54 protein-coding genes and 1 tRNA gene (2 of these 55 running past the window's edge) are annotated in these 55,521 nt (G+C 73.6%); 41 read left to right on the top strand and 14 right to left on the bottom strand.

The features are described from left to right. Positions 1 to 105, top strand: the 3' portion of a protein-coding gene (locus AC1RSJ_RS10200) for a metal-sensitive transcriptional regulator (RefSeq protein ID WP_493118262.1). The gene continues 177 nt to the left of window position 1, outside the view; only the last 105 of its 282 coding nucleotides appear in the window; its start codon lies beyond the left edge, outside the window; its stop codon occupies positions 103 to 105. Between the two features lie 3 nt (positions 106 to 108). Further along, positions 109 to 2,232 carry a copper-translocating P-type ATPase gene (locus AC1RSJ_RS10195; RefSeq protein WP_493118261.1) on the top strand — a complete coding sequence of 708 codons (2,124 nt, stop codon included), beginning with the start codon at positions 109 to 111 and terminating at the stop codon, positions 2,230 to 2,232. 33 nt (positions 2,233 to 2,265) lie between these two features. Here AC1RSJ_RS10195 and AC1RSJ_RS10190 read toward each other — a convergent pair whose 3' ends face one another. Further along, positions 2,266 to 3,351 (bottom strand): hypothetical protein, encoded by a 1,086-nt coding sequence (locus AC1RSJ_RS10190; protein WP_493118260.1) that lies wholly within the window; start codon positions 3,349 to 3,351, stop codon positions 2,266 to 2,268. 81 nt (positions 3,352 to 3,432) lie between these two features. Between AC1RSJ_RS10190 and AC1RSJ_RS10185 the strand changes: the two genes are divergently transcribed. The 3 genes from AC1RSJ_RS10185 to AC1RSJ_RS10175 all read left to right on the top strand — a co-directional run bounded on the left by AC1RSJ_RS10185 (position 3,433) and on the right by AC1RSJ_RS10175 (position 5,340). Next, on the top strand, positions 3,433 to 4,353 hold the full coding sequence (locus AC1RSJ_RS10185; protein WP_493118259.1) for a diacylglycerol/lipid kinase family protein: 921 nt from the start codon (positions 3,433 to 3,435) through the stop codon (positions 4,351 to 4,353). A gap of 180 nt (positions 4,354 to 4,533) precedes the next feature. Then, positions 4,534 to 4,609, top strand: a tRNA-Glu gene (locus AC1RSJ_RS10180). Positions 4,610 to 4,716: 107 nt separating this feature from the next. Beyond that, positions 4,717 to 5,340 (top strand): hypothetical protein, encoded by a 624-nt coding sequence (locus AC1RSJ_RS10175; protein ID WP_493118258.1) that lies wholly within the window; start codon positions 4,717 to 4,719, stop codon positions 5,338 to 5,340. A 3-nt stretch (positions 5,341 to 5,343) separates the two neighbouring features. On the opposite strand, the gene AC1RSJ_RS10170 is transcribed toward AC1RSJ_RS10175, so the two are convergent. Then, on the bottom strand, positions 5,344 to 6,012 hold the full coding sequence (locus AC1RSJ_RS10170; protein WP_493118257.1) for a TIGR00645 family protein: 669 nt from the start codon (positions 6,010 to 6,012) through the stop codon (positions 5,344 to 5,346). 160 nt (positions 6,013 to 6,172) lie between these two features. Here AC1RSJ_RS10170 and AC1RSJ_RS10165 point away from each other — a divergent pair, with 160 nt between their 5' ends. From AC1RSJ_RS10165 to AC1RSJ_RS10110, 12 genes are all read left to right on the top strand, one after another. Continuing rightward, on the top strand, positions 6,173 to 7,333 hold the full coding sequence (locus AC1RSJ_RS10165; RefSeq protein WP_493118256.1) for a hypothetical protein: 1,161 nt from the start codon (positions 6,173 to 6,175) through the stop codon (positions 7,331 to 7,333). Positions 7,334 to 7,490: 157 nt separating this feature from the next. Next, the gene (locus AC1RSJ_RS10160; RefSeq protein ID WP_493118255.1) at positions 7,491 to 8,543 is read left to right on the top strand and encodes a TerC family protein; all 1,053 of its coding nucleotides are present in this window, start codon (positions 7,491 to 7,493) and stop codon (positions 8,541 to 8,543) included. Between the two features lie 193 nt (positions 8,544 to 8,736). Next, positions 8,737 to 9,690: a double zinc ribbon and FHA domain-containing protein gene (locus AC1RSJ_RS10155; RefSeq protein ID WP_493118254.1), complete on the top strand. Its 954-nt coding sequence runs from the start codon at positions 8,737 to 8,739 to the stop codon at positions 9,688 to 9,690. A gap of 140 nt (positions 9,691 to 9,830) precedes the next feature. Continuing rightward, positions 9,831 to 11,684, top strand: a complete 1,854-nt coding sequence (locus tag AC1RSJ_RS10150; RefSeq protein WP_493118253.1) for a variant leucine-rich repeat-containing protein — start codon at positions 9,831 to 9,833, stop codon at positions 11,682 to 11,684. A 22-nt stretch (positions 11,685 to 11,706) separates the two neighbouring features. Further along, positions 11,707 to 13,680, top strand: coding sequence for a DUF7937 domain-containing protein (locus tag AC1RSJ_RS10145; protein ID WP_493118252.1), 1,974 nt, complete (start codon positions 11,707 to 11,709; stop codon positions 13,678 to 13,680). Between the two features lie 95 nt (positions 13,681 to 13,775). Next, the gene (locus tag AC1RSJ_RS10140) at positions 13,776 to 15,314 is read left to right on the top strand and encodes an FHA domain-containing protein (protein ID WP_493118251.1); all 1,539 of its coding nucleotides are present in this window, start codon (positions 13,776 to 13,778) and stop codon (positions 15,312 to 15,314) included. Positions 15,315 to 15,572: 258 nt separating this feature from the next. Beyond that, positions 15,573 to 17,045, top strand: coding sequence for a 3-isopropylmalate dehydratase large subunit (leuC, locus tag AC1RSJ_RS10135; protein WP_493118250.1), 1,473 nt, complete (start codon positions 15,573 to 15,575; stop codon positions 17,043 to 17,045). Continuing rightward, entirely contained in the window at positions 17,045 to 17,653 is a 609-nt protein-coding gene (gene leuD / locus AC1RSJ_RS10130) for a 3-isopropylmalate dehydratase small subunit (RefSeq protein WP_493118249.1), read from the top strand. Before leuC ends, leuD begins: the two co-directional genes overlap by 1 nt. Before the next feature lie 227 nt (positions 17,654 to 17,880). Then, positions 17,881 to 19,575, top strand: a complete 1,695-nt coding sequence (locus AC1RSJ_RS10125; protein WP_493118248.1) for a TIGR03767 family metallophosphoesterase — start codon at positions 17,881 to 17,883, stop codon at positions 19,573 to 19,575. A gap of 125 nt (positions 19,576 to 19,700) precedes the next feature. Further along, positions 19,701 to 21,098: a UDP-N-acetylglucosamine 1-carboxyvinyltransferase gene (murA, locus tag AC1RSJ_RS10120; RefSeq protein ID WP_493118247.1), complete on the top strand. Its 1,398-nt coding sequence runs from the start codon at positions 19,701 to 19,703 to the stop codon at positions 21,096 to 21,098. A 9-nt stretch (positions 21,099 to 21,107) separates the two neighbouring features. Further along, positions 21,108 to 21,869, top strand: a complete 762-nt coding sequence (locus tag AC1RSJ_RS10115; protein WP_493118246.1) for a lysophospholipid acyltransferase family protein — start codon at positions 21,108 to 21,110, stop codon at positions 21,867 to 21,869. Positions 21,870 to 21,958: 89 nt separating this feature from the next. Next, on the top strand, positions 21,959 to 23,101 hold the full coding sequence (locus tag AC1RSJ_RS10110; protein ID WP_493118245.1) for a hypothetical protein: 1,143 nt from the start codon (positions 21,959 to 21,961) through the stop codon (positions 23,099 to 23,101). Between the two features lie 12 nt (positions 23,102 to 23,113). On the opposite strand, the gene AC1RSJ_RS10105 is transcribed toward AC1RSJ_RS10110, so the two are convergent. Next, entirely contained in the window at positions 23,114 to 23,905 is a 792-nt protein-coding gene (locus AC1RSJ_RS10105) for an EI24 domain-containing protein (RefSeq protein WP_493118244.1), read from the bottom strand. A 30-nt stretch (positions 23,906 to 23,935) separates the two neighbouring features. Here AC1RSJ_RS10105 and AC1RSJ_RS10100 point away from each other — a divergent pair, with 30 nt between their 5' ends. Both AC1RSJ_RS10100 and AC1RSJ_RS10095 read left to right on the top strand, forming a co-directional pair. Next, positions 23,936 to 24,955: an NAD(P)H-dependent glycerol-3-phosphate dehydrogenase gene (locus tag AC1RSJ_RS10100; protein WP_493118243.1), complete on the top strand. Its 1,020-nt coding sequence runs from the start codon at positions 23,936 to 23,938 to the stop codon at positions 24,953 to 24,955. Between the two features lie 64 nt (positions 24,956 to 25,019). Continuing rightward, positions 25,020 to 26,102 carry a D-alanine--D-alanine ligase family protein gene (locus AC1RSJ_RS10095; protein WP_493118242.1) on the top strand — a complete coding sequence of 361 codons (1,083 nt, stop codon included), beginning with the start codon at positions 25,020 to 25,022 and terminating at the stop codon, positions 26,100 to 26,102. On the opposite strand, the gene AC1RSJ_RS10090 is transcribed toward AC1RSJ_RS10095, so the two are convergent. After that, a complete protein-coding gene (locus tag AC1RSJ_RS10090; protein WP_493118241.1) occupies positions 26,103 to 26,582 on the bottom strand; it encodes a DUF3515 family protein in 480 nt (159 codons plus the stop codon). It abuts the gene before it with no gap. 23 nt (positions 26,583 to 26,605) lie between these two features. Between AC1RSJ_RS10090 and thiL the strand changes: the two genes are divergently transcribed. Continuing rightward, on the top strand, positions 26,606 to 27,595 hold the full coding sequence (gene thiL / locus AC1RSJ_RS10085; protein WP_493118240.1) for a thiamine-phosphate kinase: 990 nt from the start codon (positions 26,606 to 26,608) through the stop codon (positions 27,593 to 27,595). On the opposite strand, the gene AC1RSJ_RS10080 is transcribed toward thiL, so the two are convergent. After that, entirely contained in the window at positions 27,565 to 28,197 is a 633-nt protein-coding gene (locus AC1RSJ_RS10080) for an RsmD family RNA methyltransferase (protein ID WP_493118239.1), read from the bottom strand. The genes thiL and AC1RSJ_RS10080 overlap by 31 nt on opposite strands. Before the next feature lie 47 nt (positions 28,198 to 28,244). Here AC1RSJ_RS10080 and AC1RSJ_RS10075 point away from each other — a divergent pair, with 47 nt between their 5' ends. Both AC1RSJ_RS10075 and AC1RSJ_RS10070 read left to right on the top strand, forming a co-directional pair. Continuing rightward, entirely contained in the window at positions 28,245 to 29,288 is a 1,044-nt protein-coding gene (locus AC1RSJ_RS10075) for a magnesium and cobalt transport protein CorA (protein WP_493118238.1), read from the top strand. Between the two features lie 111 nt (positions 29,289 to 29,399). After that, positions 29,400 to 31,508: an ATP-dependent DNA helicase RecG gene (locus AC1RSJ_RS10070; protein WP_493118289.1), complete on the top strand. Its 2,109-nt coding sequence runs from the start codon at positions 29,400 to 29,402 to the stop codon at positions 31,506 to 31,508. Positions 31,509 to 31,532: 24 nt separating this feature from the next. Here the strand turns inward: AC1RSJ_RS10070 and AC1RSJ_RS10065 are convergent, their stop codons facing one another. Beyond that, the gene (locus AC1RSJ_RS10065; protein ID WP_493118237.1) at positions 31,533 to 31,994 is read right to left on the bottom strand and encodes an Lrp/AsnC family transcriptional regulator; all 462 of its coding nucleotides are present in this window, start codon (positions 31,992 to 31,994) and stop codon (positions 31,533 to 31,535) included. A gap of 71 nt (positions 31,995 to 32,065) precedes the next feature. Between AC1RSJ_RS10065 and AC1RSJ_RS10060 the strand changes: the two genes are divergently transcribed. The 5 genes from AC1RSJ_RS10060 (at position 32,066) to AC1RSJ_RS10040 (ending at position 34,620) form a co-directional block, all read left to right on the top strand. Continuing rightward, positions 32,066 to 32,551, top strand: coding sequence for a DUF2000 domain-containing protein (locus tag AC1RSJ_RS10060; protein ID WP_493118236.1), 486 nt, complete (start codon positions 32,066 to 32,068; stop codon positions 32,549 to 32,551). A gap of 169 nt (positions 32,552 to 32,720) precedes the next feature. Then, positions 32,721 to 33,206, top strand: coding sequence for a pantetheine-phosphate adenylyltransferase (gene coaD, locus AC1RSJ_RS10055; RefSeq protein ID WP_493118235.1), 486 nt, complete (start codon positions 32,721 to 32,723; stop codon positions 33,204 to 33,206). Beyond that, entirely contained in the window at positions 33,206 to 33,847 is a 642-nt protein-coding gene (locus tag AC1RSJ_RS10050) for an SDR family oxidoreductase (RefSeq protein WP_493118234.1), read from the top strand. The genes coaD and AC1RSJ_RS10050 overlap by 1 nt, the downstream gene beginning before the upstream one ends. After that, complete coding sequence (locus tag AC1RSJ_RS10045; RefSeq protein ID WP_493118233.1) at positions 33,848 to 34,207, top strand: hypothetical protein; 360 nt, start codon at positions 33,848 to 33,850, stop codon at positions 34,205 to 34,207. Beyond that, a complete protein-coding gene (locus tag AC1RSJ_RS10040) occupies positions 34,207 to 34,620 on the top strand; it encodes a VOC family protein (protein WP_493118232.1) in 414 nt (137 codons plus the stop codon). The genes AC1RSJ_RS10045 and AC1RSJ_RS10040 overlap by 1 nt, the downstream gene beginning before the upstream one ends. 33 nt (positions 34,621 to 34,653) lie before the next feature. On the opposite strand, the gene AC1RSJ_RS10035 is transcribed toward AC1RSJ_RS10040, so the two are convergent. Then, entirely contained in the window at positions 34,654 to 35,121 is a 468-nt protein-coding gene (locus tag AC1RSJ_RS10035) for a MarR family winged helix-turn-helix transcriptional regulator (RefSeq protein ID WP_493118231.1), read from the bottom strand. A gap of 55 nt (positions 35,122 to 35,176) precedes the next feature. On the opposite strand from AC1RSJ_RS10035, the gene AC1RSJ_RS10030 reads away from it, so the two are divergent. From AC1RSJ_RS10030 to AC1RSJ_RS09990, 9 genes are all read left to right on the top strand, one after another. Further along, on the top strand, positions 35,177 to 36,367 hold the full coding sequence (locus AC1RSJ_RS10030) for an FAD-dependent oxidoreductase (protein ID WP_493118230.1): 1,191 nt from the start codon (positions 35,177 to 35,179) through the stop codon (positions 36,365 to 36,367). A gap of 52 nt (positions 36,368 to 36,419) precedes the next feature. Next, entirely contained in the window at positions 36,420 to 37,436 is a 1,017-nt protein-coding gene (fgd, locus tag AC1RSJ_RS10025; protein WP_493118229.1) for a glucose-6-phosphate dehydrogenase (coenzyme-F420), read from the top strand. 307 nt (positions 37,437 to 37,743) lie between these two features. Beyond that, positions 37,744 to 38,385 carry a hypothetical protein gene (locus tag AC1RSJ_RS10020; RefSeq protein WP_493118228.1) on the top strand — a complete coding sequence of 214 codons (642 nt, stop codon included), beginning with the start codon at positions 37,744 to 37,746 and terminating at the stop codon, positions 38,383 to 38,385. 2 nt (positions 38,386 to 38,387) lie between these two features. Then, a complete protein-coding gene (locus AC1RSJ_RS10015) occupies positions 38,388 to 38,966 on the top strand; it encodes a GTP-binding protein (RefSeq protein WP_493118227.1) in 579 nt (192 codons plus the stop codon). Then, entirely contained in the window at positions 38,966 to 39,370 is a 405-nt protein-coding gene (locus tag AC1RSJ_RS10010) for a roadblock/LC7 domain-containing protein (RefSeq protein ID WP_493118226.1), read from the top strand. Before AC1RSJ_RS10015 ends, AC1RSJ_RS10010 begins: the two co-directional genes overlap by 1 nt. Positions 39,371 to 39,404: 34 nt before the next feature. Next, positions 39,405 to 39,764, top strand: coding sequence for a hypothetical protein (locus AC1RSJ_RS10005; protein WP_493118225.1), 360 nt, complete (start codon positions 39,405 to 39,407; stop codon positions 39,762 to 39,764). A 121-nt stretch (positions 39,765 to 39,885) separates the two neighbouring features. Further along, entirely contained in the window at positions 39,886 to 40,692 is an 807-nt protein-coding gene (locus AC1RSJ_RS10000) for an alpha/beta fold hydrolase (RefSeq protein ID WP_493118224.1), read from the top strand. 27 nt (positions 40,693 to 40,719) lie between these two features. Beyond that, positions 40,720 to 41,721 (top strand): TIGR03557 family F420-dependent LLM class oxidoreductase, encoded by a 1,002-nt coding sequence (locus tag AC1RSJ_RS09995; protein WP_493118223.1) that lies wholly within the window; start codon positions 40,720 to 40,722, stop codon positions 41,719 to 41,721. Further along, positions 41,718 to 42,527, top strand: a complete 810-nt coding sequence (locus AC1RSJ_RS09990) for a coenzyme F420-0:L-glutamate ligase (RefSeq protein ID WP_493118222.1) — start codon at positions 41,718 to 41,720, stop codon at positions 42,525 to 42,527. The genes AC1RSJ_RS09995 and AC1RSJ_RS09990 overlap by 4 nt, the downstream gene beginning before the upstream one ends. 122 nt (positions 42,528 to 42,649) lie before the next feature. On the opposite strand, the gene AC1RSJ_RS09985 is transcribed toward AC1RSJ_RS09990, so the two are convergent. Both AC1RSJ_RS09985 and AC1RSJ_RS09980 read right to left on the bottom strand, forming a co-directional pair. Next, a complete protein-coding gene (locus AC1RSJ_RS09985; protein ID WP_493118221.1) occupies positions 42,650 to 44,170 on the bottom strand; it encodes an MATE family efflux transporter in 1,521 nt (506 codons plus the stop codon). Between the two features lie 102 nt (positions 44,171 to 44,272). Next, positions 44,273 to 44,716, bottom strand: a complete 444-nt coding sequence (locus tag AC1RSJ_RS09980) for a MarR family winged helix-turn-helix transcriptional regulator (protein ID WP_493118220.1) — start codon at positions 44,714 to 44,716, stop codon at positions 44,273 to 44,275. 165 nt (positions 44,717 to 44,881) lie between these two features. On the opposite strand from AC1RSJ_RS09980, the gene AC1RSJ_RS09975 reads away from it, so the two are divergent. Genes AC1RSJ_RS09975 through AC1RSJ_RS09965 form a run of 3 tightly spaced genes read left to right on the top strand, consistent with a single transcriptional unit; the run spans position 44,882 to position 49,450 of the window. Beyond that, positions 44,882 to 45,877: an AAA family ATPase gene (locus AC1RSJ_RS09975; RefSeq protein WP_493118219.1), complete on the top strand. Its 996-nt coding sequence runs from the start codon at positions 44,882 to 44,884 to the stop codon at positions 45,875 to 45,877. Further along, on the top strand, positions 45,877 to 47,199 hold the full coding sequence (locus tag AC1RSJ_RS09970) for a DUF58 domain-containing protein (protein WP_493118218.1): 1,323 nt from the start codon (positions 45,877 to 45,879) through the stop codon (positions 47,197 to 47,199). Before AC1RSJ_RS09975 ends, AC1RSJ_RS09970 begins: the two co-directional genes overlap by 1 nt. Next, positions 47,186 to 49,450, top strand: a complete 2,265-nt coding sequence (locus AC1RSJ_RS09965) for a transglutaminase TgpA family protein (RefSeq protein WP_493118217.1) — start codon at positions 47,186 to 47,188, stop codon at positions 49,448 to 49,450. The genes AC1RSJ_RS09970 and AC1RSJ_RS09965 overlap by 14 nt, the downstream gene beginning before the upstream one ends. Before the next feature lie 31 nt (positions 49,451 to 49,481). Here AC1RSJ_RS09965 and AC1RSJ_RS09960 read toward each other — a convergent pair whose 3' ends face one another. Genes AC1RSJ_RS09960 through AC1RSJ_RS09950 form a run of 3 tightly spaced genes read right to left on the bottom strand, consistent with a single transcriptional unit; the run spans position 49,482 to position 52,278 of the window. After that, positions 49,482 to 50,282, bottom strand: a complete 801-nt coding sequence (locus AC1RSJ_RS09960) for an ABC transporter ATP-binding protein (RefSeq protein WP_493118216.1) — start codon at positions 50,280 to 50,282, stop codon at positions 49,482 to 49,484. Beyond that, positions 50,279 to 51,292 carry a putative F420-0 ABC transporter permease subunit gene (locus AC1RSJ_RS09955; protein WP_493118215.1) on the bottom strand — a complete coding sequence of 338 codons (1,014 nt, stop codon included), beginning with the start codon at positions 51,290 to 51,292 and terminating at the stop codon, positions 50,279 to 50,281. The genes AC1RSJ_RS09960 and AC1RSJ_RS09955 overlap by 4 nt, the downstream gene beginning before the upstream one ends. Further along, positions 51,289 to 52,278: a putative F420-0 ABC transporter substrate-binding protein gene (locus AC1RSJ_RS09950; RefSeq protein WP_493118214.1), complete on the bottom strand. Its 990-nt coding sequence runs from the start codon at positions 52,276 to 52,278 to the stop codon at positions 51,289 to 51,291. Before AC1RSJ_RS09950 ends, AC1RSJ_RS09955 begins: the two co-directional genes overlap by 4 nt. Positions 52,279 to 52,471: 193 nt before the next feature. On the opposite strand from AC1RSJ_RS09950, the gene cofC reads away from it, so the two are divergent. Next, on the top strand, positions 52,472 to 53,092 hold the full coding sequence (gene cofC / locus AC1RSJ_RS09945; protein WP_493118213.1) for a 2-phospho-L-lactate guanylyltransferase: 621 nt from the start codon (positions 52,472 to 52,474) through the stop codon (positions 53,090 to 53,092). Between the two features lie 137 nt (positions 53,093 to 53,229). Here cofC and AC1RSJ_RS09940 read toward each other — a convergent pair whose 3' ends face one another. Then, positions 53,230 to 53,532 (bottom strand): GIY-YIG nuclease family protein, encoded by a 303-nt coding sequence (locus tag AC1RSJ_RS09940; protein WP_493118212.1) that lies wholly within the window; start codon positions 53,530 to 53,532, stop codon positions 53,230 to 53,232. A gap of 204 nt (positions 53,533 to 53,736) precedes the next feature. After that, a complete protein-coding gene (cofD, locus tag AC1RSJ_RS09935; protein WP_493118211.1) occupies positions 53,737 to 54,723 on the bottom strand; it encodes a 2-phospho-L-lactate transferase in 987 nt (328 codons plus the stop codon). Between the two features lie 176 nt (positions 54,724 to 54,899). On the opposite strand from cofD, the gene AC1RSJ_RS09930 reads away from it, so the two are divergent. Continuing rightward, positions 54,900 to 55,521, top strand: the 5' portion of a protein-coding gene (locus AC1RSJ_RS09930) for a nitrilase-related carbon-nitrogen hydrolase (protein ID WP_493118210.1). 227 nt of this gene lie beyond the right edge of the window; only the first 622 of its 849 coding nucleotides appear in the window; it begins with the start codon at positions 54,900 to 54,902; its stop codon lies off the right edge, out of view.

The following is a 55,521-nucleotide window of genomic DNA, read 5'->3' as shown; positions in this document are numbered from 1 at the left end:
CGCACCCACGTCGCCGACATGTTCGACGAGGGCGGCGACCGGCGCGAGGCCGCGATCGAGGAGCTCGTCGCGGTCTTCGAGCTGAAGAACAACCGGGGGGAGTGAGCGATGAGCGGACACGGCGAGCACGACCACGCCCACCACACCGGGCACGGGGTGCAGGAGCACGATCACGACGCGCATGCCGGGCACGACGCGCATGCCGATCACGACGCGCATGCCGGGCACGACGCGCATGCCGGGCACGACGCGCATGCCGGGCACGACGCGCATGCCGGGCACGACGCCCACGACCACTCCCACCACGATCCGGCGCAGTTCCGCCGGAAGTTCTGGCTGAGCCTGGTGCTCACCGTCCCGACGATGATCTTCTCGACCGGGCTCCAGGACATCCTCGGGCTGACCGGCCCGCGCTTCCCGGGCAGCGAGTGGATCCCGGCCGTCTGCGGCCTCGTCGTCTTCCTCTCCGGCGGGCTGGTGTTCCTCCGCGGCGCCGTCGACGAGCTGCGTGCCCGCCAGCCCGGCATGATGACCCTCATCGCGCTCGCCGTGATCGTCGCCTTCGGCTACTCCGCGGCCGTGACGCTCGGCCTGCCCGGCATGGACTTCTGGTGGGAGCTGGCCACCCTCATCACGATCATGCTGCTCGGCCACTGGCTCGAGATGAGCGCTGTCATGGGCGCCTCGGACGCGCTCGGCGAGCTCGCCGCGCTGCTGCCGGACGAGGCGGAGGTGGAGCGCGACGGCGTGGTCGTGCGGGTCGCGGCCGCCGAGCTGGTCGTCGGCGACCGGGTGCTCGTGCGTCCGGGCGCGGCCGTGCCGGCGGACGGCGTGGTCGTCGAAGGCCGTACCGAGATCGACGAGTCGCTGCTCACCGGCGAGTCGGCGCCGGTCGGCAAGCGCGAGGGCGACGCGGTCGTCGGCGGCAGCGTCAACGGCTCCGGTGCGGTGACGGTCCGCGTGGCCCGCACGGGCGACGACACCGCGATCGCCGGCATCATGCGGCTCGTCGCGGAGGCCCAGGCCTCGAAGTCGGCGACGCAGCGTCTCGCCGACCGCGCCGCGGGCCTGCTGTTCGCGGTCTCGGTGACGGTCGCCGTGCTCACGCTCGTCGTCTGGGCGCTGCTCCGCCCCGACGACCCCGGCTTCGTGCTCGAGCGCGTCGTCGCCGTGCTCGTGATCGCGTGCCCGCACGCCCTCGGCCTGGCGGTCCCGCTCGTCGCGCAGCTGTCCACGTCGATGGCCGCGCGCCGCGGCATCCTCATCCGCGACCGCGTCGCGTTCGAGGAGGGCCGACGCGTCGACGTCGTCGTGTTCGACAAGACCGGCACGCTCACGCACGGCCGCCAGTCGGTGGCGCGCATCCTGCCCGCGGACGGGACGGATGCGGATGCCCTGCTCGCGCTCGCTGCGGCGGTGGAGTCGCGCAGCGAGCATCCGATCGCGCGGGCGGTCGTCGCGGCGGCCGCCGAGCGGGGTCTCGCGGTGCCCGCCTCCGCCTCGTTCGAGTCGCTCGCCGGTCGCGGCGCTGCGGCGGTCGTCGACGGACGCCGCATCGTCGTGGGCGGACCGCGCGCCGCGGCGGACGCGGAGGTCGAGGCGCCCGCCGCCGACGCGGCCGGCACGGTCGTGCACGTGATCGACGGCGCCCGGCTGCTCGGCAGCCTCGTGATCGCCGACGAGGTGCGGGCGGAGTCGGCGGAGGCCGTGCGGATGCTGCGCGAGCGCGGCGTCCGGGTGGCGATGCTCAGCGGCGACGCCAGGGCGGTCGCGGAGGCGGTGGCGGCCGACGTCGGCATCGACGAGGTGTTCGCCGAGGTGCTGCCCGCCGACAAGGAGCGGGTCGTCGGCGATCTGCAGCGCGACGGGGCCCGCGTGGCCATGGTCGGCGACGGCGTCAACGACGCGCCGGCCCTCGCCCGCGCCGACCTCGGCATCGCGATCGGCGCCGGCACCGACGTGGCGATCGGCTCGGCGGCGGTCGTGCTCGCGGCGAGCGACCCGCGGGCGGTCGCCGACACGCTGGCGCTGAGCCGGGCCACCTACCGCAAGATGCTGCAGAACCTGGTGTGGGGCGCCGGCTACAACGTGGTCGGGCTCCCGCTCGCGGCGGGCGTGCTCGCCGGCGTCGGCTTCCTCATGCCGCCGTGGCTCGGGGCGCTGCTCATGAGCGTGTCGACGATCGTGGTGGCGCTGAACGCCCAGCTGCTGCGGCGCGCCCGGCTGCGCTGAGCGCCCATCCGGTCGGGCGGCAGTCGGGCCCGCTCAGCGGCGACGCTCGGGCGGGAGCGGGCGCTCGGCGTCCGGGCCGAGGTCGCGGGCGGCCGCGGCCAGCTCTCGGAGGTCGAGCCCGATCAGCGAGCGCTTCCACGGGAACTCGGTGACCGACCAGAGCTCCGCGGTGTCACGGGACACGGCCAGGTCCTCGGGCCCCGGCTCGAGCGCGTGCCGCAGCCGCACGAGCTCGTCCGGGGCGCCGCCCATCCACAGGTCGCCGGGGTCGCGGTCGCCGTTCGAGCTGCTGATGTGCCACTCGCCGTCGACCACGAGGGCGCCCTGCATGCGCAGCACGCCCGGATCGTGCACCTCGCCGATCTCGCAGGCGTCGCGCACCCAGGCCGGCTCGCCGTCGGCGATCGGGATGCGCACCAGCCGGCGGGTGCCGCGGCCGGCGGTGTACTCGCCGACGACGAGGGCGGGCGAGCGCTCCGCGCTCTCGAGCGACACGAACGAGTAGCGCAGGCGCTCGGCCCCGGAGGCCGTCGTCGCCCGCAGCTCGGCGCGCTGGGGGAGCAGCGCGTCGGCGCCGTGCGGACCGCGGCCGCGCCATCCGTCCGCCCAGCCGCCGCCGGCGTCGAGCAGGTCCCCGATGCGGAACTCGCGGAGGCCGCCGTGCGTCGCCGCGACGAGGATCCGGTCGCCGGACCAGGCCACCCCGCCCGCGTGCACGGGCACCGGATCGACGCGGATGCGCCCGCCCGAGCGCACCGGCGCCACGAGCAGCACGTGCCGGTAGCGCGGCCGGTCGGCGTCGAGGTCGACGAAGGTGAGCCGCACGCCGCGAGTGCCGCCGCGGCGCCGCTGGGCGAACCAGCTGACCACGCCGAGCAGCCGGCCGTCGGGTCGGCGCTGCACGTCGACGCCCTGCGGCCACCAGCGCTGCGACGCCTGGTCGTCCCAGCGCCAGCGCAGCCCGCGGGTGCCGTGCGGAACCGAGGGCCGGTGCGGCCGCGCGCGGCGGGTGCGCCGCGCGAGCAGCTCCTCGAGGGCGATGCGCGGGAACCGCGCGGCGAGGGCCTCGATCGCGCCGGGATCGCCGGGGATCCGCCGCAGTCCCAGGCCGGTGCTCATCGGCGTCAGCGTAGCGGCGTCCCCGGAACGGGGGCAGAGCGCCGCATCGGCGCGGGGACCGGGGTCTGCCAGGATGTCCGCATGACGACGGCGCCGGGCAAGCGGATCGTGGTCGCGATCAACCCGAGCGCCTCCTTCGGAGCCGGGAAGGGCGTCGGCCCGAAGGTGCTGGCCGCGCTCCGCGAGGCCGGCCATGAGGTCGAGCCGCTGCAGCGTCCGAGCTTCCAGGAGCTGGTCGAGGCCGGTCGCGCAGCCGTCGCCACCGCGCCCGACGCGTTCATCGTCGTCGGCGGCGACGGCATGGTGAACCTCGGCGCGAACCTCTGCGCCACCACCTCGGTGCCGATGGGACTCGTGCCCTCCGGCACCGGCAACGACATGGCCCGCGGCCTCGGCATCCCGCACGACGACACGGATGCCGCCATCCGCCACCTGCTCTCCCACCTCGACGCGCACCCGCGCACGATCGACGCGGCGCGGATGTCGTGGACCGACAGGGCGGGCGGCGCACGGCGCCAGTGGTTCTTCGCCTGCATGCTGAGCGCCGGCTTCGACGCGATCGTCAACGAGCGCGCGAACCACATGACCCGGCCGAAGGGCGCGAGCCGCTACATCCTCGCCATGCTCATCGAGCTCGCGCGGCTGAAGCCGATCCACTACCGGCTCGACCTCGACGGCGAGCTCTACGAGACCGACGCCAGCCTCGTCGCGGTCGGCAACGCGGTGTCGCTCGGCGGCGGGATGAAGCTGACACCCGACGCGAAGCTCGAGGACGGCCTGCTCGACGTCGCCGTCGTCCAGCCCCTGAGCCGCATCGGGTTCCTCCGCCTCTTCCCGAAGGTCTTCGACGGCACGCACGTGAAGGACGCGCGGGTCGCCGTCTACCGCGCCCGGCGCATCCGCATCGAGGCGGACGTCGTGGCCTACGCCGACGGCGAGCGCGTCGCACCGCTGCCGATCGACATCGAGGTGGCGCCGGCGGCGCTGCTCGTGCTCGCCTGACGTCGTCCTCCGACAGCCCCGTTCTGCAGGACGTTCTGTTGACGTTCACGCCCGTCCGGGCCAGCCGCTCCTGCAGAACGAGACCGTCCTGCAGAACGGCACCTCGCGGCCGTCGGACGGGCGCCCGTCCGTTTTGGAGAGCGGCCCGCACCTATGGCATACTCGAACGGTTGTCGTGACGGCCCCATCGTATAGTGGCCTAGTACGCCGCCCTCTCACGGCGGTAACGCGGGTTCGAATCCCGCTGGGGTCACCAGCATCGTGAAGCCCTCGGATCCGCTCGGATCGCGAGGGCTTCCGTCTTCTCCGGGTGCGTCGCGCCCTGCTCGCGGGGCGTTCGCGTCGCGGGGGTAGGTTGCGTGCGTGACCGATGAGAGCACCCGCTTCGCGCCCGAGTCCCGCGCCGCCTACGGCGATCGCGTCGACGCGCTGATCGCCGCGCTGCGATCCCACGCCGACCTCGTCCTGGCCCTGGACGGCTCGACCGAGGACGACCCGGACCGGGCCGAGTCCGCCGGCCGGCTGCGCGAGGCCGCCGAGGCGTTCGACGACGCCGAGTGGGAGTGGTGCGGCCGGTATCCGCTCGACGTCGAGTACGTCGACGATGACGACGACGGCCCGGACGACGATGACGACGACGATGACGGCCCGGACGACGACGGTTCGGAGACCGACCACGTCCTGCACTTCGAGGGTCGCTGGGACTACCGCATCACCGATGCAAAGGCGCTGCTGACCGCCGGGCGCGCCGCCTCCCGCGCCGTGTGGCCGGAGGACGGCGAGGAGGATGCCGCACTCAGGGTCGTGGACGTGCCGTCCGCGGTGGGCGAGATCCTGCACGAGCGCGACACGACCCCGCTCGCCGGAGTCGAGGGACTCGAGGAGGTCGCGTTCCGCACCACGATCGCGGAGCGGCACTACGACGACGAGAACTGGCTCGACGACGACGACGAGGACGACGACGAGGAGCCCGACGAGGAGGAGTGAGGCTCAGCCCTCGCCGACGAGGGTCCTGGGCTCCTGCTCCATCGGCGACGACGCCTGGTGCGCCCTGTGCGCCTCGATCGCGACGGCCTGGTGCTTCAGCGACCAGCGGTCGATGAGCGCGAGCGCGACGGCCGAGACGATGAACGTCAGGTGGATCATCACCTGCCAGAAGACGCCCTCGCCGGTGTAGTTGTCGCCGGTCACGTTGTCGCTGGAGGCGCCGGGCGCGCCGAGGTCGCCGACCTCGATGAACGTCTTCAGCAGGTGGATGGACGAGATGCCGATGATCGCCATCGCGAGCTTCACCTTGAGCACGTTCGCGTTGACGTGCGAGAGCCACTCGGGCTCGTCCGGGTGGCCGTCGAGGTTGATGCGCGACACGAACGTCTCGTAGCCGCCGATGATCACCATGATCAGCAGGTTCGCGATCATGACGACGTCGATCAGCCCGAGCACGCCGAGCATGATCTCGGCCTCCTCGATCTCGAGCGGGTGCGCGACGACCTTCTCGCCGAGGTGGAACAGCTCCACGATGAACACGACGACGTAGATGAGCTGGGCGACGATGAGGCCCACGTAGAGCGGGGCCTGCAGCCAGCGGCTGAAGAAGATGAAGCCGCCGATCGCTCGGGCGGCGGGCTTGGGCGTGCGGGCAGGGCGCGGCGCGGTCATGGGGATCGGATGTCTCCTGGCTGGTCGGGCAGGAGCACGATCGTACGGGAGCCGCCTGACCGGATGCCGCGGTGCGTCTGGACGTGACGAGCGCTCAGGGTCTAGTGTCCGCGGCAGAACAGGTTCACCCTCCGCTTGATCTCCGACCCGAAGGAGCATCATGACGGATGCCGAGCGCCGCCACGCGACCGTGAAGCTGGTGATCGCGCTGCTGCTGATCGCCGCCACGGCGCTGCTCGCCTGGAGGACTCAAGACACCTGGAAGTCCTACCTGTTTCCGCAGTCACCGGCGAGCCAGGGCAACCGTCTGCTCGTTGTGGCGACCACCGACGACATCGAGCAGCCGCACCAGCTCAATGTCGACAGCTACGTTTCAGACGACGGCAGCTTCCAGATGCTCGCGTGGCTGACCGCTCCCGACGGCGATGACGATCCGGACGGCGTCACGGACGTCGGCGGAGACGATGGCGGCGCGGTGCCCGATATGGGGTCGGCTCACCTGACTCTGACGTTCATGGGGTCGGACCATGCCGGTGAGGTCCGGTGCGTCGGATCCGGGATCCACGACGGCCTGTATCGAGACCTGCTGCAGACGGGCGTGCGGCGTGCTGTGCAGTCGGATGCTGCTGGAGGCCGATACTCGGCGCTCGATTTCGGCGGGTCCGCGCGCGGCAGTGCTCCCGACGATCTCCAGGCGTTGACGGTCTGGCAGACGTCGTCGGATCTGCTCGTGCATCCGCAGGATTTCGTCGCGACGCCCGGAGACCTCGGCGTGAACCACGAGCGCGCGATGGCGTGCGACATCCCGCAGGACTCGGTGTGGCGCTTCTCCGGATCGGCTCTGCAGAGCGCACCGCGTCGGACCTTGTTCGTTCCCCAGATCGATTTCACCTCGGACTCGGCCTTCACCCGGAGTCAGCGCTCGCTGAAGACATGGGTCGGAGTCGACCGGAGCGACGACTTCGAACTCAAGCAGGGTTTTCCTGTGCCGGACGAGACGTCGACCGGGTGGCAGATGGACACGAGCGTCTATGAGCTGGATGGCGTGGCGGACAGCCCCAATCTCACCGTCTGGTGGTCCGATCAGCCGGTCCTGGTCTTCGAACGCCAAGGCCTTGAGGACCAGAAGGACTACTGGATGCTGTTCGCGGGAGCTCTGCTCGGCGTGTTGGGTGCCCTCGTCGCCGGTGCGCTCGCCAACGCGTATGAGATCGCGGCGTCGTTGTTGAGTCCGGTGTTCCGAAGCCGCAGGCGCGCTCGAGCAGAGCGGAAGTCCACGGCAGAGCGGCCACCTCCTCCTCCGGCGCCGCCGTGGGTCTGAGCCCACTAGGCTGACCACTGCGAGAGGGAGTATCCCGACACCGCACATCCGTCATCACGAGCGCCGGCGTCGCCGCTCCGGGTGTGCAGCGCGGCCGGCTGAGACCGACGGCGGGGAGAGACTCTCGGGATTCATCCGTGCTCCCGAGAGGTCCCCCTTGGAACTCGCTCTTCCCCTCGCCTTCGAGATCGGCACCTACGTGGTGCTGGTGCTCATCCTCGGCTTCGACGTGTTCCTGGCGTATCGGCGGCCTCACGTGCCCTCGACCCGCGAGTCCGTGGCGTGGATCTCGTTCTACGTCGTGCTGGCGCTGATCTTCGCCCTGCTCATGCTGATCTTCGGCGACGCCGAGCACGCGGGGCAGTTCGTCGCGGGCTGGCTCACGGAGTACAGCCTCTCGATCGACAACCTGTTCGTGTTCCTGCTGATCATGAGCCGGTTCTCGGTGCCCAGGAAGTACCAGCAGGAGATCCTGATGGTGGGCATCATCATCGCGCTGGTGCTCCGGCTGATCTTCATCATCATCGGCGCGCAGCTCATCGCGAGCTTCAGCTGGATCTTCTACCTGTTCGGCGCGTTCCTCGTCTACACGGCGATCAGCCAGGCGATCACCGGCCACGAGGACGAGAACGAGAACGAGAGCCGGTTGATCCGGTTCCTGCGCAAGCGGGTCGCGATCACCGACACGTTCGACGGCGGCAAGCTGCGCACGACGATCGACGGCCAGCGGATGTTCACCCCGGTGCTGGTCGTCTTCATCGCGCTCGGCACCACCGACCTGCTGTTCGCGCTCGACAGCATCCCCGCGATCTTCGGCATCACGACGAGTCCGTTCCTCGTCTTCAGCGCCAACGTCTTCGCGCTGATGGGACTGCGGCAGCTCTACTTCCTGCTCGGCACCCTCGTGGAGCGGCTCGTGTTCCTCAAGTACGGCATCGCCGCGATCCTCGCCTTCATCGGCGTGAAGCTCGTGCTGCACGCGCTGCACGAGAACGAGCTGCCCTTCGTCAACGGCGGCGAGCACGTGCCGGTGCCGGAGATCACCACGTTCGTCTCCCTCGGCTTCATCGTCGCCGCGATGGTCGTCGCGGTGCTCGCGAGCATCGTCAAGCTCAAGCTCGACGGCGAGAGCGTCCGCGCGACGCTGAGCGGATCCGGCGACCCGCACGACGCCGCGGACGACAGCGGATCGCCCGACTCGCGCTCCTGAGCCGGCCCGCCGTCGGGCCGGCGCGCGGCTTCCTGCGCGTGACCTGAGAACGGGGGACTGTCGGGCCGCCGCGCGGGTCGGAGAAGATGAGCCGAACGTGAGGATGGCGGCCGGATGGACCACGGCCGTGCCTCGTCGGCGCGGGGGCGAGCCGCCGCGCGGATGTCGGAGAGCGCGAGGAGGGAGCGATCCGATGAGCTGTCCGACCTGCGGTCGTCCCACCGTGCCCGGCGCCGCCTTCTGCGGCGGCTGCGGCACGCCGCTCACGGCGATCGCCTCGCCCGTGCCGCCGCCTCCGCCGCCGGGGCCCGGATGGTCCGGTCCGTCCGTCGGCACCTGGGGCCCGGGTCCGGCCGATCCCGCACCGGCCGCTGCCGCCGCCTCGGTCGCGCTGCCCACGGCCATCTCGTCGCCGCCCTCGTCGTGGGTCGCGGCGCCGCCGGAGCAGACCGCACCGCCCGCGGTGCTGCTGCCGCCGCCTCCGCCACCCGCGGTGGAGCCGACGGCGGAGTCGTTCCCCTCCTTCGCGCCGCCGCCCGCCCCGCCGGCCGAGGTCGCGCCGCCGGACTCGCTCCCGGTGACCGCGGAGCCCGCCGCCCCGGCTGCGCCGCGGCCGACGGAGGCCGAGCCGACCGCGATCCCGGTCGTCGCCGCTCCGCCCGTTCCACCCGCGCCGGTCGTCGAGGCACCGCCGTTGCTGGAGGCGCCGCCGATCGTCGACGCGCCGCCGATCGTCGTCAGCCCGCCGCCCGCCGCGCCGGCCGACGATGAGGACGACGACGACCACACGGTCGTCGTCGCCCGGACCGCTCCCGCGGCCTGGGCGATCGAGCTCGCCGACGGCAGCCGGCTCGAACTGCGCACGAACACGATCGTGGGGCGACGGCCGCGCATCACGGCGGCGCCCGACGCCCTCGCGGTGATCCCGCTGCTCGACACCACCGGCACCCTCTCGAAGTCGCACGCGCTGCTCTCGGCGGCGCCGGATCGGCTGGCCGTGCGCGACCTCGGCTCGACGAACGGGGTGCTCGTCACGAGCGCGGACGGTGCGAGGACCGAGCTCGAGTCGGGAGCGGATCGCGTGCTCGCCGACGGCGACGTGCTCGAGCTGGGGCGTCTGATCGTGACCGTCCGGAGCCTCGGATGACGCGCCGACACCCATCCGGCTCCACCGCCTGACCTCCGCACCACCCGATCCCGCACCTCCCGGCACCACAGCATCGAGCACCACAGCACCGAGCACCGCCGCACCGATCCCGACGAACCGCTCCTCAGAGAGGGCACCCGATGACCGACCCGCGCAGCGAGGCACTCGACCCCGCCACCACGGCCCAGCGACTGTACGAGCTGGCGGCCTCCCACCCCGAGCTCGGTGCGGCGATCGCCGCGCACCCGAACGCCTACCCGGCCCTGCGCGAGTGGATCGCCGCGAGCACCGCCGTGCCGCCGGGCGGCTCGACCGCGGCGACTGCTGCGACTGCTGCGACGTCACCCGCCGTGCCGGCGACGTCCGACCCGTACGCCGCGGCCGACCCCTACGCCGCGCCCGCGCGGCCGGCCGCCGATCCGTTCGCCGCGCCCGCGGCCGCCGCACCGACGGCGCCCGCCGGCACCCAGTGGGGTCAGACGCTCCCGCAGGCCGGGCAGTGGCCGGCCCAGCAGGCGACCGGCCAGCAGCCGTTCGCGAAGCAGCCGTTCGCGTCGCAGCCCTCCGCATCGCAGGCGCCCGGCCAGCCGGGCGGCCAGTGGGATGTCCAGCCGTTCGGCGCGCAGGCTCCGCCCCGCCGGAGCCGCAGGAAGATCTTCGCGGGCGTCGGCATCGCCGTCGTGGCCGCGCTCGTGATCGGCGGAGGCGGAGCCTGGTGGTACTTCGGCAGCCGGCTCGGCGGCGCGGCGACGCCCGAGGCGGCCGCCGGCAAGCTCGTCTCGAGCCTGTCGAGCATGGACCCGGTGGGGCTGTACGGATCGTTCGCGCCGAGCGAGGTGTCGGAGCTCGAGGGGTCGTTGAAGAAGATCGCCGATGCCAAGCCGAAGAAGTCCGGCGACGAGAGCGTCGACGTGCAGAAGGAGCTCGAGGAGCTCAAGAAGGCGATCACGATCACCCCGGAGAACATGGAGTGGGACGTCGAGGAGCTCGCCGCCGGCGTGCAGCGCGTCACCTGGACCCGCGGCGAGATCGAGGTCGACGGCGACGAGCGCGCGCTCGCCGAGGTCGAGTCGGCCTTCGTGAAGCCCTACCTGACCACCATGTACGAGTCGTGGGGCATGTCGCGGTCGGAGACCGAGGACGCGCTCGACGACGTGCAGGACAGCCTCCGCGACCAGATCGACCTGCCCTGGACGCTCGACGCGAGGGATGTCGAAGACGGCATGCGCGGCGTGCCGCTCGCCTTCGTGACGGTGCAGGAGGGGTCGGGCTGGTTCATCAGCCCGCTGCTCACGGCGACCGACCTCAGCGTGCGGCAGGTCGACGAGCAGCGCGACCAGGACGGGAAGAAGGCCCTCCGGCTCGGCGACGAGGTCGCCGCCCCCGACCGCTTCGACACCCCGGAGGCGGCGGCGGAGGCGCTGACCGAGGCCGTCATGCAGGGCGACGCGGACGCGGCGGCGGCGGCGCTGCCGCTGCCCGAGCGGCGCTGGCTCTCGATCTACGGACCGTGGGGCCAGGAGCTCGCGGAGGAGAGCGGCTCCGGTCGCGGCGGCCTCGAGCTCGACACGGCCGAGTTCAGCGCGACGACCGACGGCGACCGGGCACGGGTGCGAATCGAGAAGCTCTCCTTCTCGAACCTGCACCACGATGACGACGTCGACCAGGATGTCGGCGACCGGATCACGATCCAGGACGGCACCTGCGCCTCCTGGACGCACTCCTCCGCCTACGACGACGGGGACTACGACTGGTACTCCGACGAGTACCAGCACGACTGGCAGGTGAGCGAGTCGAGCGGCGACGGCTGCCTCGACGACATCCCGGTGCTGAAGCGGCTCGGCGCCGCCGACCTCACGCTGACCGCCGTCAAGGAAGGCGGCGGCTGGTTCGTCAGCCCGATTGCGACCGTCGGCGACGGGGTCGGTATCCTCACAGAGCACTTCCTCGAGTACTACGACGAGGGCCGGCTGGACGAGCTCGTCGAGGGCTGAGCCGCCTCCGGAAGGATCCCGCATGACCTCCGCATTCCCCGCCCCGGGCGCAGCTCCTGCGGCGTCCGGCCGGCCGAATCCGCTCGCCGGGACCCCGGTGTCGGACTGGATCCGCGACGGCGCCGCCTTCGTGCTGCTGCTCGTCTCGCTCGCCCTGCCCTGGGCGGTGCGCACGGACTACGGCAGCGGCTTCGGCGGGGGCGTGGTCGACGCCTACGTGGTGATCGGCGCGGGGCGCGTGGAGGTCGTGCTGCTCGCGGTGCTCTCGCTGCTGTCGCTGGCGGTGACCTACCTCGCGCGCTTCGGCGTGTTCGGATCGTGGGCGAGCCTGACGCGCATCGTGACCCTGCGCGCGGCGCTCAGCGTGCCGTACGCGGTGCTCGTGCTCGTCGAGATCGTGCGCGACGCCACCGCGTTCGACACCTCGTCGGGCGCGGGGCTCGGGTTCTCGGCGGCGCTCGGCCTCTCGGGCGCCTTCCTCGCGGCGACCCCGCGCGCATTCGAGTCGCGGGCGCTCGACCGTCGGTCGCCGCTGGTGCGCGGCGTCTACGGCATCGCGGTCGGGCTGCTCGTGCTCGCCGGCCTCACCACGCTGCTCGGCGTCCTGCTCACCGCGCTCGGCCCGGCCGGGAGCCTGGACCTCGGCACCGTGCTGCTCGGGCTGCTGCCGGCCGTGCTCGCGGATGCCGCGGTGATCGTCGCCCTGGTGCGCGTCGTGCGCGGCTCGGCCGTCGCCGCGCGGATCGTCGTCGGCGTCGGCATCGCGGTGCTCGTCACGATGGTGCTCGACGCGCTCACCGGCTACACGATGCGCGCCGGCACCGGCGTCTACGGTCTCGAGCTGCTGCGCGCCGGGGGATACCCCGCAATCCTCATCGCCGTCGCCGGAGCGCTGCTCACCACGCCGGCGGTCCGCGTCGCGCTGCGCCAGGAGCCGGAGCTCAACGTCTGGTTCCGGGTCGCCCGGCAGGCGCTCCTCGCGCTCGCCATCGCGAGCGCCGCGTTCGCGGTGCTCGCGCTCATCCGGCTGGTGACCTCGGGCGGCGACGGCGTCGGCCCGGGGATCGGCCTCGTCATCTGCGAGATCATCGTCGCGGTCGGCGCGCTCATCGCCCGCGTGCAGCTCGTGTCGTCGCCGGCCACGACCCGCGTCGTCGTGCTCATCGTCGCGGGCGCCGCCGCCGTGCTCGGCATCGTCGCGGCCGCGCTGGCCGGCGTCGTCTCGGGATCGGGCTCGGCCGGCATCGGCGTGCTCATCGCCGTCGGACCCGGCTGGATCGTCTCCGTCGGCATCGGGCTCGCGGCCGTCGTCGCCTACGCCCTGCTCGTCCCGGCCGACGTGCGCGCCTGGTACGCCCAGCAGGCCCCCCGCACCCCGGCGCCCGCGTCGTATCCGGCGGGCGGGGGAGCGCCGACACCCGGCGTCTGGTCGCCCGGCCCGCAGTACGGCGCGCAGCCGCAGGCGCCCCAGCACACGCCCTCAGTGCCGCAGCAGTCCGCTCCGCAGCAGTGGGGCGGTGCGCCGTACGGCGGCGCCGCGCCCGGCTACGGAGCGCAGCAGCAGCCCGGCGGCTACCCGGCACAGCCGCAGCAGCCCGGCGGCTACCCGGGCCAGCCGCAGCAGCCCGGCGGCTACCCGGGCCAGCCGCAGCAGGCCGCGCCGATCCAACCGCAGCCCGGCGGGTACCCGGGACAGCCGCAGCAGTCCGGACCGGGTGCGCAGGGGTCGCAGCCGGTCCAGCAGGTGCCGGTGCAGCAGGCACCGGTTCAGCCGGTGCAGCAGCCTCCCGCACCGGTCGGGCCCCCGGCATCCGCACCGTCCGCACCGGCGGTCGATCCGGAGCTGGCACGCCGCGCCGCCGACCGGGCCACTCCGCCCGCCGAGCTCGCGTCGCTCGCCCAGCACCACCCGGAGCTGCGCGCGGCGATCGCGGCGAACCCGTCGTGCTACGAGGGCCTGCGCGCCTGGATCGCCGAGGTCGGCGACCGCGCCTGACCCCGTTCCGGTGGAACGGACGTGGCGCCCCCGGACGGGTGGCACCCGCGTCGGGGCTGTCCCGGATGGTCTCCTCCCGTGAGGATTGACCCATCATGTCGTCGACGTTCCCGCTCCCTGCGCCCGACCCGGGCTGGAGCGGCCGCGCGACGCCGTCCTCCGGCCGGGATACCCGCGACTGCCCGCTGTGCGGCCGCGCCTCGTTCGCATCGGCGCCGTTCTGCGGGTCCTGCGGCACGCGGCTGATCGCCGACGAGGCGCCGAGCGCCCCGGCGGAGTCGTTCCCGTCGACGCCCGCGCCCGGCTTCGCGCCGCCCGCGTTCCCGTCGTCGTTCGCGCCGCCGCCCTTCCCGCCGCCGGGCTTCGCCGCCGAGACGCATCCGCCCGCGTTCCCGGACACGGCGACCTTCCGCCCGATGCCCGTGCCGCCGCCGTCGGCCTCCGACGTGCCGCCGATGGCGCCGTCCGCCTTCCCGCACTTCCCGAGCCCGGCCCCGACCGGACCCGCGCCGACCGCCTCGGTGCCGACCGGACCCGTGCCGACCGCCGGCCCCGGTCCGGTGGCGCCGCCGACCGGCCCGCTCTTCGCGCCGCCGACACCGCCGTCCCCGTTCGCCCAGACGCCGAACAGGGCGCCGTCGATGCCGCAGACGCCACCACTGCCGCATACCTCGCCGACGGCGCCGCCGCAGCCTTCGTTCTCGCAGCCGACGCCGTCCGCCGTGCCGGCGCCGCCGTCCGCGCAGCAGCCGCCCATCATCTCGTCGACCGTCCGTCCCGTCGCTCCGACGCCGCAGCCGGCGTCGCCGACCGCGCCCGCCGCGCCGCAGCAGGCCTCCGCTCCGGTCGCGCCCCAGCAGGCCTCCGAGCCGGTCGCGCCCCAACGGGCCTCCGAGCCGGTCGCGCCGCCGCTCGGCGGTCCGATGCCGCCGGCGTCGCCCTCCCAGTTCGCGTGGATGGACGCTCCGCCGCCGTCGCCCGCGACGGCCGCGATGGGCGTCGTCCCGCCGTCGCCGTGGTCCGCTCCGGCACCCGCCGCCTCCGCTCCGCGCACCGACCCGGCCGAGCCGGTCGTCATCGTGCCGCCCGCCGGCTTCGTCCGGTCCGCGCCTGCGGCTCCCGCCGCGCCGCCCACCGGGCCGACGCCGACCGCACCGTCCCCGGCCGCACCGACGCCGATGGCACCGACGCCGACGCCGCCGTCCGCCTGGGATCAGCGCAGCGCCGCCCCGGCCGCGCCGCGCCTGCTCGATGCGGACGACACCGACACCGACCACACCCGCATCGTCGCCCGCCGGCCCCGCGCCAGCTGGTCGCTCGAGCTCGCCGACGGCACCCGCCAGCCGCTGACCGTGAGCACCGTCGTGGGGCGCCGTCCGCTGCCCGAGGCCGCGCCCGAGGGGGCGGCCGCCGTCGTGCTGACCGATCCGAGCGGGTCGCTGTCGAAGTCGCACGCCGTGTTCCTGGTGGTCGGACCGCACCTCGCCGTGCGCGACCTCGACTCGACGAACGGCGTCGTCGTCATCGGCTCCGACGGGTCGGAGCGCGTCGCCGCACCCGGCACGACGCTGCCCGTCTCCGACGGCGACGTCGTCGAGCTCGGCAGCTTCGCGGTCACCGTCCGCGCCAGCTGACCCGGCGAGCCGGTCGACCCGTCCGCGCGCGCTGACGCGCGTTTCTCAGGCCACGCGACGCGGCCCGATCGGGATCGCCCGAGTGCACGCCGCGCGGCCTGAGAACCGCGCGCCGCGACCGCTCTCCGGGGTGGTATACCATCGAGCCCATGCTCCGCGGCCTGCTTCTTCGTCGCCGCGACGAGGCCTGATCCTTCCGGCCCTCCTCGTCGCGGAGTCCCTCGTCGGCCGTCAGGACACGAAGAAGGAACGACACCCATGAGCACCGAGACCGCATCCGGCCGCACGCTGGCCGAGAAGGTCTGGGCCGACCACCTCGTCGCCAAGGGCGACGACGGCGAGCCCGACCTGATCTACATCGACCTGCACCTGCTGCACGAGGTCACCAGCCCGCAGGCCTTCGACGGACTCCGGATGGCGGGACGCCCGGTGCGCCGCCCCGATCTGACGATCGCCACCGAGGACCACAACACGCCGACGGTCGGCATCCACCTGCCGATCGCCGACCTCACGAGCCGCACCCAGATCGACACGCTGCGCCGCAACGCCGAGGAGTTCGGCGTCCGGCTGCACTCGCTCGGCGACCCCGAGCAGGGCATCGTGCACGTCGTCGGCCCGCAGCTCGGGCTCACGATGCCGGGCATCACGGTCGTCTGCGGCGACTCGCACACCTCCACGCACGGCGCGTTCGGGGCCATGGCGTTCGGCATCGGCACGAGCGAGGTCGAGCACGTGCTCGCCACCCAGACGCTGCCGCTGAAGCCGTTCAAGACGATGGCGATCACGGTCGAGGGCGAGCTGCGACCCGGCGTCACGGCGAAGGACATCATCCTGGCCGTGATCGCGAAGATCGGCACCGGCGGCGGGCAGGGCTACGTGCTCGAGTACCGCGGCTCCGCCATCCGCGCCCTCTCGATGGAGGGCCGGATGACGATCTGCAACATGTCGATCGAGGCAGGCGCCCGCGCCGGCATGGTCGCACCCGACCAGATCACCTACGACTACCTCGAGGGCCGCCCGCACGCGCCGAGCGGCGCTGACTGGGACGCCGCCGTCGCGTACTGGGACACCCTCGCCACCGACGACGACGCCGTCTTCGACGCGGAGGTCTACCTCGACGCCGACGAGCTGGAGCCGTTCGTGACCTGGGGCACCAACCCGGGCCAGGGCGTGTCGCTGTCGCAGCCTGTGCCGTCGCCCGACGAGTTCTCCGACCCGAACGCGAAGGCCGCGGCCGAGCGGGCGCTGGAGTACATGGACCTCCAGGCCGGCACCCCGATGAAGGACATCCGGGTCGACGCCGTGTTCATGGGGTCGTGCACGAACAGCCGCATCGAGGACCTCCGCGCCTTCGCGTCGGTCGTCCGCGGGCGCACGAAGGCCGACGGCGTCCGCGTCATGGTCGTGCCGGGCTCGGCCCGCGTGCGCATCGAGGCGGAGGCCGAGGGGCTCGACAAGGTCTTCACCGACTTCGGCGCCGAGTGGCGCTTCGCCGGATGCTCGATGTGCCTCGGCATGAACCCGGACCAGCTGGCGCCGGGCGAGCGCTGCGCCTCCACGAGCAACCGCAACTTCGAGGGACGCCAGGGCAAGGGCGGCCGCACCCACCTGGTGTCGCCGCTCGTCGCCGCGGCCACCGCCGTGCGCGGCACGCTGTCGAGCCCGTCGGATCTGGAGGGCCTGCCCGATCCGGACCCGGTGGTCCCGGCCGGCGAGGGGGTGCCGGCCTGATGGAGAAGATCAGCACGATCTCGGGCGTCGCGGTGCCGTTCCGCCGCTCCAATGTCGACACCGACCAGATCATCCCGGCCGTGTTCCTCAAGCGGGTCACGAAGACCGGCTTCGAGGACGCGCTGTTCTCGTCATGGCGCCAGGACCCGGACTTCATCATCAACCGGCCCGAGTACGCCGGCGCGCGGGTGCTGCTCGCGGGGCCGGACTTCGGCACGGGATCGAGCCGCGAGCACGCGGTCTGGGCGCTGCGCGACTTCGGCTTCCGCGCGGTGATCAGCCCGCGCTTCGGCGACATCTTCCGCGGCAACTCCGGCAAGCAGGGCCTGCTCGCCGGCACCGTGACCGAGGAGCAGATCGAGACGCTGTGGGCCGCGGTGGAGGCGGCGCCGGGCACCTCGGCGACCGTCGACCTCGGCGCGCGCACCGTGTCCGTCGGCGACCTCGTCGTGCCGTTCGACATCGACGACTACACCCGCTGGCGCCTCATGGAGGGCCTCGACGACATCGGGCTCACGCTCCGGAACGAGGAGCGGATCACCGCGTTCGAGGGCACCCGCGCCGCCTGGCGGCCGACGACCCTCCCCGCGCGCACGGCAGCGGAGTAGCCCTTCCCGCCGGCCGAGTAGCGACGAAGGAGCGTATCGAAGCCCGACCGGGCGGCTTCGATACGACCTCCTCCGTCGGTCTACTCAGCCATCGGCTCGTTCCGTCGCCCGCCCGTCACCGGCGCGGTACCCGGTGTCGGGCGCGTCTTCACCGTCCCGTCACCCGGTCTCGCGAGCCTCGGCGCGTGAGGATGGCGCCGGGTGGGCGGAATCGGTTCTCAGAGGGCGTGTCTCGGCGCGGCCTCCTGATCGGGGCGGCGGCCCTCGTCGTGGCGGGGGTGACGGCGGCGCGGGCGATCCCGACCACGATCGCCGCTGCGCGTCCGGTCGCGACGCTCGCCCGCACGCTGCTGCGCGGGTCGCCGGATGCGCGCGGCTTCCGGCGGCACACGGCCTCCGCCGGCGAGCCCTGGCTCGTGCGCACCGAGCTCGCGTCCGCGGGGGGCGATCGGACGACGCGGCGACGATCGCTCGCGGCCTTCGCCCACTTCACCGACACCCACGTGCAGGACACGCAGTCGCCGGCCCGGTTCGAGTTCCTCGACCGGGCCGATCTGTTCTCCGGGGGCGAGGCGCTGCCGGCGTCGTACCGGCCTCAGGAGCTGCTCGGCACCCAGGTCGTCGACGCCACCGTCCGCGCGGTCCGCGCGCTCGGCGCCGGCCCGGCGACCGGTGCGCCCATCGGCTTCGCGGTGAGCACCGGCGACGCGACCGACAACTGCCAGCACAACGAGCTGCGCTGGTCGATCGACCTGCTCGACGGCACCCCGATCACGCCGGACAGCGGCGAGCACGGCCGGTTCCAGGGCGTCGCGGACGACGACGCCGAGCACTACGACCCCTACTACTGGCACCCGGAGCCGCCGGCCGGCGCGGAGGTCGACGTGCCGCGGGCCCGCCACGGCTTCCCGGAGGTGCCGGGCCTGCTCGCCGCCGCGACGCGCGCGTTCACGCCCGCCGGCCTCGGCATCCCCTGGTACGCCGTGCACGGCAACCACGACGCGCTGCTCGGCGGCATCTTCCCGCTCACCGACGCCGCGCGGCGGCTTGCCGTCGGCGGCCTCAAGCCGACCGGACTGCCGGACGGCATGCCGGGGGAGGAGTTCGTCGAGCGGCTCACGGCCGGTGACGACAGCCCCCTCGACGAGCTGCCGATGCGCCCCGTCGCCGCGGACGCGGCCCGCCGGCTGGTCAGCCGCGCCGAGGTCGTCGACGAGCACTTCGCCACCTCGGGCGCCCCGGTCGGCCACGGCTTCACGGACGAGAACCGCAGCGCCGGCACGGCGTACTACGCGCACGACTGGACGACGCCCGACGGCGCCCGTGTGCGGCTGATCGCGCTCGACACGGTCGACGAGTGGGGCGGCGCCGCGGGGTCGCTCGATGCCGCGCAGTTCGCGTGGCTCCGCGACACGCTGGCCTCGGAGCGCGCCGTGCCGACGATCGTGCTGAGCCACCACACCAGCGCCTCGATGGACAACGCCGTCACCGGTCCGCGCGCCGGTGCGCGGGTGCTCGGCGGCCGGGTCGCCGCGCTGCTGCTGCAGCATCCGCAGGTGCTGCTCTGGGTCAACGGCCACACGCACCGCAACCGGCTGACGCCGCACCGCGCCGCCGACCGGCCGGGCGGCTTCTGGGAGATCACGACGGCGAGCCATCTCGACTGGCCGCAGCAGGTGCGCGCGATCGAGCTGGCCGATAACGGCGACGGCACCGTCTCCGTCTTCTGCACGATGCTCGACAGCGCCGCGCCGGCGCGCTGGGACGGCTCCCTCGACGACACCCTCGCGCTCGCCGCCCTGTCGCGCGAGCTCGCCGCGAACGACCCGCAGCTCGACGGGGTCGTCGACCGCAAGCGCGGCGACGTGCAGGACCGCAACGTGGAGCTGCTCCTGCCGGCGCCGACCGGCATCGCCCTCTGAGGGCCGCCCGCGTGCCGATCGCGGCGCACCCGCCCCGATCGCGACCCTGCGATTACACTCGGGAGGTCCGCCCGCGGCTGCGTGCCGCGGGCACGCACCAGGTCCCGATCGGGGAGGGGCACTCGATGACAGGTGGTTCAGTGGATCGTTCGGCGCTCTCGTCTCTCGACACGGACTCGCGCAAGGCCGGCGAGCGGGTCGGCCTCAAGCACGACCGCATCGTCATCCACGGCGGCAAGCCGCTGACCGGCCGCATCCGCGTGCGCGGCGCGAAGAACCTGGTGACGAAGGCGATGGTGGCCGCGCTGCTGGCCGAGTCGCGCAGCGTGCTCTCCGACGTGCCGAACATCAGCGAGATCGGCGTCGTCCGCGGCATGCTCGGCGCCTACGGCGTCGACGTGGCGAGCCCGGAGGACGGCGTGCTCGTGCTCGACCCGACGAACGTCGAGCGCGCGCAGTTCCACGAGATCGACGCGCTCGCCGGCTCCAGCCGCATCCCGATCCTGTTCTGCGGCCCGCTGCTGCACCGCCTCGGCGAGGCGCTCATCCCCGACCTCGGCGGCTGCCGCATCGGCGACCGCCCGATCGACTTCCACATGGATGCGCTGCGCGCGTTCGGCGCCGTCGTCGACAAGAGCTACGAGGGCATCCGCATCACCGCCCCGAACGGCCTCCACGGCGCGAACATCGAGCTGCCCTACCCGTCGGTCGGCGCGACCGAGCAGGTGCTGCTCACCGCGGTGCGGGCGAAGGGCGTCACCGAGCTGAAGAACGCGGCGATCGAGCCCGAGATCATGGACCTCGTCGCGATCCTCCAGAAGATGGGCGCCATCATCTGGATGGAGCCGAACCGCACCATCTTCATCGAGGGCGTCGAGCACCTCGACGGCTACACCCACACGGCGATCTCCGACCGCAACGAGGCCGCGAGCTGGGCCTCCGCCGCGCTCGCCACCCGCGGCGACATCGTCATCGAGGGCGCCCGCCAGCCCGAGCTCATGACGTTCCTCAACGTGTTCCGCAAGGCCGGCGGCCGGTTCGAGGTGCTCGCGGACGGCATCCGCTTCTGGCACCCGGGCGGCGACCTGAAGCCGGTGCAGGTCGAGACGGATGTGCACCCCGGGTTCATGACCGACTGGCAGCAGCCGCTCATCGTCGCGCTGACCCAGGCCGTCGGCGTCTCCGTCGTGCACGAGACCGTGTACGAGAACCGGTTCGGCTTCACCGACGCGCTCGTCGAGATGGGCGCCGACATCGTCGTGCACCAGGACGGGCTCGAGTCGGTCACGCGCCGCGTGCCGCGTCGTCCGCTCGAGCAGGCCGCGGTCGTCACCGGCCCGTCGGCGCTGCACGGCGCCGAGGTGCGCGTGCCCGACCTCCGCGGCGGGTTCAGCTACCTCATCGCCGCGCTCGCGGCATCCGGCACCTCCACCGTGTCGAACCTCGGCATCATCAGCCGCGGCTACGAGCACTTCGTCGACAAGCTCTCGGCGCTCGGCGCCGAGTTCGAGTTCGAGGGCTGAGCTCAGGAGATGGCTGGCGACGACGCCGGACGCGCGCCCGCGAAGCGCTCGACGGAGCACATCGCGCGCTGGCGGTTCGCACGGTCGATCGCGGTGCCGGTGGTGGAGTCGATCGCACCGCTGCGCATCCAGCATGGCGAGAAGCTGCCGACGGAGGGCGCGTTCATCCTCGCCCCGAACCACATCACCGACTTCGATCCACTGGTCATGGGCGTGACGGTGCTCAAGCTCGGCCGCATCCCGCGGTTCCTCGCGAAGGCGTCGCTGTTCAAGGTGCCGATCATGGGCAACCTGCTCCGCTGGCTCGGCCAGATCCCGGTGGAGCGCGCGTCGAAGCGCGGCCCCGACCCGCTGCGTGCGGCGAAGATGATCACCCAGAAGGGCTGGGGCGTGATCATCTACCCGGAGGGCACGCTCACCCGCGAGCCCGACCTGTGGCCGATGCGCGGCAAGTCGGGGGCGATCCGCGCCGCGCTCGACGCCGGCATCCCGATCATCCCGGCCGCGCACTGGGGTGCCGATAAGGTGATGCCGCGCTGGTCGAAGAAGATCAACGTGTTCCCGCGGCACCCGGTCGACGTGATCATCGGCGACCCGCTGGACCTGTCGCCGTGGCAGGACGCCCCGCGCACCAAGGAGACCTACGACGCGGCTACCGAGGCGCTGATGGCGGAGATCACCCGGCTGGTCGAGCACCTCCGCGGCGAGACCGCGCCGCCGGGGCGCTGGGATCCGTCCGAGCACGGTCAGACGGAGTTCGGGCGGCCATAGCCTCGCAGGCGAGGTCGTGACACGATCGTGATCGATCCTCCGGGTGGTCCCCGACGACGACCCCGCATCCGCTCATCGACGATCGCCGTGTGAACCTCCGCCCCGTCGCCGCGTGCTCCGCCGCACTGCTCGCCCTCGGGCTCGCCGGCTGCGCGGCCGCCGCGCCCGTCCCCGCTCCGGCGACCTCGAGCCCGACCCCGTCGCCAACCGTGCGGGCCGTCGATGCGCCGCAGACCTACCTCGATCTCGCGTGCGACGACCTGACGACGCCGGCTGCGCTGCGGTCGGCGACCGGTGCGGACCTCACCGCGTTCGACGACTTCTCCGACCCGGCGATCGGGTGGCTCTGGGGCGACCCGGGCGCCGAGATGCAGCAGATCGGCGGACTCGACTGCTTCTGGACACAGGCAGGGGCGCCGTCGCTCGTGACCTTCGACTCGTCGAAGCCGGAGCTCCGGGTCCGGGTGGCGGAGGGTCCCGATTCGGCGGCGAAGCAGGCGCGATGGGATGACGTCTACGCGGACGACTATCTCCCGGGCACCGGCATCTACTGCAGTCCGATCGACGACTCGGGGCCCGACTACTGCTCGTACTCCGCGCTGGTCGGCGATCGCGCCTGGATCCTCGCCGAGGTGTGGCTGCTGCCGTCAGACCGCAGCAGCACCGAGGCGGTGAGCAGGCAGGCGATGCCGCTGTTCGACGGACTGCGATCGGCCGTCGAGCAGGCAGCACGGCGCAGCGGATGGGCGGCCTGGTCGTCGCCGGCCGTCGACGCGACGTGCCGGAACTATTCGGCGGGGGTCGACCTTGACGCCATCCTGCAGCCGACCGCCGGAGACGCGGTCATGTGGAGCAACCTCGACGGCCCGCAGGTCGATCCGCGACTGGCCGTCGACGGCAGCTCGTTCGGCGCCGGCTGCTCGCTCGAGGTCGGCTCTGAGGTCTCGGTCGGCGGCATCCGGGTTGTCGGCGGCGGTGCCTGGATGCTGCCGCGTCTGGTCGGCGGCCGTGATGCCGAGGCGGTCGACGTGCCCGGAGCGCCGAGCGGGTCGACCGCGGTCCTGCGTCGTTCCGCGACCGGCTCCGCGGAGGTCGCGATGGCCGCCCGCGGCGACCTGCTTGTGGTCTCGCTGTGGCACCCGGATGCCGCCCAGGCCTCCGGGGGCGGCTTCTCAGCCGACGTCCGGGATGCGGTCGTCGAGCTCGCCGGCCAGTTCGCGGCGCGCCTCTGACGCCGGAGGCGGTCACTCCACGGGCTGTGCGGATGCCGGCGGCGTCGGCAGCGCCTCCCGGGAGAGCAGCGTCGCGCCGACCACCGCCGACGGCATGATCACGACCGCGCCGCCGGGCACGAGGAAGCAGAGCTGCACGGCGATGCCGAACCCGAGCTGCTCAGCGCCGCGACCGCGCAGCAGTGCACGCCGGGCCTCACCGCGGATTCCGCGCGCCTCGAGCGGACGCGAGATCAGCTCCGCCGCCAGCAGGCGCCCCGAAAGCACGACGCCGACGACCACGCCGAGCACCGAGCCGACGACCGGCACGAACCCGAGCAGCGCGGTGAGCACGGCCACGCCGATGCCGCCGAGCACGAGCAGGAGCGCGTCGCCGACGGCGTTCCAGAATCCGAGGCCGCCGTCCGGCACCGGTCCGCCGGCCCGCTCCTCCGCGGCCCGCTGGATGCGCTCGTAGAACGGATCGCCGACCGCGAGGGTCAGTCCGGTGAACGCCGCGACCGCGATCCACAGCGCCCCGAGCACGAGGCCGAGCCCGACGACGGCCCGCGCGAGGTCCTGCCACGGCGCGCCCCAGCCGTCCGCGAACGGCGTGAGCGCCACGGCAAGCGCCGGCGCGGCGGCCGCGAGGGCGATGAGCGCGGCGACGAGCGCCGCGGAGACGATGAGCGCCGGCAGCAGCCCGAGCAGCATGGCGCCCGGACGCGTGCGCCACAGCCCGAAGCCGCGGAACGGCAGCGACGCCCCGTGCAGCATCCGTCGGACCGCGCCGGGTCGCCGCACCCGGCTCTGCGCTCCCGTCACCCGGCAAGGCTATGCCGCACAATGAGGGAGATGCCTCCCACCGCTCCGTCCCGCCGCGTCGCCGTCCTCGGTGCCGGCTCGTGGGGCACGACGTTCGCCAAGGTCCTCGCCGACGGCGGCGCGCAGGTCAGCCTGTGGGCGCGCCGCCCCGAGCTCGCCCGCGAGATCAGCCAGGCGCACCGCAACAGCGACTACCTCCGCGGCATCGACCTGCCGCGCTCCCTGTGGGCGAGCGCGAGCCTGCCGGAGGTGCTCGAGGGGGCCGAGCAGGTCTACCTGTCGGTGCCGAGCCAGACGCTCCGCGAGAACCTGCGCATCGTGCGCGACCTCGTCCCCTCGGATGCGATCCTCGTCTCGCTCATGAAGGGCGTCGAGCGCGGCAGCCGCATCCGGATGAGCGAGGTCGTCGCCGACGAGCTCGGCTGCGGTCCGGAGCGGATCGCGGTCGTGTCGGGCCCCAACCTCGCGCTCGAGATCGCGAAGGAGCAGCCGACGGCCGCGGTCGTCGCCGCGAGCACGGTGGCGACCGCGTCCGCCGTGGCCCGGGTCGCGAGCAACGACTACTTCCGCACCTTCGTCACGACCGACGTCATCGGCACCGAGTACGGCGGCGTGCTGAAGAACCTCATCGCGGTGGCGATCGGCGTCGTCGACGGCGTCGGCTACGGCGAGAACACGAAGGCCTCGATCATCACGCGGGGCCTGGTCGAGATGACCGACTTCGCCGTCGCCTACGGCGCGCATCCGGACACGCTGGTCGGCCTGGCCGGTCTCGGCGACCTCATCGCCACCTGCGGATCGCCGCTCTCGCGCAACAACACCGCCGGGCGCCTGCTCGGGCAGGGGCTGCCGTACGCGGACGTCGTGGCCCAGATGAAGCAGACCGCCGAGGGGCTCGCGTCGATCGCCCCGGTGCTCGAGCTCGCCGCGGAGCGCGGCGTGGAGATGCCGATCGTCAGCCAGGTCGCCGAGGTGCTCGCCGGTACGCTGGATCCGCGCGACATCGCTCCGCACCTGACCGTCGACACGGGGGCACCGCAGGGCGAGTAGTCCGCCGTCGCAGACGCCCATCCGGGCCGAGAGAGACGGGCCGAGAGAGACACCGAGGAGCCGCATGATCCGAGTCGCCCTGCTGTTCGGCGGACGATCGAGCGAGCACGCGATCAGCTGCGCCACCGCCGGCGGCGTGCTCGGCGCGATCGACCGCGAGCGCTTCGAGGTGGTGCCGGTCGGCATCACGTCCGAGGGCGCCTGGACGCTGCAGCCGGATGACGCGTCCGCGCTCGCGCTCTCGCCGGAGCTGCCGAGCGTCACCGACAACGGCTCGCGGGTCTCGCTGCCGGAGTCGACGGCGACGCGCGAGTGGCGGGTGACGCATCCGGACGGGCGGATCGAGTCGCTCGGCGAGATCGACGTCGCCTTCCCGCTGCTGCACGGTCCGTTCGGCGAGGACGGCACGGTGCAGGGCGCGCTCGAGCTCGTCGGCGTGCCCTACGTCGGCAACGGCGTGCTGGCCAGCGCGCTCGGCATGGACAAGCACTACACGAAGACCGTGCTGCGGGCCGCGGGCGTCGAGGTGGCGCCCTGGGTGACCGTGACGCCCCGCTCCTGGAGCGAGCAGCGCGAGGTCTGGGAGCGCCGCATCCGCTCGCTCGGACGCCCGGCGTTCGTGAAGCCCGCCCGCGCCGGCTCGAGCGTCGGCGTGAGCAAGGTCTCCGACTGGTCGGAGCTGGATGCCGCGCTCGCCGCCGCCTTCGAGCACGACAGCCGGGTGCTGGTCGAGGCGGCGATCGAGGGCCGCGAGCTCGAGTGCGCCGTGCTGTCCGGCCGTGACGGCGAAGGCCCCCGCGTCTCGGTGGCGGGCGAGATCCGCATCACCGGGCGCGAGTTCTACGACTTCGAGGCGAAGTACCTCGACGCGCCCGGTATCGAGCTGGTCTGCCCGGCCGATCTGACCCGCCGCCAGCAGACCGAGATGCAGCGCATCGCGGCACGGTCGTTCGAGGCGATCGGCGGCGAGGGCCTCGCCCGCGTCGACTTCTTCTTCACCGGCACGTCGTTCGTCGTGAACGAGATCAACACGATGCCCGGGTTCACGCCGATCTCGATGTTCCCGGCGTGCTGGATCGCCTCCGGGCTCAGCTACGCCGACCTCATCGCCGAGCTCATCGAGCTCGGCCGGCTCGCCGTCCGCTGATCAGTTCAGCGTGTCCTCGACGGACTCGCACTTCAGCCCGTTCGACTTCGTCTCGCGCACCGCGTCGGTGAGGTCGTAGAGCACGTTGCCCGGCGACGCGTCCTTCCCCTGCTGGATCGCGACGTCGACGGCCGGCTCGCGGCCGTAGGTCGTGAACACGTAGAGCGGCTTCGCGGAGTCGTCACGCAGCCAGAACACGCCGTTCACCTCGACGCACGGCAGAGCGGACACCCGCGGAACGGCGACGCCGCAGGTCAGCAGCACCTTCTCCGGGTCGCCCCATGCGCCGGTCGCCTGGGCGTCGGTCTCGCGCTCGGCGAGGCCGCCCGCGGTCGGCGGGAGGTGCACGGTCACCTGCGCGCAGAGCGGATCGTTCGACCCGCCGGCGGCCTTCGCCGCGACGACCGGCGTGCATCCCGCCAGCAGCAGGGCGACGGGGAGGAGCGCAACGGCGCAGACGGCGGCGGGGCGGCGGGACATCCTCGCCAGGCTACCCTCGGAGCATGTCGGAGGATGCCGTGAGCGACGCCGCCGACACCCTCTCGGAGCTCGGCGAGGGCGCCGTCCTGGCGCGCATCCTGCCCCGCCTGCCGCGCGGCTCGGCGACCGCGATCGGGCCGGGGGACGACGCCGCCGTGATCGGCGCCGCGGACGGCCGGATCGTCGCCACGACCGACACGATGGTGCACGGCCCGGACTTCCGCCTCGCCTGGTCGACGCCGTTCGATCTCGGCTGGAAGGCCGCCGCCACGAACCTCGCCGACGTCGCCGCGATGGGCGCGACGCCGACCGCCCTCCTGGTCGCTCTCGCGGCGCCCGGCTCGACGCCGGTCGCCGACCTCGAGGCGCTCGCCGACGGGCTGCGCGAGGCCTGCGCCGCGCTCGCGCCCGGCTGCGGCGTCGTCGGCGGCGACCTGACGGTGTCCGACACGTTCACGATCGCCGTCACCGCGCTCGGCGACCTCGGCGGCCGCCCCCCGGTGCTCCGCTCCGGTGCGCGGCCGGGCGACCTCGTCGCCGTCGCGGGCCCGCTCGGACTCGCGGCCCGGGGCCTCGCCCTGCTGTTCGCGCGCGCGGTCGATGCCGACGGCGCCCCGGATGCCGCGGCGGCCGTCGCCGTCCGCTCCGCCGAGCCCGAGCTCGTCGGCGCGCAGCTCGCACCCCGCCCCCCGATCGCCGTGGGCGTGTCGGCGGCACAGGCGGGCGCGACCGCGATGCTCGACCTCAGCGACGGCCTGCTGCTCGACGCGCGCCGGGTGTCCGCCGCGTCCGGCGTGCGGATCGACCTCGACCCGCTCGACGACGCGGCGGCCCTGGCCGGCGGCGAGGACCACAGCCTGCTCGCCTGCTTCCCGCCCGACGCCGTGCTGCCGACGGGGTTCCGGGTGATCGGGCGGGTGCTCGACGGCGCCGGCGTGACCGTGGCGGGGGAGCCCGTCGAGGGCCGCGGCGGCTGGGATCCCTACGCGGACTGGTCGGGCGCCGCGGGCTGAGCCGCGCCGGCCGTGCGCGGCCGCGCCGCGGCATCCGGATCGGCGACCGCCCAGTAGACGGCCGTCTCGCCGTAGTCCTTCCGGCGTTCGAACGCGATGCCGTCAGGCCATTCCGGCTCGGGATCGCGCGCGGAGCGCTCGACCACGACCACGGCCTCCGGCGACAGCCGCGCCACGAGCGCCTCGAGGTTGTGCCGCAGCTCCACGGCGCCGAGCTCGTACGGCGGGTCGAGGAACACCAGGTCCCAGGTCGCGCCGGCGCCGCCGAGGAACGACTGCACCGGCTGGCCGAGCACGCTGATCTCGAGCGCGGTGCCGCGCGGGGCGGACCGCCGCACCAGCGCTGCGTTGTCGCGGCCGATCCGGGTGGCGCCGTTGGCCCGGTCGACCAGGGTGACGCTGACCGCGCCGCGCGAGGCGGCCTCCAGCCCGAGCGCGCCCGTGCCGGCGTACAGATCGAGCACGCGGGCGCCCTCGACGGCGTCGCGCGCGACCAGCGCGCTGAACACCGCCTCCCGCACCCGATCGCTCGTCGGGCGGGTGCCGGCGGTCGGGACCCGGAGCTGCAGGGACCCGGCCCAGCCGCCGATGATGCGCGTCACGCGTCCATTCTCCCGGTCGTTCGCCGGCCGGGCATACGATGCGCTCCGTGACGGACCTCAAGACGCTCCCCGCCAGCGTGCTCAAGGACGTCGTGTACGAGCACGGCGAGAAGCTTGCGACCCCCGACAGCTTCGCGGAGACGTTCCGCCTGCTGGCGGAGCATCCGGACGCCCTGGCGTGGATCGGCATGCTGAAGCCGGCGGAGGCGGACCTCCGCGCGCTCGCCGAGGAGTTCGATCTGCATCCGCTCGCCATCGAGGACGCGGTGACCGCGCACCAGCGGGCGAAGATCGAGAGCTACGACGACACCCGCTTCATGGTGCTGCGCGCCGCCTACTACGACGATGCCCGCGAGCGGATCGACTTCGGCGAGCTGCACGTGTTCAGCGGCGCCAACTTCGTGATCACGGTGCGGCACGGCGAGTCGCCGAAGCTGACGCCGGTGCGCGAGCGGATGGAGTCGATGCCGGAGGCGTTCTCCGAGGGGGCGGAGGCGGTCGTCTACGCGATCGTCGACGCCGTGGTCGACGGCTACTTCCCGGTCGTGAAGGGCCTCGCCGAGGACATCGACCAGATCGAGACCCAGGTGTTCGACGGCGACCCCGAGGTGTCGCGCCGCATCTACCAGCTCAACCGCGAGGTGATCGAGTTCGAGCGAGCGGTGACGCCGCTGCTGGGCATCGTGGACGCGCTCAGCGCCGGCTGGGTCGACGGCTCGGCGTCGGAGAAGCTCGAGGAGTACCTCCGCGACGTAGCCGACCACGTCGTGCAGGTGAAGGAGCGCCTCGACGAGTTCCGCGACCTGCTGCGCGACATCCTCGTCGTGAACACGAACCTCGTCGGCCAGCGCCAGACGGAGGAGGCGGCCCAGCTCAGCGCGGCGGCCAACCGGCAGGCGGAGGAGGCGCGGCGCATCTCCGGCTGGGCTGCGATCCTGTTCGTGCCGAGCATCATCGGCTCGATCTACGGCATGAACTTCAAGCACATGCCGGAGCTGTCCTGGACGTTCGGCTACCCGTTCGCCCTCGCCCTCATGCTCGGCTCGGGGGTGGTGCTGTGGTTCGTGTTCAAGCGGCGCGGCTGGCTCTAGCGCTGTGCACCCCGCCGGTCCGAGTCCCGCGCCGCCGGTAGCCTTCCGGATGTGACCGACCCGCTCGACGCGAAGCTCTCGGGCGCGCTCGGGGCGCGCACCGCGGGGGCGATGGACCGCGCGCTCGGGCTGAAGACGGTCGGCGACCTGCTCGCGCACTACCCGCGCCGGTACGCCCGCCGCGGGGAGCTGACCGCGCTCGCGACGCTCGCGATCGGCGAGGACGTGACGATCGTCGCCGAGGTGCGCAAGGTCAACGAGCGCTCCATGCGCCAGCGCCGCGGCAGCATCCTCGAGGTGGAGATCGGCGACGGCACCGGCATCCTCACGCTGACGTTCTTCAACCAGTCCTGGCGCTCGCAGCAGCTGCGTCCGGGCGTGCGCGGCATCTTCGCCGGCAAGGTGGGCGACTACCGCGGGCAGCGGCAGCTTGCGCACCCCGACTACGAGCTGTTCGACGCCGACGATCCGCGCGCGCAGACCAGCGCCGACGACCCCGCCGCGAAGCGCTGGGCCGAGCAGCCGATCCCGATCTACCCCGCCACCTCGACGGTCGCGAGCTGGCAGATCGCCAAGGCGATCGGCGTGATCCTCGACACGCTGCCGGCGATCGACGACCCGGTGCCGGAGTCCGTGCGCACCGAGCGCGGGCTGGTCTCGTGGCACCGCGCGCTCGGCCTCATCCACCGCCCCGAGACGCTCGCCGACGCGGGCCGCGCGCGCGACTCGCTCCGGTTCCAGGAGGCGTTCGTGCTGCAGGCGGCGCTGCTGCGACAGCGGGCCGAGCGGCGTGCGGAGCCCGCGACGCCCCGCGTCCCGGGCGCGATCCTCGAGGGCTTCGACGCCGCCCTGCCGTTCGAGCTGACCGCCGACCAGGCGCTCGTGGGGGAGGAGATCGCCCGCGACCTCGCGGACGGCGTGCCCATGAACCGGCTCGTGCAGGGCGAGGTCGGCTCGGGCAAGACCCTGGTCGCGCTGCGGGCGATGCTCGCGGTCGCGCAGTCGGGCGGCCAGTCCGCGCTGCTCGCGCCCACCGAGGTGCTGGCCGCCCAGCACCTCCGCTCGATCACCCGCACCCTCGGACCGGACCTCGCGGCGCGGCTGCGCCCGACCCTCGTCACGGGACAGCTCAGCGCGGCCGAGCGGCGGCGCGCGCTGCTCGCGGCGGCCTCGGGCGGCGCCGCGATCGTCGTCGGCACCCACGCGCTGCTCGGCGACACGGTGCAGTTCGCCGATCTCGGGCTCGTCGTCGTCGACGAGCAGCACCGCTTCGGCGTCGACCAGCGCGAGGCGCTGCGGCTGAAGGGGCGCACGCCGCACGTGCTCGTGCTCACGGCCACGCCCATCCCGCGCACCGTCGCGATGACCGTGTTCGGCGACCTCGACACGTCCGTCATCGCGCAGCTGCCGGCCGGCCGCTCGCCGATCGCCTCCTTCGCGGTCGCGCTGAGCGACCACCCGGGGTGGCAGAGCCGCATCTGGGAGCGGATGTCGGAGGAGCTCGCGCAGGGGCGCCAGGCCTTCGTCGTCTGCCCCGCCATCGACCAGAAGACGGTGGAGGACGACGACCTCCCGCCGGACGTCGAGCTCGCCGAGGGCGCGCCGCCGACCGCCGCGGTGCTGACGGTCGTCGAGGAGGTGCGCCGGAATCCGCTGCTCGCCGGGCGCCGCATCGAGCCGCTGCACGGGCGGATGTCGAGCGAGGAGAAGGACTCGGTCATGCGCGCGTTCGCGGCCGGCGACATCGACGTGATCGTCGCGACGACGGTGATCGAGGTCGGCGTCGACGTGCCGAACGCCTCGACCATGGTGGTGCTCGACGCGGACCGCTTCGGCGTCTCCCAGCTGCACCAGCTGCGCGGCCGCGTCGGCCGGGGCAGCGTGCCCGGCCTGTGCCTGTTTGTGACCTACGCGGAGGCGGAGTCCGTCGCCCGCGAGCGCGTCGAGGCGGTCGCGGCGACGACCGACGGGTTCGAGCTCGCGAACGTCGACCTGGAGCTGCGCCGCGAGGGCGACGTGCTCGGCCGCGCGCAGTCCGGCGGACGCTCCTCGCTCCGACTGCTCCGGGTCGCGAAGGACGGCGACCTCATCGCGGAGGCGCGCGAGGCCGCGGCGGCGGTGCTCGACGAGGACCCGGCCCTGGCGGCGCATCCGGCGCTCGGCGGCGCGCTCGCACGTCGGCTCGACGAGGCCGAGGCCGCCTTCCTGGCGAAGGGCTGAACCCTCGACGCAAGTGCGGCGGGCTCAGACCGGGGCGATCCGGTGGTTCTGCAGGTGCTCGTAGACGACGGAGGTGCGCACGTCGGCCACCTCCGCGCGCTCCGTGAGCCGGTCGATCACGAAGGCGTAGAGGGCCTCGTTGTCGGGCACCGCGACGTGCACGAGGAAGTCCTCGCTACCCGAGGTGACGAACAGCCCGAGCACGTCGGGCAGCGTGCCCGCCCAGTCGCGGAACGCCTCGATGTTCTCGCGCGACGGGGGTCGGATGCGCACGGCGATGAGCGCCTGCACCGGCCGTCCGATCTCGCCGAGCGCCACTTCCAGCCGGGCCGCGCGGATGACGCCGCGACGGCGCAGGGAGCGCGTGCGATCCAGCGCGGTCGTCGGCGAGACGCCGACGCGCGCGGCCACGTCGCGGTTCGTCATCCGTGCATCCGACTGCAGCGCGGCCAGGATCGCCGTATCAAGTGCGTCGAGATCGGCCATCGAGTATGCTCCTCCGTACGGATGACGGGCCGTCGGATGAGGACCCGCCGATCCGCCTAGCATCGCACCTCGTGAGCGCACAGAGCACCAGCCCCACCCGCGTCGGCTTCGAGCCCGACGAGATCGACCTCACGTTGTCGACTCGGGACGCGCGGCTGAAGTGGGTCGTCGTCGTGGACGCGGACGTCGCTCCCGGACGTGCCGTCAACGCGGCGATCTGCGCGGCCGCCGCGACGGTCGTCGGCGTCGATGGGCTGCTCGGACCCGCGGCGACCGACGCGGACGGGGTGCTGCACGCGGGACTGCCGTGGGTCGGCTGCACCGTGCTCGCGGCGCCGGCGGCGAAGCTCGCGGCGATCCGGCGGAAGGCGCTCGGCTCGGAGGGCGTGCACCTCGCGGACATGCCCGCCGCAGCGCAGGAGACCCGCGTCTACGCCGACTGGATCTCGACGATGGCCGGCACGCCCGAATCCGATCTCCGCACGCTCGCGATCAGCATGGTCGGCCCGCGCAACCGGATCGACCGCCTCGTCGGCGGCCTCCCGCTGCTCGGCTGAATCGGCGGCGCGGACACGTCTGCGGGAATTCCGACCGCACGAGGGACCATTCCCCTCGACGGGCCGGATTCTCCGCAGACGTGTCCGCGGATGCGTCCGCCCTCCGCTGATCCGCCTGGCGGCGCATCCCGTCGGCCCGAACCCGCCGAGACCTCGATAGGCTCGCACGGTGAGCCGGATCGCCGTCGTCCCCGGGTCGTTCGACCCCGTCACCCTCGGGCACCTCGATGTCATCGAGCGCGCGGCCCGCATCTTCGACGAGCTGCACGTGCTCGTCGTGCACAACCCTGGCAAGACCGCGCTGCTGCCGATCGCGCAGCGCGTCTCGCTCATCCAGGACTCGATCGCCGACGCCGGCATCAAGGGCGAGATCCTCGTGACGAGCTGGAGCGTCGGGCTGCTGGTCGACTACTGCACGGATGTCGGCGCGAGCGTACTCGTGAAGGGCATCCGCTCGCAGGTCGACGTGGCCTACGAGACGCCGATGGCGATCGTGAACCGCAATCTCGCGGGCGTCGAGACCGTCTTCATGCTCCCCGACCCGGCGCACGCGCACGTGTCGAGCTCGCTCGTGCGGCAGGTGGCGTCGCTCGGCGGCGCCGTGGCGCCGTACGTGCCGAAGCCGGTCGCCGACTACCTCGAGGCGCCGCGCTGATGCGGGTCGCCATCGCGGGCGGGCACGGCAAGATCGCGCTGCTGCTGGAGCGGATCCTCGCCGAGGGCGGGCACGAGAGCGTCGCGCTGATCCGCAACCCGGACCACGCGGACGACGTGCGCGCCGCCGGCGCGGAGCCGGTCGTCGTCGACCTCGAGCGCACCGACGCCGCGACGCTCGCCGGGCACCTGCAGGGCGTCGACGCGGTGGTCTTCGCCGCCGGCGCCGGGCCGGGCAGCACGGCCGACCGCAAGCTCACCGTCGACCGCGACGCCGCCATCCTGCTCGCCGACGCGGCGCGCGCGGCCGGCATCCGCCGCTACGTGCTCGTCTCCGCGATCGGCGCCGACACGTTCGACCCCGACTCCGACGACGTGTTCCAGATCTACCTCCGCGCGAAGTCGGAGGCCGACGCCGCGATCCGCGCGCGCGACGACCTCGACTGGACGGTCGTGCGCCCGGGCGGGCTCACCGACGAGGCGGGCTCCGGCCTCGTCGCCGTGGGGGAGACCCTGACCCGCGGGTCGGTGCCGCGCGCCGACGTGGCCGCGGTGATCGCGGTGCTGCTGGAGAGCGGCAGCGCGGTACGCGAGCAGTTCGAGCTGACGAGCGGCCCGGAGCCGATCGCGCAGGTGCTCTGAGTGCGGCGTCCCGGCTCGGTCGTCGCCGCCTTCGTGTTCTGGGTGGCCGGCCCGCTGCTCAACCTGGTGAGCGCGATCGTCATCGTCAGCACGGCGCGCGTCGTCGGCGACGTGGTGATGGTGGCGCTCATCCTCGCGATCGTGCTCGCGCTGATCCAGCTCGCGTTCGCGTACCTGATGTTCCGCGGCAGGAACTGGGCGCGCATCGTGCTGACCGTGTTCACGGCCGTGCAGCTGCTCGTCGCGATCGCGAACGCGGCCACCACCGGCGGCGTGAACTGGGCGGGACTGGCGCTGCTCACCACCGGTACGGTGCTGATGTACACCCCGACCGCGGCGGAGTTCTTCAGGAGGCGCTGATGCGCATCGAGCTGACCAGCGTGCACGTCACCGACCAGGCTGCGGCGCTCGACGTCTACACCCGCGTGCTCGGGTTCGCGGTGGCGGACGACATCCCGATCGGCGAGGACCGCTGGCTGACCGTGGTCGCCCCGGACCAGCCGGACGGGCCGAAGCTGCTGCTCGAGCCCAGCGGGCATCCCGCGGCCGCCGCCTACATGGCGGCGCTGCACGCGGACGGCATCCCCGCCGTCTCGTTCGCCGTCGACGACCTGGCCGCCGAGCACGAGCGGATCGCCGCGCTCGGGCTGACCTTCGCGCAGCCGCCGATGGACGTCGGCCCGGTGCTCATCGCGGTGCTCGACGACACGGTCGGCAACCTCGTGCAGCTCGTGCAGGACAAGGGCGACGCCGCGGAGCCGCCGGCGCTCTGAGGTCCGCGGCCCGCCACGAGCCGGGGTGCCTGCTCAGCCCGCGGAAGCCCCGTCGACCCGGCGGCGGTGCCGCTCGGTGAGCTCCGTCATGCGCCCGAGCAGCGCGGCCATCGCGTCGAGCTGCGCCGCGGGGAGGTCGTCGAACAGCGCGGTACCCTCGGCGACGAGCGGGCCGTAGGCGTCCCAGGTGCGGGCGCGGCCCTCCTCCGTCAGCTCGACGAGCACCCGGCGGCGGTCGGCCGCGTCGGGGAACCGGCGCACCAGCCCCTTCCGCTCCAGGCGGTCGACGAGCGCGGTGGTGGCGGCGGGACGGAGGCCGGCGGCGACCGCGAGCTCGCCCGCCGTGTGCGGCCCCTCCGTCAGCCAGTCGAGGCAGCGGAGGTCGGCCGGCCCGAGGCCCAGCGCACGGCCGACGGCGTCGTCGAAGGACTGCGTGGCGCGCTGGTAGCGCTGCATCGCGAGGCCGACGCCCGCGATGGCGGCTTGACGATCCGGCGCCATCGTGTCATCCTTTCGAAAATCGAAAGATTCGAGATCTGTAAGGAAGGGTAGCGCGATGCGGGCGATCGTGGTCGGAGGAGGCATCGCCGGTCCGGCGACGGCACTGGCACTGGGGGCGGTCGGCATCGACGCCGTCGTGCTCGAGGCGGACGGGCCGGATCGGGCCGCGCGCGGCTCGTGGTTCACGATCGCGCCGAACGGCGTCGCCGCGCTGCAGGAGCTCGGGGCGCTCGAGTCCGTGCGCCCGCTCGGCGTGCCGACGCGGACGAACATCATGGTCGGCGCCACCGGCCGGGAGCTCGGGCGGCTGTCGCTCGGGCGTCCGCTCGACGACGGCACCGCCGCGCTGTCGTTCCGGCGGCCGCAGCTCGCCGCCGCCCTCGCCGCCGAGGCCCGCCGCCGCGGCATCGAGGTGCGCGAGGAGGCGCGCGTCGCCTCCGTCTCGACGGGGCCCGATCGGGCGGAGGTCGTGCTGGCGGACGGGGAGCGGCTCTCCGCCGACCTCGTCGTGGGCGCGGACGGGATCTCGTCGACGGTGCGCCGTGCTATCGACCCGGCCGCGCCGACCGCGCGCTACCTGGGTCTCGCGAACTTCGGCGGCGTCACCGAGGGCGCGGCGTCGGGTGCCGGGCTGCCGGCCGAGTCATGGTGGTTCGTGTTCGGCCGGCACGCGTTCTTCGGCGCCCTGCCGACGCCGGCGGGCGACGTGGTCTGGTTCGTGAACCAGCCGCGGCCCGCCGTCGGCCGCGAGGAGCGCGCCGGCACGAGCGGGCCCGAGTGGCTCGCCCGCCTCGCCGAGCTCGCCGCGCCCGACGCCGGCCCGTTCGCCGAGCTGATCGCGGGCGGCCGCCTGGAGCTCGCCGGCGACAGCACGCACGACCTCCGGACCGTGCCGCACTGGCACCGCGGGCGGCTCGTGCTCGTCGGCGACGCCATCCACGCGCCGTCGCCGAGCTCCGGGCAGGGCGCGTCGATGGCGCTCGAGGACGCGATCGCGCTGGCCCGCTCGCTGCGTGGCGCGGCGGATGGTGCGGCCCTGACGCGCGGCTTCGCGGCGTACGAGGCGGCGCGGCGCGCCCGGGTCGAGCGGATCGTGCGCGACGGCGCGCGCTCGAGCAGCACGAAGACGGCCGGGCCCGTCGGGCGGATCCTCCAGGACGCGATGCTGAGCTTCGTGTTCCGCCGCGTCGTGACGGACGCCTCGCGGGAGTGGGTCTCGGGCTACCGGGAGCGGCTCGGCGCCTGAGCTTTCGCTCACCCGCCAGCGCTCCCGGGCCGCGCGGTGGAAGGATCGGGGCATGACGCTGACCCTCGGATACAAGGCCTCCGCCGAGCAGTTCGACCCCCGCGAGCTCGTCGAGATCGCGGTCGCGGCCGAGTCGCACGGCATGGAGAGCGTCGCCGTGAGCGACCACTTCCAGCCGTGGCGGCACGAGGGCGGCCATGCGCCGTTCTCGCTGACCTGGATGGCGGCGGTCGGCGAGCGCACCGAGCGCATCCGCATCGGCACGAGCGTGATGACGCCGACGTTCCGCTACAACCCGGCGGTCGTCGCCCAGGCGTTCGCGTCGATGGGCGTGATGTACCCGGGCCGCATCTTCCTCGGCGTCGGCACCGGCGAGGCGCTGAACGAGATCGCGACCGGCTGGCAGGGGGCCGGCGAGCAGAGCTGGCCCGACTTCAAGGAGCGCTTCGCTCGCCTCCGCGAGTCCGTCCGGCTCATGCGAGCGCTGTGGACCGAGGAGCGGGTCGACTTCGAGGGCGAGTACTACTCGCTGCACGGCGCGTCCATCTACGACCGGCCCGAGCAGCCGATCCCGGTCTATATCGCCGCGGGCGGTCCGACGGTCGCGCGCTACGCCGGCCGCGCCGGCGACGGCTTCATCTGCACCTCCGGCAAGGGCATGGGGCTCTACGTCGACGAGCTGCTGCCCGCGGTCGCCGAGGGCGCCGAGAAGGCCGAGCGCGATGCGAGCGCCATCGACCGGATGATCGAGATCAAGCTCTCCTACGACACGGATGCCGACACCGCCCTCGAGAACACCCGGTTCTGGGCGCCGCTCGCGCTCACCGCCGAGCAGAAGAGCGGCATCCACGACCCGATGGAGATGGAGAAGGCCGCCGATGCGCTGCCGATCGAGCAGGTCGCGAAGCGCTGGATCGTCGGGGCCGATCCGGATGCCGTCGTCGCGGAGATCGCGCCGTACGTCGAGGCGGGGCTGAACCACCTCGTGTTCCACGCGCCGGGCGCCGACCAGCGCCGGTTCCTCGAGCTGTTCGAGCGGGACCTGGCGCCGCGCCTCCGCGCGCTGTAGCCCTTCGGATCCCTGAGTCGCCTCCGGATCGCTGAGCCGCCCACCGGATCCCTGAGCCGCCCACCGGATCGCTGAGCTCGTCGAAGGGGCTACGACGGGCCCAGCCATCCGGTGGACGGGCTCAGCCGTCCGGCAGGAACAGTAGACCGACCCGTCTGTCCCCACGGTGCGGGCGACCCGGACGGGGACTCGTTCTACCCCCGCGGTGCCTGGTTGTCTGAACCCAGGTCGGCACCGGCGTCCCACGCCTCCCGAGACCGCCGGCCTGGGGGAATGCATCCATGTCCGCAGCAGAGCGGGCGCGCTGATGTCGGCCACGACCGCAGCGCCCAACACCACCGCGTCCGGAGCGATCGCGCCCGGCGCCTGGAGCCGCGTCGCCGCGGCCCTGCACTCGCTCGTCGCGCTCCCCGAGCGCACGGCGCTCATCTGGATCGACGTCGCCGGCCACGCGCCGATCGTCATCGACCCGCGCCACCGCGCCTACTGGTGGGCGACCTCGCTGTCCGACTTCCCGGCCGCCCCGGCCGACGCCGCCGTCTACACGGAGCCGATCGCGGCGAGCGCACCGCCGCCGTACCCGCTGCCCGGCCGCGACCTCGACGCGCTGCTCTGGGCGATCGGCAGCAGCGCCTTCGAGGGCGGCACCGCCTGGTGGCTCGACTCCGCCGACCGCTTCCGCCTCACCCGCTGGCCGAACCTCACCGAGCTCGCCCACTCCGTCGACGAGCTGCGGATGACCGCGCTGCTCGGCAACGCCTACCTCGGGGCCGATGAGCTCGCCTCGGTCGCGAAGACCGACCGCGACGACGCCCGCCGCCTGCTCAACGCCTACAGCCTCATCGGGATCCTCCGCAGCGCACCCCGCGCGCAGACCGCGGCGCCGGCGCTCGCCGACGCCGGCGGCCGCAGCATCCTGACCCGGCTCCGCGACCGGCTGGGGCTGTAGTCGTGGCCGAGCACGTCATCCTCTTCGGCGGGCCCATGGGGGCCGGCAAGACGACCGCGATCTCCTCGCTCAGCGAGATCGACGTCGTCTCGACGGAGGCCTCGAACACCGAGCGCGACGTCGTCGACAAGCCGACCACCACGGTCGCGCTCGACTACGGCGAGATCACGCTCGACGCCGAGGAGAAGGTGCGCCTGTACGGCATCCCGGGTCAGCGCCGCTTCGACTTCATGTGGACGATCCTCAAGGAGCGCGCCCGCGGCATGATCCTGCTCGTCAACAACGACGCGCCGGACCCGGTCGCGATGGCCGTCGAGTTCCTCGAGGAGTTCGGCGACCTGTACGACCGCGGCGGCATCGTCGTGGGCGTCTCGCGCTCGGACATCCAGTCGACCCCGACGCTCGACGACTACTCGGCCGCGCTCGAGGCCGCGCACCCCGACAAGACCGTGCCGGTGTTCACGGTCGACCCGCGGCAGCGCGAGCAGATGCGCACGCTGCTCATGAGCCTCATCGTCAACATCGAGGTGCGGGCGGGACTCGTCGGCCTCGACGCCACCCCGCTCGGATCGGAGGCCTGATGCGCTCCCACCTGGACCCCTCGGTCATCGACGCCGGCCGCGAGGCGCTCGCCTGGATGCCGGAGCTCGCCCGCTCGCTCGTCTACGCCGCCCTCCTCACCGACGACGGCTTCGAGATCGCGCACCACCCGACCTCCCGCGGCGCCGACAGCCGATTCGCCAGCATGGCCAGCTCCGCGCAGGCCCTCGGCGAGGCCGTCGTGCGCGAGCTGCACATCGGCGACAGCCGCTACGTCGTGATGGCGGCCGAGCACGGCCACGTCGTGCAGCGCCGGGTCGCCGGCACCAACATCGTCCTCGCCGCGCTCTTCGACGCGGACGAGACCCTCGGAACCGCCCTGTCAGTCACCCGGCTGGCAGCGGATCGGATGTCGTCGCTTCTGACGTCCCAGCCGGTCGTCTGACCGGACACGAATCACCCAACCCGAAAGCAGGATCATGTCCAACATCACCGAGTCGCTCGACGCGCTGCTGCACGTCGACGGCGCCACCTCCGCTGCTCTCGTCGACTCCGGCAGCGGCATGCTGCTGGGCGGCGTCGGCGCCGGCCTCGACCTCGACATCGCGGCCGCGGGCAACACCGAGGTCGTGCGCGCCAAGCTCAAGACCATCAAGTCGCTCGGCCTGTCCGACACCATCGACGACATCCTGATCACCCTCACGGGCCAGTACCACGTCATCCGCCCGCTCGCCTCGAACCCGTCGGTGTTCCTCTACCTCGTGCTCGACAAGAGCCGCTCGAACCTGGCGCTCGCGCGCCTCAAGGTCAAGGAGATCGACGGCCAGCTGGCCCTCTGATCGCCGCGCTCGCCGGGCGTCCGCTCCTCCGCCCAGGGAGGACGGGCGCCCGTCGTGCTGTCCGGTTCGGTTCCCCGGCTCGTATGTAGACGCTGTTCACATTCGCACGTAGGGTGAGCGCATGACCGACTTCGTCACGTCCTCCCGCGGCGACCGGATCGCCCTCGACCGCTTCGGACCGGAGGGCGCGCCGGCCGTCGTCTTCATCGCGGGCGCCGGCCCGTCGCGCGCCGACGACCCCATCACCGGCCGGACCGCCGAGCTGCTCGGCGGCCGCGGCGTCCGCGCGGTCGTGTTCGACCGCCTCGGGCGCAACGAGAGCGGCGCCGACGGCGTGCTCGACCTCGACCGCGAGCTCGATGCGATCACCGCGGTGCTCGCGGACGCGGCGCCCGGCCGTGCCGTGCTCGTCGGGCACTCCTCCGGCTGTGCGATCGCGCTCGCGGCGGCTGCCCGCGGGCTCCCCGTCGCCGGGCTTGCGCTGTGGGAGGCGCCGATCCGGCCGGTCGGCTCCGGCGGCGGTGCCTGGGCGGCGGAGTTCGAGCGGCTGCTCGGAACCGGCGACCTCGAGGCCGCGCGCGTGCACTATATGTCGGACATGCCGCCGGAGTGGCTCGAGGGCGCCCGCCGCTCGCCCGCCTGGCCGGCGATCGTCGCCGGCACCCCGAGCCTGCTCGCGGACGCGCAGTCGCTCGGCTGGGCTGACGCGACGCCGCACGCCGAGCTGTTCGCCGGCATCCGCGTGCCCGTCGCGATCGTCGTCGGCTCGAGCACGTTCCCGATCCTGGAGGCGTCGGCGGCGGAGCTCGCCGCGACCATCCCGGGCGCGACGAGCGTCGTCGTCGCGGGCGCCCATCACGCCTGGGAGCCGGACGCGATGGCGGAGTTCCTCGCCGGGTTCGTCGCGGAGGCCGCCGTCGCGCGCTGACCCGGCCGGGCGGGCCAGAATGGGGGCATGACCTCCGTCCGGCTCGGCTACGCCGCCATGCTGGAGCAGTTCCATCCGCGCGAGGTGCTCGAGCTGGCCGCGCTCGCCGAGCAGCACGGCTTCAGCGGCGTGATGGCCTCCGACCACTTCCAACCCTGGACGCCGACGCAGGGGCAGGCCGGCTTCGTGTGGAACGTGCTCAGCGCGCTCGGGCAGTCGACGACCGGCGACCTGGTGACCGGCGTCACCGCGCCGACGTTCCGCTGGCATCCGGCGACCGTCGCGCAGGCCTCCGCCACCCTCGCGGCGATGTACCCGGGCCGGCACTGGCTCGGCGTCGGCAGCGGCGAGGCCATCAACGAGCACGTCGTCGGCGCGTACTGGCCCGAGGCGCCGGAGCGGATCGACCGGATGTTCGAGGCGGTCGACGTCATCCGTCGCCTGTTCGCCTCCGGGCTCTCGGGCCGAGACGTGAAGCACGACGGCCGGTGGTTCAAGCTCGAGTCGACGCGGCTGTGGACGATGCCCGCCGAGGCGCCGCCGATCCTCGTCGCGACCGCGGGGCCGGTCACGGCGAAGCGCGCCGGCCGCACGGTCGACGGGCTCATCACGGAGGCGGCGGCACCCGACCGCCTCGCGCTGCTGCTCTCGCGCTTCGACGACGGCGCGCGCGAGGTGGGCCGCGACCCGCGCACGATGCCGCGGGTGCTGCGCGTGCACCTGTCGTGGGCGCCCACCCGCGAGGAGGCCGTCGCGAACGCCGTGCGGGAGTGGCCCAACGCCGGCCTCCGCTTCGCGAAGAGCGACATCCGCTCGCCGCACGAACTCGAGCAGATGGCCCGCAGCGTCCGCGCCGAGGACTTCGACGGCACGCTGCTCATCTCCGAGGACCCGGACGAGCACCGCGCGCGCATCCAGTCGTACGCCGAGCTCGGCTTCGACCGGATCTTCCTCCACAACGTCGGCCGCAACCAGCGCGAGTTCCTCGAGGTGTTCGGCCGCGACGTGCTGCCGAGGATCTCCGGATGAGCGACGTGCAGGGCGACCCGCCCGAGGCGCTCTCGGTGCTGCCGGTGGCCGGCCTCCCGGAGATCGTGCCCGGCGACGACCTGGCGGCGCTGCTCGTCCATGCCGTCGGCGGCATGGTCCGCGACGGCGACATCCTGGCGATCACCTCGAAGATCGTCTCGAAGGCGGAGGGCCGGCTCGTCGCCGCGGTCGATCGGGAGGCGGCCATCGACGGCGAGACCGTCCGCATCGTGGCCAGCCGGACGAATCCCGCCACCGGCCACACCACCCGGATCGTCGAGAACCCGCTCGGACTCGTCATGGCCGCGGCCGGCGTCGACGCCTCGAACGTGCCGGACGGGCACGTGCTGCTCCTGCCCGAGGACCCCGACCGGTCCGCCCGCACGATCGCCGAGGCGGTCCGCGCCGCGACGGGCGCCGAGGTCGGGGTCGTGATCTCCGACACCTTCGGGCGCCCGTGGCGCGACGGCCAGGTCGACCTCGCGATCGGCGCCGCCGGCATCCGGATCCTCGACGACCTGCGCGGGGGAGTGGACGCGAACGGCCGCCCGCTGCTCGTGACGGTCGCCGCGGTCGCCGATGAGATCGCCTCCGCCGCCGACCTGGTCAAGGGCAAGACGAGCGGGGTGCCGGTGGCCGTGGTGCGCGGGCTCGCCCGGCTCGTCGGCCCGCTCGACCTGCCCGGCGCCCGGCGTCTCGTGCGGCTCGGACCCGCCGACATGTTCCGCCTCGGGTCCGACGAGGCGTGGCGCGAGGGCTACGAGGCCGGGCTCGCCGCCGGGCGCACTGCCGCGACCGCCGACTGACCCGGCTGCTGACGTTCTGCAGGAGCATCCCGTTCCGCAGGACTCCCGGACCCGGATCGTGTGATCCGGACCCGGAAGTCCTGCAGAACGGATGCCCAGAACGGGATGCCAAGGCGGATCCCTCAGCCGGGCATCCCGGCGAGGGCGGCCTCCGCTTCCGCTTCCGACCCCTCGGATGCGGCCGCGGCGATCGACTTCCGATACGCGACGTAGAGCACCGCGCCCGCGGCCAGCACGAGCACCTCGGTCGCGGTCATCGCCCAGATCAGCCCGGTCAGGCCGAACCAGAGGTTCCCGAGCAGCACGATCGGGATGAACAGCACGCCCTGCGCGATCGACATGATCATCGCCGCGGGCGCCTTGCCCGTCGCCTGGAAGAGGGTCGTGAACAGCCCGGTGAAGCCGTTGAACACGGTCGCGACGAGCTGCGCGGTCAGCACGACCACGCCGACGGCGAGCAGCTGCGGGTCGGAGCCGAAGGCCTCGAACACCTGCTCGCGGAACAGGAACACGGTGCCCGAGAACACGAGCACGATCGCCCCGATCCACATCGCCGCGGTGCGCAGGGCGGCGTTGAGCCGCGCCCGGTTGCCGGCGCCGAACGCGTAGGCGAGCAGCGGCAGCACGCCGATGACGACGCCCATGGTGAGGAACTCCGGCACCTGCGCGATCCGCACGCCGACGCCGATCGCGGCGAGCGCGCCGTCGCCGTGGGCGATCGCGAGGTTGTTCATGACGAGCGAGGTGACGATGAGGAAGCCGCTCATCAGCAGCTCCGAGACGCCGACGCCGAAGACCTCCTTGATCATCGCGAGGTCGGGACGCAGCCAGCGCGGCGAGAGCCGGATGGCGGCGCTACGCCGGCGGAGGAACCAGGCGTAGTAGGCGAGCGCCACCACGTTCGAGAGGCCGATGGCGGCCGCGGCGCCGGCGACGCCCCAGTGCAGCACCAGGATGAACAGCACGTCGAGCACCAGGTTCGCGATGGTCGAGGCGATGAGCCCGATCATCGAGGCCTTCGCGGCGCCCTCGGCCCGCACGAGCTGCTCGATCGCGAACGTCGCGGTCAGCACGGGGGTGAAGGCGAGCATCACGCCGACGTACGCGGCGGTGGCGTCGTGGGAGGCGGCGTCCGCGCCGAGGAGCCCGACGAGCGGTCCGAGCAGCAGCAGCGCGATGCCGCCGACCACCGCGCCGGCGAGACCGCTGCCCCAGATCACGAGCGAGCCGGTGCGGCGGATGCGGTCGGTCGTCGCGGAGGCCGTGGCGGCATCCGTCCCGGCCCGGTCCGACTGCCCCATCAGCCGCGAGACCATCGCCCCGCCGCCGACGCCGAACACGCCGCCGACGGCCATGACGAGGCCGAGCAGGGGGAGTCCGAACGTGATGGCGGAGAGCAGGGTGACGTCGTGCAGCGAGCCGAGGAACCCGGCGTTGATGACGTTGTAGACGGCCCCGACCACGGTCGCGGCCATCATCGGGATGCAGAGGTGGATGAGCGCGCGCCAGATCGGCGCGGAGGCCAGGTACCAGCGGTCTCGATTCGGCTCCGCGGTCCGATCCGGCTCCGCGGCCGGAGCTGCGGCGCCGCCCGGCCCGGGGTCGGTGGTGGTGGAAGCGGTGGTGGTGTCGTCGGTGCTCATGGCGGTTCTCCTCTCCGGGCACGGGGACGCCGGCGCGCGGGCGCGCCGGGGTGCACGCCCGGCGGGGTGCCGGGCGGCGGGATGGCGGGGCGGATCAGGCGGTCAGTCGAACGCCCGGTCGACGCGGGACAGCAGGTCGAGCAGCGTGCGCTGCTCGTCGGGATCGAGGGGCGCCAGCAGCTCGTCCTCGATGTCGGAGACCATGACGTCCCAGCCCGCGGTCATGCCGCGACCGGCCGGCAGCACGTAGAGCTGCTTGCGCCGGTCGTCGGTCGGGTCGGAGCGCCGCTCGAGTAGTCCGCGCTGCTCGAGTCCCTTGACGAGGCTCGAGACGCTGGCGGCGGTGGTGCGCGACATCTCCGCGAGCTCGCGCATGATGACGCCGCCCTCGCGGTCCTGATTGGCCTCGATGAAGCCGAGCGTGCGGCCCTGCTCGATCGTGAGGCCGCGGTCGCGGATCCACTCGTTCGAGCGCTGCATCTGCTTGAACATGATGCTGCGCAGGTGACCGCTGACGGTCGTGACCTCGGGACGCTCGCTCTCCATGGTTCGAACTCTAATAGTTAGAACTCAAACAGTCAACCTTCGAACTGATTCGGTCCAGCGTCTGCCCCGCGCACCGCACGCCGAGCGGCGGAGTCGGGACCGACGGTCGGATTTCCGGGCGGACCCGCAGGTGGCGGTGAACCTTCTGCGTGCGACACTCGTTCAATGAGCGTGCCTCCCGAGCAGTTCGCCGCCGAGACCCTCCCCGCCGCCGGTGTCGCCGACGTGGGAGAGCGGATCGTCGCGGCCGTCGAGACCGTCATCGACGGCAAGCGGCACGCGGTGCAGACCGCCCTCACCGTGCTGCTGGCCGAGGGCCACCTGCTCGTGGAGGACGTGCCCGGCGTCGGCAAGACGATGCTCGCCCGGGCGCTCGCCCGCAGCGTCGACTGCACGGTGAACCGCATCCAGTTCACGCCCGACCTGCTGCCCGCCGACATCACCGGCGTCAGCGTCTACGACCAGGGCCTGCGCGAGTTCGAGTTCAAGCCGGGCCCGATCTTCGCGAACATCATCATCGGCGACGAGATCAACCGCGCCAGCCCGAAGACGCAGTCCGCGCTGCTCGAGAGCATGGAGGAGCGCCAGGTCACCGTCGACGGCGTCAGCTACCCGCTCGCCACGCCGTTCGCCGTGATCGCGACGCAGAACCCGATCGAGATGGAGGGCACGTACGCCCTCCCCGAGGCGCAGCGCGACCGCTTCATGGCGCGCATCAGCATGGGCTACCCGGATGCCGAGAGCGAGGTGCAGATGCTCCGCGCCCGGGAGGGCGGCAGCCCGCTCGACGCGCTCCGCCCGATCGTCGACCTCGAGGGACTGCAGGCGCTCATCCGGGGCGTGCGCGACGTGTTCGTGAGCCCGGCCATCGAGCAGTACGCCGTGGCGATCGCCTCCGCGACCCGGCTCGACCACGACCTGCGACTCGGTGCCAGCCCGCGCGCGACCCTTCAGCTCGTGCGCGCCGCGAAGGCGCGCGCCGCCCTCGACGGCCGCGAGTTCGTGCTGCCGGACGACATCGACGCGCTCGCCGTGGCCGTGCTCGCGCACCGGCTCGTCGGCGTGCGGGCCCTCGGCGGCGGCCAGAACGGCGGCGTCGACTCGCTCGCCGAGGTGGTGCGCCGCATCGTCGCGGCCACGCCGGTGCCGCTCGGCAGCTGATGGCGTCCTCTCCGGCGCCGCAGCGGCGCAGCCGGTTCCGCCGGCGCACGGTCCACCTGACCCGGCGCGGCCGCGTGCTCGTCGCCGTCGGCATCATCGTGCTGCTGCTCGCCTACGCGCTCGGCTGGCGGGAGGCGCTCGTGGCCGGCTGCTTCGCGCTCGCGCTGGTCGCCGTCGGCGCGGTCTTCGTGCTGATGACCCGCCCGAAGCTCGACGTCGTGCGCGTCTTCTCGCCGCCGATCGTCGTGGCGGGCGATCCGGTGCGGGTGACGCTCGCGGTGCGGAACGCGGGCGCGCGCCCCACCCTGCCGGGCTGGTGGAACGACGGCCTGCCCTGGTGGGAGGAGGTCGCCCCCGAGCGGATGCCGGGCTTCGCCCCGGCGTCGCCGAGTGTGCGCCCTGACGGGCGCGACCGCAGCCACCTGTTCTCGTACGACCTCCACACGCAGCATCGCGGCGTGTTCACGGTCGGTCCGCTCGCTGTGGAGCACGGCGACGCGTTCGGCGCTGCGGCCTCCGTCACGGCGCAGGGCGGCCAGGACGAGCTCGTCGTCGTCCCGGTCGTCTGGCCGCTGCCGGCCGGCGCGCTGTCGACGGCGGAGGCGGAGGGCGACGCGCTCATCGTGCGCCGCCGCGTCACCGGCAACGACGACGACCTCACGACCCGCGAGTACCGGCCGGGCGACGCACTGCGCCGAGTGCACTGGCGCGCGTCGGCGCGGCACGGCGAGCTCATGGTGCGGCAGGAGGAGCAGCGCTCGTTCCCGCAGGTGCGTCTGCTGCTCGACACCCGCCGAGACGGCTACGGCGACGCGGACGCGGTGACGGCCTCGGCGTCGTCGACCGGCTCGACCGTCGAGAGCGACGTGTTCGAGAACGCGATCGAGCTCTACGCTTCGCTCGCGATGCATCTGCTCGATCGCGGCTTCGATGTGCGCGTCGAGGAGACCGGCCCGCCGCAGATCGCCGCCTTCGCCGACCGCTGGGAGGGCGGACGCCGGGAGGAGCGCTTCCTCGCGAGCCTCGCCCCGCTGCACCTCATCGACGTGCCGCGGTGGGAGACGCCGGAGCCCGCCGTCGAGCGCACCGGGCCGCTGTTCGCGGTGCTCGGCACGCCGTCGGAGGTGACGGTCGCCTGGGTGCGCCGCCAGCGCCGTCCGGGGGAGCCGGCGGTCGCGTTCCTCGGCGAGCCGGATGCGGCCGTCGCCGAGGAGCTGCGCGACACCGGCTGGCTGGTCATCGAGTCGGACGGGCACGCCGATCCGGTCGTGCTCTGGGCCGCTGCGCACGAGGAGCAGGGGGTGTGGCGTGGTCGTCGCTGACGTCCGCCGTGCGCCGGCGCCCGCGTCGCGTCCCCCGGCACCGGCCCCCGGCGCGGCCGAGCCGCCGCGCCGCCCGCGCCGCCGCGCCAATTGGACCCAGACCGGGCTGCTCGCCCTGGCGCTGCTGATCGCGCTCTACGGACTGCATCCGCTGCTGCAGGGCGGCGACTGGTGGTTCGGGAGCGCGGCCATGGTGCTGCTGGTGCTCGCCGTCGCGGCCCTGGTGCGCTCGCGGTCGCGCAGCCGGGCGCTGCCGCCGCTGGTCGGCGCGCTCGCGGCGCTCGTCGTCGTGACGCCGGTCTTCGCGCCGGGCACCGCGCTGTTCGGGCTCGTGCCGACGCTCGACACCCCCGACGCCCTGCTCGTGCTGGTGCGGCGCGGGCTCGCGTCGATCCAGGAGCAGTCGATCCCGGCGATCGCCGAGCCGGGCCTCATGCTGCTCATCGTGCTGCCGGTCGCGGGCCTCGCGGTCGTGGCGGACATCGTCGTGCTCGAGGCGGAGCTGCCCGCGTTCGCGGCCGCGCCGCTGCTCGCGCTGATGGCGGTGCCGCCGGCGGTGCAGTCCGGCCTCTCCGACGGCGTCGTCTGGTTCCTCGTCGCCGGCTGCTACCTGCTGCTGCTCCGGAGCGGGCTGCGCAGCATGCCGCGCGGCGTCGTGATCGCCACCGGCGCGATCGCCCTGGTCTGCTCGGTCTTCGTGCCGACGCTGCTGCCGCCGGTCACCCCCTCCGACTCCTCCGTCGGCAGCGGCTTCGGCGGCCGTGCGAACCCGCTGCTCGACCTCGGCACCGACCTCCGTCAGGGCTCGTCCGTGACGGTCATCGAGTACAGCACGCCGGGCGTGACCCCGTACCTGCGCATCGCGTCGCTCTCCGACTTCCGCGGCTCGATCTGGCAGCCGGATGCGCCGGCCGGGCGCACCAGCTCGCTGACGCGCATCCCGACGGCCCAGGGCCTCGGCCAGGACGTCGACCGGATCGACCGCTCGATCACCGTCCGGGTGATCGGCGTCGGCGGCCGCCGCCTGCCGCTGCCGTACCCGGCCGACCGGATCACGAACCTCAGCGACGACTGGATGCTCGATCGCGACTCGCTGACCGCGACGAGCACCGCCACCCTCGTCGACGGGCTGCGCTACGACGTCGACTTCTCGGAGGTCGACCCGACGGTGCAGCAGCTCCGCGCCGCGCCGGCCGTGGACCCGGCGGCCTTCGAGCGCTACCTCGCGGTGCCGCAGGGCATCGATCCCGTGGTCGAGCAGACCGCCCGCCGCGTCGTCGGCGACGCGGCCACGGCCTACGACCAGGCGATCGCGCTGCAGACGTATTTCCGCGACGACTTCACCTACTCGGAGCAGACGCCGGTCGACGACGGCTACGACGGCTCGGGCGTCGACGTGCTCCCCGCGTTCCTGGCGAAGAAGGCCGGCTACTGCGTTCACTTCTCGTCGGCGATGGCGGTCATGGCTCGCCAGCTCGGCATCCCGTCGCGCGTGGTCGTCGGCTACCTGCCGGGCACGCGCGACGGCAACGACGACGACGACCGCCTGCGCTACGCCGTGAGCTCGCGCGAGCTGCACGCCTGGCCTGAGCTGTACTTCGCCGGCGTCGGCTGGGTGCGCTTCGAGCCGACCGCCTCGCGCGGCGACGTGCCCTCGTTCGCCGACGCGGACGCGCCGGCGCCGGGCGCGGACGATCAGGACCCGACTCAGGCGCCGACCGACACCGCCACCCCGGATCCGACGCCGGGCGCCGACGACTCCGCCCGCCCGAGCGGCCGACCCGACTCCGCACCCACGACCTCGACCGGCTCGCCGTTCGGCTTCGGCCTCCTGATCGCGCTCGCGGTGGTGATCGTGCTCGCACTGACGCCGGCGGGCGTGCGGCAGCTCATCCGCTGGCGGCGCTTCTCGAGGGTCGAGGCGGCGCGCTACGCCGCCGCGGCGGCCTGGGACGAGGTGCGCGACACGGTGCGCGACGTCGGCCGAACCGCACCGCCGACCGAGACGGTCGGCGATCTCGCGCTGCGGCTGCGACGGCTGCTGCCCGACGAGGCCGGCGCGCTCGACCGCCTGCAGCGGGCCGTGGAGCGGGAGGCCTACGGGCGGCACCGGATCGCGAGCGTCGATCCGGACGACCTCCGCGCCGTGCTGCGCGCGATCGCCGGCACGGCGACCGTGCGGGAGCGCGTCCGCGCGGTGCTGCTGCCGCCGTCGCTGGTGCAGCGCGTCGACGCGCTCGTGCGGGTCTGAGCCGCGCCGCGGCTCGGTACGAGCCCGGGGCTCAGCTCTCGAGCGGCGCGACGGCGAGCAGCGGCCCGCCGGTGAGCGGGCTCGTCGTCCACGCGGCGCGCACCCGGTAGACGTCTGCGAGCAGCGTCGGCGTCAGCACGTCGAGCGGGGCGCCCTCCGCGACGACGGACCCGGCGGCGAGCACCACGACGTGATCGGCGGTCGCGGCGAGGCCGAGGTCGTGGAGCGCGGCGACGACCGTGGTGCCGTCGGCGGCGAGCCGCGCGAGCAGCGTCAGTGCGCCGAGCTGCGCGGACACGTCGAGGTGGTTCGTCGGCTCGTCGAGCAGCAGCAGGCGCGGCCGCTGGGCGAGCGCCCGGGCCAGCAGCACGCGCTGGCGCTCGCCGCCGGAGAGCCGGGTGATGTCGCGGCCGCGGAGGTGCTCGATGCCCGCGTCGGCGATGGCGGCGGCCACCGCCTCCGCCGACTCCGCATCCGTCGCGGCCCCGAAGCCGAGCAGGCGCTGGTGCGGGATGCGGCCGAGCGCGACGACGTCGTCGACGAGCAGCGGCAGCTCGGTCGTGGCGTCCTGCTCGACCAGCGCGACCCGGCGGGCGCGCTCGCGCCGGCCGAGCGCGCCGAGGTCGTCGCCGTCGAGCGCAGCCGATCCGGTGGCCGGGATGACGCCCGCGACGCCGCCGAGCAGCGTCGACTTGCCGGCGCCGTTCGGTCCGACCAGCACGGTCAGCCCGCCGGACGGCGCGCGGAAGGCGGCGTCGCGCACCACCGGCGTGCCGCTGAGCGAGACCCCGAGACCGCTGACCCGGAGGCCGGACCCGTCGCCGGCGCTCATGCCGCGCTCCGCCGCCGCGCCAGCAGCAGCGCGAACACCGGGGCGCCGATGATCGCGGTCACGATGCCGACCGGCAGCTCGCGCGGGTCGAAGAGGCTGCGCGCGAGCGTGTCGGCCCAGACCAGGAAGACCGCGCCGACGAGCGCCGAGAGCGGCAGCAGGGCGCGATGCCCGGGCCCGACGAGCAGCCGCACGGCGTGCGGCAGGACCAGCCCGACGAAGCCGATCGAGCCGCTCACCGACACCATGGCGCCGGTGAGCAGGGCGGTGAGGGCGAGCAGCACGAGGCGGGATCGCTGCACGCCGACGCCGAGCGAGGCCGCGGTGCGGTCGCCGAACGCGAAGGCGTCGAGGATGCGGCCCCCGGCGGCGACGGGGATGCCGACCACGAGCAGCGCGATGCCCGCGATCGCGACCTGCGGCCAGCGCGCGCCAGCGAGCGAGCCGAGCAGCCAGCCCAGGATCTCGCGGTAGCTGTCGCCGGTCACCGTCCAGAAGATGACGAAGCTCGTGATGGCGGCGGCGAGCGACGACACGGCGACGCCCGCGAGCACGGTCCGGGTGGGCGTCAGCGCACCGGTCGCGCCCGCCAGCGCGAGCGTCGCCGCGAGCGCGAGCAGCGCCCCGGCGAACGCGGCGACGGGCAGCAGCACCGTGACCCCGAGCAGGAACACGCTGACCGCGCCGAGCGAGGCGCCCGACGACAGGCCGAGCAGGTACGGGTCCGCGAGCTGGTTGCGGGTGAGCGCCTGCATGACGGCGCCCGAGATGGCCAGCCCCGCACCGACGGCCGCCGCGGTGAGCACGCGCGGGGTGCGCAGTTCCCAGACGATGCCGTCCCGCAGCGGGTCGAGCGGACTGGCTCCGAGGCCGAGGTGCGCGAGGATGCTGCCCGCGACGTCGCCGGGGCTCAGGGGCGCCGGCCCGATCCCCACCGCCACGAGCACGCTGACGACGAGCGCGACGGCGAGCACGACGCCGAGCCCGGCGGCGCGTCCGCGCCGGATCACGGGAGGTCGAGGCCCTTCAGCTGCTTCGCCAGCGACGCCGCGGCCGACACGCTGCGCACGCCCGCCTCGCTCGACGCGAACGGGAGCACGAGGTAGCGGGAGTGCTGCACGGCGCTGAGCTTCGCGGTCGCCGGGTTGTCCTCGAGCGCCTTCCTCTTCGCGTCGGCGGTGTTCCAGTCGGCGTCGATGAGGATGATCACGTCGGGGTCGGCGTCGACGATCGACTCCCAGCCGAGCGAGGTCCAGGTCTGCTGCACGTCGCCCGCGATGTTGTGCAGGCCGACCGTGTCCATCACGAGCTCGGGGGCGCCGGTGCCGCCGCCGACGTATGGGGTGTCGGAGCCGGAGGAGTACCAGAGCGCGGTGAGCCCGCGGTCGTCGGGGGTGATGGCGGCGAGCTGCGACTGCTGCTTCGCGACGAGCGGCTTCGAGTCGACGCGGAAGATCGTGCCGGCTTCGGTGATCTCGCGGAAGACCTCGTCGAAGGTCAGCTTCGCGGGCGCGTCGGCGCTGCGGCACGCCGCCGGCTGCACGTAGCTGGCGACGCCGAGGCCGGTGAGCTCCGAGCGCGTGCCGGCGGCATCCGCGGTGAACGCGCTCTCCCATCCGGAGTAGACGAGGTCCGGCTGGCGCTCCAGCACGGCCTCCTCGCTCGGCATCTGGTCGGCGATGCTCGGCAGGCCCTTCGCGTCCGCGGCCCACTGCTCGGGAACCGGTCCGTCCTGGAACGCGGTGCCGACGATCCGGTCGCCGATGCCGAGCGCGAGCATCATCTCCGTCGACGTGGACTTGATGGTGACGACCCGCTTCGGCGTGGTCGGGATGGTCTGCTCGACGCCGCAGTTCTCGATCGTCACGGGGGAGTCGGCGGTCGGCGACGCGCTGCGGGAGCTGCTCGTCGAGGCGCCGGCGCTGGCGCAGCCGGCGAGCAGGGCGGCGGCGAGCAGCGCGACGGGCGCGAGGGCGAGACGGGCGGGGCGGGACACGGGACCTCCGGTGCACGGTGCGGGGCCGCGGCATTGCCGCGGCAGGCGGGAGCGCCGGCGACGAGAGCACCGGCGGCCGTGCCGCCGAGATCCACGGCGGCGCACCGGCGCCAGGATGGCGACCGGGGGTCGATCCGATGCTAGCGCGGCCGCGCCGTCCGGCGCCGGGGCCCGGAGCGGGGATGATGGACCGGTGGGTTCATGGCAGATCGTCGTTCCGGTGAAGCCGGCCGGGCAGGGCAAGAGCAGGCTGGACGCGGACGCCGAGCTCGCGGCCGCGATCGCCCTCGACACGATCCAGGCGGCGTCCCGGGCCGAGGAGGTGGCGCGCGTGACCGTCGTCACCGCCGACGAGCAGCTGTCGTGGCGCCTCGGCGGCGACCCCCGGATCGCGGTGCTGCGCGAGGATGCCGCCGCCGGCATCGGCGCGGCCGTCTCGCTCGGCATCGACGCGCTCGAGGAGACCTCGCCCCGTGCCGTGCTGCTCGGCGACCTGCCGGCCCTGCGCCCCGAGGACCTCGACGCTGCGCTCGCGCTCGCCGCGCGGGTGCAGCGCGGCTACGTGGCCGACCGCGAGGGCGGCGGCACCACCCTCGTCACCGCGACGCCCGGCATCGAGCTGCTCAGCCGCTTCGGCGACGGCTCCGCGGCCCGGCACAGCGCGCTCGGCATCGTGCGCCTCCACGTGCCGCCGGAGTCGACGCTGCGCCGTGACGTCGACACCCGCGAGCAGCTCGACGCCGCGGCCCTGCTGGGCCTGGGCCCCGCGACGACGGCCGCGCTGGCCCGCCCCGCGACTCCGCCGGCTCAGTAGCGCGCCCCAGCGCGCGACTCTGATGCTCGGGTAGCGCGCTCTGCGCTTCACCTCGATGGCTGAGTAGCGACGAAGGAGCGTATCGAAGCCCGATACTGCAGACCCGCGGGTTTCGATACGCCCCTCGTCCCTCGGGGCTACTCAGCCGACGGAGTGCCGCGCCGCCCCACCTTCCGGCTCAGCTCCGGCAGCAGGTCGAAGCGCCCTGCGATGAGCGCCTCCTTCTTCGCCCTCGACCAGCCGTGCAGCCTGCGCTCGCACGCCCAGGCGTCATCGACCCGCTCGAACTCCGCGTACCAGACGAGCTCGACCGGACGCCGCGTCGACGTGTACGAGCCGTCGGACCCGCGGGCGTGCTGGTCCACACGATGCTCCAGGTCCCGGGTGCTGCCGACGTAGTAGGAGCCGTCGGCGCACCGCAGAATGTACGCCGCGATCACGTCCACAGGATCGGACCACGGCGACGATCGCGTCGCCGGCTGTCCACAGCCCCGCTGGCGGAGTAGCGACGCAAGTGCTTATCGGAGCCCGCGTGTGCAGACGGCGGGCTTCGATACGCGCGCTGGAGCGCGCTACTCAGCCAGCGGGGTGGACGTGCCGGGAGCGTCGATCAGCCAGCGGGGTGGACGTGCCGGGAGCGTTGATCAGCCAGCGGAGTCGGCGAGCCGCAGCGCGGCGCGCACCAGGTCGGCGGTCGTCGCCGGGTCGCGCATCCAGAGCGGGGCGGCGGCGGCGCGGATGCCGGCGGCCTCCACCGCCGGGACGAGCGCCGCGTCCTCCTCGGCCAGCAGCCAGGCGTCGAGCACGCCGCCGGACGCACGCGATCCGTACCAGAGGGCCACGGCGTCCGCGGCCGTCTCCACGCCGATCGCGGTGAGGCAGGCGTCGGCCATGCCGCGCACGACGGCGCCGTCGATGATGCCGGCCACGCCGACGACGGGCGCGGAGGTCGCCGCGAGCGCCTCGCGGATGCCCGGGATGCCGAGGATCGTGCCGATCGACACGACCGGGTTCGACGGTGCGAGCAGCACGACGTCCGCGTCCCGGATCGCCTCGACGACCCCCGCCGCGGGCCGTGACGTCTCGACCCCGACCTGCTCGAAGCCCCACGCGGGCAGCGCGGCGCGGTGGCGCGTCCACCACTCCTGGAAGTGCATGGTGCGGGAGTGGCCGGGCGAGTCGTCCGCCGCAACCCGCACGTGCGTCTCGACCTCGTCGTCCGTGGCCGGCAGGAGGCGCACGCCGAGCGGCCAGCGGGCGGTGAGCCGCGACACGACCTCGCTCAGCGGCACGCCCTCGCGGAGCCAGCCCGTCCGCGTGATGTGCGCGCCGAGGTCCAGGTCGCCGAGGGTGAACCACGGCCAGCCCGCGCCCCACTCGCGCAGCTCCGCGCTGACCCGCTCGGTCTCGCCGACCCGGCCCCAGCCGCGCTCGGTGTCGTTCACGCCGGCCAGCGCGTACATGATCGAGTCGAGATCCGGCGTGATCCGCAGCCCGGTCAGCCACATGTCGTCGCCGGTGTTGACGACGGCGGTGAGGTCCGACTCCTGGTCCTCGGCCGACGCCCACTCCCGCACGCCGAGCAGGAAGCGGGCTCCGCCGACGCCGCCGGCCAGGGTCACGATGCGCATCCGTCAACGCTAGGGGAGCGCGCCCGTGCGGCGCCGACGGACGTGGGATCTCGATCCCGGGTCTTGACGCGGAGGCCGCGGAGGTCTCCGATGAGGTTTACCCGGCCGACACATGACGAAATGCCGGGGAAACGAGCGTGGCCGACACTGACGTCAGCCCGACAGCGAGGAGCCCCATGACGACCGTCCGCGCAGCCATCACCCAGACCACCTGGACCGGCGACAAGGAGTCCATGCTCGACAAGCACGAGGGCTTCGCCCGGGATGCGGCCGCGCAGGGCGCGCAGGTCGTGTGCTTCCAGGAGCTGTTCTACGGGCCGTACTTCGGCATCACCGAGGACAAGAAGTACTACCGCTACGCCGAGCCGGCCGACGGGCCGATCGTGCAGCGCTTCGCCGCGCTGGCGAAGGAGCTCGGCGTGGTGATGATCCTGCCGATCTACGAGGAGGACATCACCGGCGTGTACTACAACACCGCCGTCATCGTGGAGGCGGACGGCACGATCCTCGGCAAGTACCGCAAGCACCACATCCCCCACCTCGACCGGTTCTGGGAGAAGTTCTACTTCCGCCCCGGCAACCTCGGCTACCCGGTGTTCGACACCTCCGTCGGCCGGATCGGGCTCTACATCTGCTACGACCGGCACTTCCCGGAGGGCTGGCGCGAGCTGGGCCTCGGCGGCGCGCACATGGTCTTCAACCCGAACGCGACGAAGCCCGGGCTGAGCAACCGGCTGTGGGAGGTGGAGGGCCCGTGCGCGGCCGTCGCGAACGGGTACTTCGTGCTGCAGCCGAACC

The sequence above is a fragment of the Schumannella sp. GW821-FHT10F01 genome, assembly GCF_058809295.1.
Note: the sequence above shows the minus strand (reverse complement) of the source record. Positions and strands in the feature narration are given on the sequence as shown.

What these genes read in the sequence shown, in the direction of transcription:
- AC1RSJ_RS10195 (WP_493118261.1), top strand. Translation starts at nt 109, where the DNA reads ATGAGCGGACACGGCGAGCACGACCACGCCCACCACACCGGGCACGGG.
- AC1RSJ_RS10190 (WP_493118260.1), bottom strand. Translation starts at nt 3,351, where the DNA reads ATGAGCACCGGCCTGGGACTGCGGCGGATCCCCGGCGATCCCGGCGCG.
- AC1RSJ_RS10185 (WP_493118259.1), top strand. Translation starts at nt 3,433, where the DNA reads ATGACGACGGCGCCGGGCAAGCGGATCGTGGTCGCGATCAACCCGAGC.
- AC1RSJ_RS10170 (WP_493118257.1), bottom strand. Translation starts at nt 6,012, where the DNA reads ATGACCGCGCCGCGCCCTGCCCGCACGCCCAAGCCCGCCGCCCGAGCG.
- AC1RSJ_RS10165 (WP_493118256.1), top strand. Translation starts at nt 6,173, where the DNA reads ATGACGGATGCCGAGCGCCGCCACGCGACCGTGAAGCTGGTGATCGCG.
- AC1RSJ_RS10155 (WP_493118254.1), top strand. Translation starts at nt 8,737, where the DNA reads ATGAGCTGTCCGACCTGCGGTCGTCCCACCGTGCCCGGCGCCGCCTTC.
- AC1RSJ_RS10150 (WP_493118253.1), top strand. Translation starts at nt 9,831, where the DNA reads ATGACCGACCCGCGCAGCGAGGCACTCGACCCCGCCACCACGGCCCAG.
- AC1RSJ_RS10145 (WP_493118252.1), top strand. Translation starts at nt 11,707, where the DNA reads ATGACCTCCGCATTCCCCGCCCCGGGCGCAGCTCCTGCGGCGTCCGGC.
- AC1RSJ_RS10140 (WP_493118251.1), top strand. Translation starts at nt 13,776, where the DNA reads ATGTCGTCGACGTTCCCGCTCCCTGCGCCCGACCCGGGCTGGAGCGGC.
- leuC (WP_493118250.1), top strand. Translation starts at nt 15,573, where the DNA reads ATGAGCACCGAGACCGCATCCGGCCGCACGCTGGCCGAGAAGGTCTGG.
- leuD (WP_493118249.1), top strand. Translation starts at nt 17,045, where the DNA reads ATGGAGAAGATCAGCACGATCTCGGGCGTCGCGGTGCCGTTCCGCCGC.
- murA (WP_493118247.1), top strand. Translation starts at nt 19,701, where the DNA reads ATGACAGGTGGTTCAGTGGATCGTTCGGCGCTCTCGTCTCTCGACACG.
- AC1RSJ_RS10115 (WP_493118246.1), top strand. Translation starts at nt 21,108, where the DNA reads ATGGCTGGCGACGACGCCGGACGCGCGCCCGCGAAGCGCTCGACGGAG.
- AC1RSJ_RS10100 (WP_493118243.1), top strand. Translation starts at nt 23,936, where the DNA reads ATGCCTCCCACCGCTCCGTCCCGCCGCGTCGCCGTCCTCGGTGCCGGC.
- AC1RSJ_RS10095 (WP_493118242.1), top strand. Translation starts at nt 25,020, where the DNA reads ATGATCCGAGTCGCCCTGCTGTTCGGCGGACGATCGAGCGAGCACGCG.
- AC1RSJ_RS10090 (WP_493118241.1), bottom strand. Translation starts at nt 26,582, where the DNA reads ATGTCCCGCCGCCCCGCCGCCGTCTGCGCCGTTGCGCTCCTCCCCGTC.
- thiL (WP_493118240.1), top strand. Translation starts at nt 26,606, where the DNA reads ATGTCGGAGGATGCCGTGAGCGACGCCGCCGACACCCTCTCGGAGCTC.
- AC1RSJ_RS10070 (WP_493118289.1), top strand. Translation starts at nt 29,400, where the DNA reads ATGGACCGCGCGCTCGGGCTGAAGACGGTCGGCGACCTGCTCGCGCAC.
- AC1RSJ_RS10065 (WP_493118237.1), bottom strand. Translation starts at nt 31,994, where the DNA reads ATGGCCGATCTCGACGCACTTGATACGGCGATCCTGGCCGCGCTGCAG.
- AC1RSJ_RS10050 (WP_493118234.1), top strand. Translation starts at nt 33,206, where the DNA reads ATGCGGGTCGCCATCGCGGGCGGGCACGGCAAGATCGCGCTGCTGCTG.
- AC1RSJ_RS10040 (WP_493118232.1), top strand. Translation starts at nt 34,207, where the DNA reads ATGCGCATCGAGCTGACCAGCGTGCACGTCACCGACCAGGCTGCGGCG.
- AC1RSJ_RS10035 (WP_493118231.1), bottom strand. Translation starts at nt 35,121, where the DNA reads ATGGCGCCGGATCGTCAAGCCGCCATCGCGGGCGTCGGCCTCGCGATG.
- AC1RSJ_RS10030 (WP_493118230.1), top strand. Translation starts at nt 35,177, where the DNA reads ATGCGGGCGATCGTGGTCGGAGGAGGCATCGCCGGTCCGGCGACGGCA.
- fgd (WP_493118229.1), top strand. Translation starts at nt 36,420, where the DNA reads ATGACGCTGACCCTCGGATACAAGGCCTCCGCCGAGCAGTTCGACCCC.
- AC1RSJ_RS10020 (WP_493118228.1), top strand. Translation starts at nt 37,744, where the DNA reads ATGTCGGCCACGACCGCAGCGCCCAACACCACCGCGTCCGGAGCGATC.
- AC1RSJ_RS10010 (WP_493118226.1), top strand. Translation starts at nt 38,966, where the DNA reads ATGCGCTCCCACCTGGACCCCTCGGTCATCGACGCCGGCCGCGAGGCG.
- AC1RSJ_RS10005 (WP_493118225.1), top strand. Translation starts at nt 39,405, where the DNA reads ATGTCCAACATCACCGAGTCGCTCGACGCGCTGCTGCACGTCGACGGC.
- AC1RSJ_RS10000 (WP_493118224.1), top strand. Translation starts at nt 39,886, where the DNA reads ATGACCGACTTCGTCACGTCCTCCCGCGGCGACCGGATCGCCCTCGAC.
- AC1RSJ_RS09995 (WP_493118223.1), top strand. Translation starts at nt 40,720, where the DNA reads ATGACCTCCGTCCGGCTCGGCTACGCCGCCATGCTGGAGCAGTTCCAT.
- AC1RSJ_RS09990 (WP_493118222.1), top strand. Translation starts at nt 41,718, where the DNA reads ATGAGCGACGTGCAGGGCGACCCGCCCGAGGCGCTCTCGGTGCTGCCG.
- AC1RSJ_RS09985 (WP_493118221.1), bottom strand. Translation starts at nt 44,170, where the DNA reads ATGAGCACCGACGACACCACCACCGCTTCCACCACCACCGACCCCGGG.
- AC1RSJ_RS09980 (WP_493118220.1), bottom strand. Translation starts at nt 44,716, where the DNA reads ATGGAGAGCGAGCGTCCCGAGGTCACGACCGTCAGCGGTCACCTGCGC.
- AC1RSJ_RS09975 (WP_493118219.1), top strand. Translation starts at nt 44,882, where the DNA reads ATGAGCGTGCCTCCCGAGCAGTTCGCCGCCGAGACCCTCCCCGCCGCC.
- AC1RSJ_RS09970 (WP_493118218.1), top strand. Translation starts at nt 45,877, where the DNA reads ATGGCGTCCTCTCCGGCGCCGCAGCGGCGCAGCCGGTTCCGCCGGCGC.
- AC1RSJ_RS09960 (WP_493118216.1), bottom strand. Translation starts at nt 50,282, where the DNA reads ATGAGCGCCGGCGACGGGTCCGGCCTCCGGGTCAGCGGTCTCGGGGTC.
- cofD (WP_493118211.1), bottom strand. Translation starts at nt 54,723, where the DNA reads ATGCGCATCGTGACCCTGGCCGGCGGCGTCGGCGGAGCCCGCTTCCTG.